The sequence below is a fragment of the Nonomuraea sp. NPDC049480 genome (assembly GCF_044465905.1).
Lineage (GTDB): Bacteria > Actinomycetota > Actinomycetes > Streptosporangiales > Streptosporangiaceae > Nonomuraea.
In genome coordinates this window covers 222,606-277,235 of record NZ_JBITMD010000005.1, presented here as the reverse complement: position 1 = coordinate 277,235, position 54,630 = coordinate 222,606, and the positions used below count along the sequence as shown (strand labels likewise).

At 70.4% G+C, this 54,630-nt stretch carries 59 protein-coding genes and 2 pseudogenes (2 of these 61 running past the window's edge); 35 read left to right on the top strand and 26 right to left on the bottom strand.

Features of this window, described 5'->3' with window-relative positions; genetic code table 11:
• On the bottom strand, positions 1-386 hold the 5' end (the start) of the coding sequence (locus tag ACIBX3_RS17375; protein WP_397117940.1) for a PspA/IM30 family protein. 451 nt of this gene lie to the left of the window's left edge; the window shows 386 of its 837 coding nt (coding positions 1-386); its start codon is at positions 384-386; the stop codon falls past the left edge of the window.
• A 151-nt stretch (positions 387-537) separates the two neighbouring features.
• Between ACIBX3_RS17375 and ACIBX3_RS17370 the strand changes: the two genes are divergently transcribed.
• Positions 538-1,122: a DUF3043 domain-containing protein gene (locus ACIBX3_RS17370; RefSeq protein WP_397118386.1), complete on the top strand. Its 585-nt coding sequence runs from the start codon at positions 538-540 to the stop codon at positions 1,120-1,122.
• A 21-nt stretch (positions 1,123-1,143) separates the two neighbouring features.
• Here the strand turns inward: ACIBX3_RS17370 and ACIBX3_RS17365 are convergent, their stop codons facing one another.
• Positions 1,144-2,121: an SMI1/KNR4 family protein gene (locus ACIBX3_RS17365; RefSeq protein WP_397117938.1), complete on the bottom strand. Its 978-nt coding sequence runs from the start codon at positions 2,119-2,121 to the stop codon at positions 1,144-1,146.
• Positions 2,122-2,179: 58 nt separating this feature from the next.
• Here ACIBX3_RS17365 and ACIBX3_RS17360 point away from each other — a divergent pair, with 58 nt between their 5' ends.
• A complete protein-coding gene (locus ACIBX3_RS17360) occupies positions 2,180-3,181 on the top strand; it encodes an aldo/keto reductase family protein (protein WP_397117936.1) in 1,002 nt (333 codons plus the stop codon).
• A gap of 66 nt (positions 3,182-3,247) precedes the next feature.
• Here the strand turns inward: ACIBX3_RS17360 and ACIBX3_RS17355 are convergent, their stop codons facing one another.
• Positions 3,248-3,454 carry a hypothetical protein gene (locus tag ACIBX3_RS17355; RefSeq protein ID WP_397117932.1) on the bottom strand — a complete coding sequence of 69 codons (207 nt, stop codon included), beginning with the start codon at positions 3,452-3,454 and terminating at the stop codon, positions 3,248-3,250.
• 82 nt (positions 3,455-3,536) lie between these two features.
• Here ACIBX3_RS17355 and ACIBX3_RS17350 point away from each other — a divergent pair, with 82 nt between their 5' ends.
• Together ACIBX3_RS17350 and ACIBX3_RS17345 are read left to right on the top strand one after the other, a co-directional pair.
• Positions 3,537-3,953 carry a hypothetical protein gene (locus ACIBX3_RS17350; RefSeq protein WP_397117930.1) on the top strand — a complete coding sequence of 139 codons (417 nt, stop codon included), beginning with the start codon at positions 3,537-3,539 and terminating at the stop codon, positions 3,951-3,953.
• Positions 3,954-3,991: 38 nt separating this feature from the next.
• Entirely contained in the window at positions 3,992-4,993 is a 1,002-nt protein-coding gene (locus tag ACIBX3_RS17345; protein ID WP_397117928.1) for a bifunctional adenosylcobinamide kinase/adenosylcobinamide-phosphate guanylyltransferase, read from the top strand.
• Positions 4,994-5,001: 8 nt separating this feature from the next.
• Here the strand turns inward: ACIBX3_RS17345 and ACIBX3_RS17340 are convergent, their stop codons facing one another.
• Complete coding sequence (locus ACIBX3_RS17340) at positions 5,002-5,802, bottom strand: ABC transporter ATP-binding protein (RefSeq protein ID WP_397117926.1); 801 nt, start codon at positions 5,800-5,802, stop codon at positions 5,002-5,004.
• Between the two features lie 32 nt (positions 5,803-5,834).
• On the opposite strand from ACIBX3_RS17340, the gene ACIBX3_RS17335 reads away from it, so the two are divergent.
• On the top strand, positions 5,835-6,650 hold the full coding sequence (locus tag ACIBX3_RS17335; protein WP_397117924.1) for an adenosylcobinamide-GDP ribazoletransferase: 816 nt from the start codon (positions 5,835-5,837) through the stop codon (positions 6,648-6,650).
• Positions 6,651-6,665: 15 nt separating this feature from the next.
• Here the strand turns inward: ACIBX3_RS17335 and ACIBX3_RS17330 are convergent, their stop codons facing one another.
• From ACIBX3_RS17330 to ACIBX3_RS17320, 3 genes are read right to left on the bottom strand one after another with little or no spacing between them, the layout of a single operon-like run.
• Positions 6,666-7,565 (bottom strand): CPBP family intramembrane glutamic endopeptidase, encoded by a 900-nt coding sequence (locus ACIBX3_RS17330; protein ID WP_397117922.1) that lies wholly within the window; start codon positions 7,563-7,565, stop codon positions 6,666-6,668.
• Positions 7,562-8,527, bottom strand: a complete 966-nt coding sequence (locus tag ACIBX3_RS17325) for a hypothetical protein (RefSeq protein ID WP_397117920.1) — start codon at positions 8,525-8,527, stop codon at positions 7,562-7,564. Before ACIBX3_RS17325 ends, ACIBX3_RS17330 begins: the two co-directional genes overlap by 4 nt.
• Entirely contained in the window at positions 8,524-8,871 is a 348-nt protein-coding gene (locus ACIBX3_RS17320) for a GntR family transcriptional regulator (RefSeq protein ID WP_397117918.1), read from the bottom strand. Before ACIBX3_RS17320 ends, ACIBX3_RS17325 begins: the two co-directional genes overlap by 4 nt.
• Positions 8,872-8,976: 105 nt before the next feature.
• Here ACIBX3_RS17320 and ACIBX3_RS17315 point away from each other — a divergent pair, with 105 nt between their 5' ends.
• The 14 genes from ACIBX3_RS17315 to ACIBX3_RS17250 all read left to right on the top strand — a co-directional run bounded on the left by ACIBX3_RS17315 (position 8,977) and on the right by ACIBX3_RS17250 (position 24,203).
• Positions 8,977-10,446, top strand: coding sequence for a leucyl aminopeptidase (locus ACIBX3_RS17315; protein ID WP_397117916.1), 1,470 nt, complete (start codon positions 8,977-8,979; stop codon positions 10,444-10,446).
• A 13-nt stretch (positions 10,447-10,459) separates the two neighbouring features.
• Positions 10,460-11,860: a dihydrolipoyl dehydrogenase gene (gene lpdA / locus ACIBX3_RS17310; RefSeq protein ID WP_397117914.1), complete on the top strand. Its 1,401-nt coding sequence runs from the start codon at positions 10,460-10,462 to the stop codon at positions 11,858-11,860.
• 38 nt (positions 11,861-11,898) lie between these two features.
• Entirely contained in the window at positions 11,899-13,356 is a 1,458-nt protein-coding gene (gene sucB / locus ACIBX3_RS17305) for a 2-oxoglutarate dehydrogenase, E2 component, dihydrolipoamide succinyltransferase (protein ID WP_397117912.1), read from the top strand.
• A gap of 119 nt (positions 13,357-13,475) precedes the next feature.
• Complete coding sequence (locus ACIBX3_RS17300; protein WP_397117910.1) at positions 13,476-14,369, top strand: TIGR01777 family oxidoreductase; 894 nt, start codon at positions 13,476-13,478, stop codon at positions 14,367-14,369.
• Positions 14,370-14,406: 37 nt separating this feature from the next.
• Entirely contained in the window at positions 14,407-15,144 is a 738-nt protein-coding gene (locus ACIBX3_RS17295) for a Type 1 glutamine amidotransferase-like domain-containing protein (RefSeq protein ID WP_397117908.1), read from the top strand.
• A gap of 38 nt (positions 15,145-15,182) precedes the next feature.
• Positions 15,183-15,878 (top strand): lipoyl(octanoyl) transferase LipB, encoded by a 696-nt coding sequence (gene lipB, locus ACIBX3_RS17290; protein WP_397117906.1) that lies wholly within the window; start codon positions 15,183-15,185, stop codon positions 15,876-15,878.
• Between the two features lie 71 nt (positions 15,879-15,949).
• Positions 15,950-16,933, top strand: a complete 984-nt coding sequence (locus tag ACIBX3_RS17285; RefSeq protein ID WP_397117904.1) for a M48 family metallopeptidase — start codon at positions 15,950-15,952, stop codon at positions 16,931-16,933.
• A 42-nt stretch (positions 16,934-16,975) separates the two neighbouring features.
• Positions 16,976-17,905: a lipoyl synthase gene (gene lipA, locus ACIBX3_RS17280; RefSeq protein WP_397117902.1), complete on the top strand. Its 930-nt coding sequence runs from the start codon at positions 16,976-16,978 to the stop codon at positions 17,903-17,905.
• 157 nt (positions 17,906-18,062) lie between these two features.
• Positions 18,063-19,019 carry a helix-turn-helix domain-containing protein gene (locus ACIBX3_RS17275; RefSeq protein ID WP_397117900.1) on the top strand — a complete coding sequence of 319 codons (957 nt, stop codon included), beginning with the start codon at positions 18,063-18,065 and terminating at the stop codon, positions 19,017-19,019.
• Between the two features lie 92 nt (positions 19,020-19,111).
• Complete coding sequence (locus ACIBX3_RS17270; protein WP_397117898.1) at positions 19,112-19,498, top strand: VOC family protein; 387 nt, start codon at positions 19,112-19,114, stop codon at positions 19,496-19,498.
• On the top strand, positions 19,474-20,292 hold the full coding sequence (locus ACIBX3_RS17265) for an alpha/beta fold hydrolase (protein ID WP_397117896.1): 819 nt from the start codon (positions 19,474-19,476) through the stop codon (positions 20,290-20,292). The genes ACIBX3_RS17270 and ACIBX3_RS17265 overlap by 25 nt, the downstream gene beginning before the upstream one ends.
• A gap of 38 nt (positions 20,293-20,330) precedes the next feature.
• The gene (locus tag ACIBX3_RS17260) at positions 20,331-22,694 is read left to right on the top strand and encodes a beta-glucosidase H (RefSeq protein ID WP_397117894.1); all 2,364 of its coding nucleotides are present in this window, start codon (positions 20,331-20,333) and stop codon (positions 22,692-22,694) included.
• 64 nt (positions 22,695-22,758) lie between these two features.
• Complete coding sequence (locus ACIBX3_RS17255) at positions 22,759-23,439, top strand: DUF4191 domain-containing protein (RefSeq protein WP_397117892.1); 681 nt, start codon at positions 22,759-22,761, stop codon at positions 23,437-23,439.
• The gene (locus ACIBX3_RS17250) at positions 23,439-24,203 is read left to right on the top strand and encodes a class I SAM-dependent methyltransferase (RefSeq protein ID WP_397117890.1); all 765 of its coding nucleotides are present in this window, start codon (positions 23,439-23,441) and stop codon (positions 24,201-24,203) included. Before ACIBX3_RS17255 ends, ACIBX3_RS17250 begins: the two co-directional genes overlap by 1 nt.
• Here ACIBX3_RS17250 and ACIBX3_RS17245 read toward each other — a convergent pair.
• The 3 genes from ACIBX3_RS17245 to ACIBX3_RS17235 all read right to left on the bottom strand — a co-directional run bounded on the left by ACIBX3_RS17245 (position 24,184) and on the right by ACIBX3_RS17235 (position 26,260).
• Positions 24,184-25,122, bottom strand: coding sequence for a hypothetical protein (locus ACIBX3_RS17245; protein ID WP_397117888.1), 939 nt, complete (start codon positions 25,120-25,122; stop codon positions 24,184-24,186). The genes ACIBX3_RS17250 and ACIBX3_RS17245 overlap by 20 nt on opposite strands.
• Positions 25,119-25,736, bottom strand: a complete 618-nt coding sequence (locus ACIBX3_RS17240; RefSeq protein ID WP_397117886.1) for a TetR/AcrR family transcriptional regulator — start codon at positions 25,734-25,736, stop codon at positions 25,119-25,121. The genes ACIBX3_RS17245 and ACIBX3_RS17240 overlap by 4 nt, the downstream gene beginning before the upstream one ends.
• A gap of 62 nt (positions 25,737-25,798) precedes the next feature.
• Complete coding sequence (locus tag ACIBX3_RS17235; RefSeq protein WP_397117884.1) at positions 25,799-26,260, bottom strand: RDD family protein; 462 nt, start codon at positions 26,258-26,260, stop codon at positions 25,799-25,801.
• Between the two features lie 77 nt (positions 26,261-26,337).
• On the opposite strand from ACIBX3_RS17235, the gene ACIBX3_RS17230 reads away from it, so the two are divergent.
• Together ACIBX3_RS17230 and glnA (ACIBX3_RS17225) are read left to right on the top strand one after the other, a co-directional pair.
• Positions 26,338-27,429: a hypothetical protein gene (locus tag ACIBX3_RS17230; protein WP_397117882.1), complete on the top strand. Its 1,092-nt coding sequence runs from the start codon at positions 26,338-26,340 to the stop codon at positions 27,427-27,429.
• Between the two features lie 126 nt (positions 27,430-27,555).
• A complete protein-coding gene (gene glnA, locus ACIBX3_RS17225; RefSeq protein WP_397117880.1) occupies positions 27,556-28,980 on the top strand; it encodes a type I glutamate--ammonia ligase in 1,425 nt (474 codons plus the stop codon).
• Positions 28,981-29,117: 137 nt separating this feature from the next.
• On the opposite strand, the gene ACIBX3_RS17220 is transcribed toward glnA (ACIBX3_RS17225), so the two are convergent.
• Both ACIBX3_RS17220 and ACIBX3_RS17215 read right to left on the bottom strand, forming a co-directional pair.
• Positions 29,118-29,306 carry a hypothetical protein gene (locus ACIBX3_RS17220; protein WP_397117878.1) on the bottom strand — a complete coding sequence of 63 codons (189 nt, stop codon included), beginning with the start codon at positions 29,304-29,306 and terminating at the stop codon, positions 29,118-29,120.
• A complete protein-coding gene (locus ACIBX3_RS17215) occupies positions 29,303-29,668 on the bottom strand; it encodes a WhiB family transcriptional regulator (protein ID WP_397117876.1) in 366 nt (121 codons plus the stop codon). The genes ACIBX3_RS17220 and ACIBX3_RS17215 overlap by 4 nt, the downstream gene beginning before the upstream one ends.
• 287 nt (positions 29,669-29,955) lie before the next feature.
• Between ACIBX3_RS17215 and ACIBX3_RS17210 the strand changes: the two genes are divergently transcribed.
• The gene (locus ACIBX3_RS17210) at positions 29,956-30,657 is read left to right on the top strand and encodes a GntR family transcriptional regulator (RefSeq protein WP_397117874.1); all 702 of its coding nucleotides are present in this window, start codon (positions 29,956-29,958) and stop codon (positions 30,655-30,657) included.
• Positions 30,658-30,679: 22 nt separating this feature from the next.
• Here the strand turns inward: ACIBX3_RS17210 and ACIBX3_RS17205 are convergent, their stop codons facing one another.
• On the bottom strand, positions 30,680-31,234 hold the full coding sequence (locus ACIBX3_RS17205) for a hypothetical protein (RefSeq protein WP_397117872.1): 555 nt from the start codon (positions 31,232-31,234) through the stop codon (positions 30,680-30,682).
• Between the two features lie 53 nt (positions 31,235-31,287).
• Here ACIBX3_RS17205 and ACIBX3_RS17200 point away from each other — a divergent pair, with 53 nt between their 5' ends.
• Positions 31,288-31,761, top strand: a complete 474-nt coding sequence (locus ACIBX3_RS17200) for a transposase (protein ID WP_397117870.1) — start codon at positions 31,288-31,290, stop codon at positions 31,759-31,761.
• Between the two features lie 716 nt (positions 31,762-32,477).
• Positions 32,478-32,828, top strand: coding sequence for an ArsR/SmtB family transcription factor (locus ACIBX3_RS17195; protein WP_397117868.1), 351 nt, complete (start codon positions 32,478-32,480; stop codon positions 32,826-32,828).
• A gap of 451 nt (positions 32,829-33,279) precedes the next feature.
• Here ACIBX3_RS17195 and ACIBX3_RS17190 read toward each other — a convergent pair whose 3' ends face one another.
• From ACIBX3_RS17190 to ACIBX3_RS17175, 4 genes and pseudogenes are all read right to left on the bottom strand, one after another.
• On the bottom strand, positions 33,280-34,071 hold the full coding sequence (locus ACIBX3_RS17190; RefSeq protein ID WP_397117866.1) for a hypothetical protein: 792 nt from the start codon (positions 34,069-34,071) through the stop codon (positions 33,280-33,282).
• Between the two features lie 305 nt (positions 34,072-34,376).
• Positions 34,377-34,730, bottom strand: coding sequence for a hypothetical protein (locus ACIBX3_RS17185; protein WP_397117864.1), 354 nt, complete (start codon positions 34,728-34,730; stop codon positions 34,377-34,379).
• Between the two features lie 4 nt (positions 34,731-34,734).
• Positions 34,735-35,291: pseudogene (locus ACIBX3_RS17180) on the bottom strand (FAD-dependent oxidoreductase).
• A gap of 80 nt (positions 35,292-35,371) precedes the next feature.
• Positions 35,372-35,869: pseudogene (locus ACIBX3_RS17175) on the bottom strand (NAD(P)/FAD-dependent oxidoreductase); the annotation flags it as partial.
• Positions 35,870-36,373: 504 nt separating this feature from the next.
• Between ACIBX3_RS17175 and ACIBX3_RS17170 the strand changes: the two are divergent.
• Positions 36,374-36,742, top strand: a complete 369-nt coding sequence (locus ACIBX3_RS17170) for a type II toxin-antitoxin system RelE/ParE family toxin (protein ID WP_397117862.1) — start codon at positions 36,374-36,376, stop codon at positions 36,740-36,742.
• Positions 36,739-37,056: a helix-turn-helix domain-containing protein gene (locus tag ACIBX3_RS17165; protein WP_397117860.1), complete on the top strand. Its 318-nt coding sequence runs from the start codon at positions 36,739-36,741 to the stop codon at positions 37,054-37,056. The genes ACIBX3_RS17170 and ACIBX3_RS17165 overlap by 4 nt, the downstream gene beginning before the upstream one ends.
• 339 nt (positions 37,057-37,395) lie before the next feature.
• On the opposite strand, the gene ACIBX3_RS17160 is transcribed toward ACIBX3_RS17165, so the two are convergent.
• Positions 37,396-37,587 carry a GntR family transcriptional regulator gene (locus tag ACIBX3_RS17160; protein ID WP_397117858.1) on the bottom strand — a complete coding sequence of 64 codons (192 nt, stop codon included), beginning with the start codon at positions 37,585-37,587 and terminating at the stop codon, positions 37,396-37,398.
• Here ACIBX3_RS17160 and ACIBX3_RS17155 point away from each other — a divergent pair.
• Complete coding sequence (locus tag ACIBX3_RS17155; RefSeq protein WP_397117856.1) at positions 37,580-37,867, top strand: hypothetical protein; 288 nt, start codon at positions 37,580-37,582, stop codon at positions 37,865-37,867. The genes ACIBX3_RS17160 and ACIBX3_RS17155 overlap by 8 nt on opposite strands.
• Positions 37,868-37,978: 111 nt before the next feature.
• Here ACIBX3_RS17155 and ACIBX3_RS17150 read toward each other — a convergent pair whose 3' ends face one another.
• Complete coding sequence (locus tag ACIBX3_RS17150) at positions 37,979-39,163, bottom strand: amidohydrolase family protein (RefSeq protein ID WP_397117854.1); 1,185 nt, start codon at positions 39,161-39,163, stop codon at positions 37,979-37,981.
• Positions 39,164-39,209: 46 nt separating this feature from the next.
• Between ACIBX3_RS17150 and ACIBX3_RS17145 the strand changes: the two genes are divergently transcribed.
• A complete protein-coding gene (locus ACIBX3_RS17145) occupies positions 39,210-39,806 on the top strand; it encodes a TetR family transcriptional regulator (RefSeq protein ID WP_397117852.1) in 597 nt (198 codons plus the stop codon).
• On the opposite strand, the gene ACIBX3_RS17140 is transcribed toward ACIBX3_RS17145, so the two are convergent.
• The 4 genes from ACIBX3_RS17140 to ACIBX3_RS17125 form a co-directional block, all read right to left on the bottom strand.
• Entirely contained in the window at positions 39,796-40,494 is a 699-nt protein-coding gene (locus ACIBX3_RS17140) for a B3/4 domain-containing protein (RefSeq protein WP_397117850.1), read from the bottom strand. The genes ACIBX3_RS17145 and ACIBX3_RS17140 overlap by 11 nt on opposite strands.
• 138 nt (positions 40,495-40,632) lie before the next feature.
• Positions 40,633-41,166 (bottom strand): GNAT family N-acetyltransferase, encoded by a 534-nt coding sequence (locus ACIBX3_RS17135; RefSeq protein WP_397117848.1) that lies wholly within the window; start codon positions 41,164-41,166, stop codon positions 40,633-40,635.
• 19 nt (positions 41,167-41,185) lie between these two features.
• A complete protein-coding gene (locus ACIBX3_RS17130; RefSeq protein ID WP_397117846.1) occupies positions 41,186-42,217 on the bottom strand; it encodes a hypothetical protein in 1,032 nt (343 codons plus the stop codon).
• A gap of 39 nt (positions 42,218-42,256) precedes the next feature.
• Positions 42,257-42,793: an HXXEE domain-containing protein gene (locus ACIBX3_RS17125; protein WP_397117844.1), complete on the bottom strand. Its 537-nt coding sequence runs from the start codon at positions 42,791-42,793 to the stop codon at positions 42,257-42,259.
• A gap of 78 nt (positions 42,794-42,871) precedes the next feature.
• On the opposite strand from ACIBX3_RS17125, the gene ACIBX3_RS17120 reads away from it, so the two are divergent.
• The gene (locus ACIBX3_RS17120) at positions 42,872-45,793 is read left to right on the top strand and encodes a bifunctional [glutamine synthetase] adenylyltransferase/[glutamine synthetase]-adenylyl-L-tyrosine phosphorylase (protein ID WP_397117842.1); all 2,922 of its coding nucleotides are present in this window, start codon (positions 42,872-42,874) and stop codon (positions 45,791-45,793) included.
• 30 nt (positions 45,794-45,823) lie between these two features.
• Here the strand turns inward: ACIBX3_RS17120 and ACIBX3_RS17115 are convergent, their stop codons facing one another.
• Both ACIBX3_RS17115 and ACIBX3_RS17110 read right to left on the bottom strand, forming a co-directional pair.
• On the bottom strand, positions 45,824-46,510 hold the full coding sequence (locus ACIBX3_RS17115) for a type 1 glutamine amidotransferase (protein WP_397117840.1): 687 nt from the start codon (positions 46,508-46,510) through the stop codon (positions 45,824-45,826).
• 107 nt (positions 46,511-46,617) lie between these two features.
• Positions 46,618-47,331, bottom strand: coding sequence for a PaaI family thioesterase (locus tag ACIBX3_RS17110; protein ID WP_397117838.1), 714 nt, complete (start codon positions 47,329-47,331; stop codon positions 46,618-46,620).
• Positions 47,332-47,698: 367 nt separating this feature from the next.
• Here ACIBX3_RS17110 and ACIBX3_RS17105 point away from each other — a divergent pair, with 367 nt between their 5' ends.
• The 4 genes from ACIBX3_RS17105 to ACIBX3_RS17090 all read left to right on the top strand — a co-directional run bounded on the left by ACIBX3_RS17105 (position 47,699) and on the right by ACIBX3_RS17090 (position 51,767).
• Positions 47,699-48,478: an ion channel gene (locus tag ACIBX3_RS17105; RefSeq protein WP_397117836.1), complete on the top strand. Its 780-nt coding sequence runs from the start codon at positions 47,699-47,701 to the stop codon at positions 48,476-48,478.
• Positions 48,479-48,566: 88 nt separating this feature from the next.
• Entirely contained in the window at positions 48,567-49,202 is a 636-nt protein-coding gene (locus ACIBX3_RS17100; protein ID WP_397117834.1) for an AAA family ATPase, read from the top strand.
• A gap of 189 nt (positions 49,203-49,391) precedes the next feature.
• Positions 49,392-51,314 carry a S8 family peptidase gene (locus ACIBX3_RS17095; protein ID WP_397117833.1) on the top strand — a complete coding sequence of 641 codons (1,923 nt, stop codon included), beginning with the start codon at positions 49,392-49,394 and terminating at the stop codon, positions 51,312-51,314.
• 108 nt (positions 51,315-51,422) lie between these two features.
• On the top strand, positions 51,423-51,767 hold the full coding sequence (locus ACIBX3_RS17090; protein WP_397117831.1) for a YciI family protein: 345 nt from the start codon (positions 51,423-51,425) through the stop codon (positions 51,765-51,767).
• Between the two features lie 104 nt (positions 51,768-51,871).
• Here ACIBX3_RS17090 and glnA (ACIBX3_RS17085) read toward each other — a convergent pair whose 3' ends face one another.
• Entirely contained in the window at positions 51,872-53,233 is a 1,362-nt protein-coding gene (gene glnA / locus ACIBX3_RS17085) for a type I glutamate--ammonia ligase (RefSeq protein ID WP_397117829.1), read from the bottom strand.
• A 151-nt stretch (positions 53,234-53,384) separates the two neighbouring features.
• Between glnA (ACIBX3_RS17085) and ACIBX3_RS17080 the strand changes: the two genes are divergently transcribed.
• Both ACIBX3_RS17080 and ACIBX3_RS17075 read left to right on the top strand, forming a co-directional pair.
• Positions 53,385-53,930 (top strand): EF-hand domain-containing protein, encoded by a 546-nt coding sequence (locus ACIBX3_RS17080; RefSeq protein ID WP_397117827.1) that lies wholly within the window; start codon positions 53,385-53,387, stop codon positions 53,928-53,930.
• Positions 53,931-53,938: 8 nt separating this feature from the next.
• Positions 53,939-54,630, top strand: the 5' portion of a protein-coding gene (locus tag ACIBX3_RS17075; RefSeq protein WP_397117825.1) for a terpene synthase family protein. Its footprint extends 319 nt past the window's final position; the window shows 692 of its 1,011 coding nt (coding positions 1-692); the start codon lies at positions 53,939-53,941; the stop codon falls past the right edge of the window.

Genomic DNA, 54,630 nt, shown 5'->3' with positions numbered 1-54,630 from the left:
ACCTTGGCCTGCAGCCGCTGGGAAGCCGTGGTCAGCTTCTCCTCCTCGGCCTGCAGATTGTCGTGCTGGACCTTGAGATCGGCCATCTGCGTCTGCAGACTGGACCGCCGCTGCAGCGCCTCGCGGGCCAGGTCCTCACGCCCGACGGACAGCGCCTTGCGGCCCTGCTCCTCGAGGCGCCTGGAGGACTGCTCGAGGCCGTTGATCTGCAGCTCCACCCGCTTGCGCGACGTGGCCACGTCGGCCACCCCCCGGCGCACCTTCTGCAGCAGCTCCAGCTGCCGCTGGTAGGAGTAGTCGAGGGTCTCGCGCGGATCCTCCATCTTGTCCAAGGCTTTGTTGGCCTTGGACTTGAAGATCATCGAAAGTCTCTTCATCACGCTCATGCGCGTCGGCCGTCCCCTTCTAGGTCGTGCTGGTGGTCACCCAATGCAGCGCAGCCGCCTTGGGATTACCCTACGCATAACGCACGGGGGCGTCACTAAGTTGCAGTCCAGGTAGGGTTGACGCGTGTTGCGACGCCGTTCCCAAACCTCCGTGGACGACACCCCCGTCCCCGCTGACGATCCTAAGCCCCAAGGTAAAGGACGTCCCACACCCAAGCGCCGAGATGCCGAAGGCAGACGACGCCAGCCGGTCAGCGCTCCGAAGGACCGCAAAGAGGCCTATCGGCAGATGCGGGCCAAACAGGCCGCCGAGCGCGAGCGGGCCCGCAAGGGCATGCTCGCAGGTGACGAGCGGTATCTCCCCGCCCGCGACAAGGGCCCCGCGCGCAAGCTCGCGCGTGACTGGGTCGACGCGCGGCGGCTGCCCAGCCAGTACTTCCTGCCGTTCTCGCTGGTGATCCTGCTGGCCACGTGGGTCCCGTGGCCCCCCGAGATCCGGGCGATGGTGCTCAACCTCGTGATCGCCGTCGGGTGGCCGATCATGATGCTCGGCGTGCTCCTCACCTCTGTCTACGTGGCGTGGAAGGTGAAGCGGGTGGTGGCGGAGAAGCTGCCGGACGAGCCGCTCAGGGGCGTGGGCTTCTACGCGGCGATGCGCGCCCTGCAGATCCGCAGGCTGCGTTTCCCGCCGCCCACGGTGCTGCCCGGCGGCAAGCCGGCCCCGCCGAAGAAGTAGCCGCCGCGGCGGGACCGGCGGCTACGGGTTGCCGTCGTCCCAGCGCAGCACGCCTCGCTTGACCGCGGGCCGCCAGCCGTCGATCTCCTTGCCCCGCTCCAGGGCGTCGGCGACGGCCCGCAGCAGCGCGTACGTCGACGGCAGGCGAGGACTCATGCCCGAAATCGTGTCGTCCCATCCGACGGCGCCGCCCGCGGAGTCGACCACGGCGTACTCCGAATAGCTCGAATCGCGCATCTCGAAATAGAGGAACGGGATCATCCGGCCGTTCCAGTATTCGGTGGCGGGATCGGTCCCGAGGTCGGTGCGCTGCCACGAGCAGAGCGAGCGCCAGGCGTCCCTGATCTCGCGGATGCTGAGGGCGTGGAGGCCGTAGTACCAGAAGCCGAACACCGACCGCCCCTTCGAGCCGTTGTGGCGCAGGAGCGAGGCCCGCAGGTCGTCGGGGAAGTCCACGCCCATCTGGGATTCGGCGACGGCGATCGTGCGCGCCCTCCCGGGGTCGCCCAGGGTCCGGTACGTCCGGGGCGCGTTCACCTTCAGCCATCGCTCGATCCGCCGCCACTGCCTGCCCACGGCTCGTCCGACCTTGCGGTCGATCGGGCGCACGGTGACCGGGCGCAGGGCCGGCGAGCAGTTGGGGTCCGGGATCTCGGCGGGAGTCCGCGCCGGGGTGAAGGCCGGGACGGACCCGCTCGCGGTGGGCCGGGGCGTGGCAGGATCGCCCGGCGTGGCCGTCATGGCCGCCTGCTCGTCCTGATACGCGCGCCATCCCGCGGCGGACGCCTCCTGCGCCTCCGTGGGGATCAGCGCGGCCGCCAGCGCCACCACCACGATCGCCGCGATGGCGGCCCACACCAGTCCCATGCGCGGTCCGCGCGCCGGCCTCACCGCCGCGGGCTCGGGCCGTCTGCCGGGCATTCCGGCGCGACGGCGCAGCCGTACCGCTATCGCGGTCAGGATGGCCGCCGTCAGCGCCAGCCGTACGAGCTTCAGCACAGTCGCGCACCCTATCCCGAAACAGATCACCCCATGGACCGGGATTAAGGTCGGATCCATGGAATTCCGACACCTCGGTCGCAGCGGTCTCAAGGTCAGCGAAATCAGCTACGGTAACTGGCTCACCCACGGTTCTCAGGTCGAGGAGGACGCCGCCAAACAGTGTGTGCAGGCGGCGCTCGACGAGGGCATCACCACGTTCGACACTGCCGACGTCTACGCGGGGACGAAGGCCGAGGAGGTGCTCGGCCGGGCGTTGAAGGGCGTCCGCAGGGAGTCGCTGGAGATCTTCACCAAGGTCTACTGGCCGACGGGGCCCGGCCAGAACGACCGCGGCCTGTCGCGCAAGCACATCACCGAGTCGATCAACGGCTCGCTGCGCCGCCTGCAGACGGACTACGTCGACCTGTACCAGGCGCACCGTTTCGACCACGAGACGCCGCTGGAGGAGACGCTCAAGACGTTCGACGATCTCGTACGCCAGGGCAAGGTCCTCTATGTCGGCGTCAGCGAGTGGACCGCCGACCAGATCGCCCAGGCGTTGAAGATCGCGGACGAGATGGGGTTCGACCGGATCGTGTCGAACCAGCCGCAGTACTCCATGCTGTGGCGGATCATCGAGGCCGAGATCGTGCCGCTGAGCGAGAAGGAGGGCGTCGGCCAGATCGTCTGGTCGCCGATCGCCCAGGGGGTGCTCACCGGCAAGTACGTGCCCGGGCAGCAGCTTCCGGAGGGCTCGCGGGCGACCGACGAGAGCGGCGGCAGCGCGATGATCTCGCGGTTCATGAACGACGACGTGCTGACCAGGGTGCAGGACCTCAAGCCGATCGCCGCCGACCTGGGGCTGAGCATGGCCCAGCTGGCGATCGCCTGGGTGCTGCAGAACCCCAACGTCTCCAGCGCCATCGTCGGCGCCAGCCGCCCCGAGCAGGTGCGCGACAACGTGAAGGCGTCCGGCGTCAAGCTGGAGGCGGACGTGCTGCGGCGGATCGACGACGTGCTCGGCCCGATCGTCGAGCGCGACCCGTCCAAGACGGTGAGCCCGCGCACCCGCCCGTAACGGGCGGCACACCAAAAACCCCTTGAGCCACAACAGCGCTCAAGGGGTTTTTCATTTATCCCGGATTCACTCCGGGCGCAATGACAATCCCGCGTATTCAACGCGGTCCTCGTCGAGCAGCGCCACCTGATCGACGCCCAATTCGAGCAGGTCACGCCAGTTCTCGCCGAGCCAGGACTCCGCGTCCGCCTGGCTCGGAAAAACTTCTCGCGGCAAAGGGCGATCCGTCACCTCACCACCATTTGCATTTTCATAACGCCACCGCCATGTCATGCCATACGCTCCTTTTCCGCGGGTTCGCCGGCGCACCTTCCGACGGCAATGGAACCTTACTCCCGAGCTTGGAGGTCAATCGATGCTGCGCGCCCGCCGTGTTGGCGCCGGGGTCGTCCTCGGGGCAGCCGCCCTGCTCTTTCTGCCCTTTTCCGCCCTCGCCCCGGCCTCCGCCGGGGCTGACAACCCTTTGCCCGGCGGGGCCGATTCCCATGCCACGCGGCTGTGGAGCGTCTGGCAGAGCGACGGCACGGCCTGGCTGGCGGCCGCGGCCGGCGACTCGCCGCCGGACGGGTCGGTCATCGGCCGGCGATTCTCCGCGGCCCCCGACGAAGCGGCGAGCGAGTCCCCGGGCGGGGACCTGCCGTCGTTCGAGGGTGTGTGCGGCGGGGACGTCGCGGGATCCGGGCACAAGCGGGTGGCGGTGGCGGTCGACCACGGCGACGGCGAGACCGACGCCCGCCGCCGCTCCAGGACCTCGGTCCCGGCGGGCCGGTAAGCGGCCTCCGCTCGTCCGGCCTTTGTAGGCTCGGCGCGGTGAAGGTTCTTCTCTCTGGCACCGCGGGCGAGGCGGGCTGGCCCGCGTCCGGCTGCCGGTGCGCCTCCTGCGCCGGGCTGGCGCCCGGCCATCGCCGCCCGTTCGAGCTGATCGTGGACGGCGCCGTCTCCTTCCCTTTCGCCGACGTGCCCCCGGGGTACGCGGCCTGCGCCGGCGGCCGAGGGCTGACCGGCCCGGACGGCACGGCCCTGCTGTGCCTGCCGGCCGGGCACGGCGTCCCGCCGGACGGACCCTCCCGGTACGACGTGGTGCTGATCGACCTGCTCGACCGGCCCGAGCGGCTCGGCGAGCTGCGGCGGGCGGGGCTGGCGGACGAGGCGACCCGGGTGGTGGCCGTCGGGCTCGATCACCGGATCCGGTCGGAGGGGGAGCTGGCCAGGCGGCTGCGGCTGTGGGGCGCGGTCGCCGTACCGGACGGGACGGTGCTGGAGACCGGCGCCGCACAGGCGGCCTCCAGGAGCCTGGTGCGGCGGGCGTTGTTGCTGGGCGGGTCGCGGTCGGGGAAGTCGGCGGAGGCCGAGCTGCGGCTGGCCGCGGAGCCGTGCGTGACCTATGTGGCGACCGGGCCGGACGGCGCGGGCGACGGCGAGTGGGCCGCGCGGGTGCGGGCGCATCGGACGCGGCGGCCCGCGCACTGGGACACCGTCGAGACCACCGACCTGGCCGGCACGATCCGGAGCGCCACCGCGCCTCTGTTGATCGACGGCCTCGGGACCTGGCTTGCGGCCGTGTTCGACGAGCACGGGGCCTGGGAGGGCGACCGCGCCCCCGTAGCGGGGCGGTGCGACGAGCTGGTGGCGGCGTGGCGGCAGGCGCAGCGGCCGATCGTGGCGGTGTCCGACGAGGTGGGGATGGGCGTGGTGCCCGCCACGGCCAGCGGACGGGCGTTCAGGGACGCGCTGGGCCGGCTCAACGAGCGCCTCGCCGCCGAGTCGGAGTACGTGGCCCTGGTGGTCGCGGGACGCCCGCTCGAGCTGTGAGTCCCGGGTTACGGGCGGACGGCCCGCGCGTACCAGCGGCCGTCGAGCCGGTCCACGTGCAGGGGGCGGCCGAAGCAGTCGGAGAGGTTCGCCGGGGTCAGCACGTCCGTCACGGGCCCCGCGGCCAGGACCCGGGCGTCGCGCATGAGCATGGCGTGCGTGGTCGTGGCCGGCACCTCCTCCAGGTGGTGCGTCACCGTCACGGTGGTGAGCACGGGCCTGGTCATGGCCAGGTCCTCGACGGTGGCGATGAGGTCCTCCCGCGCCGGCAGGTCGAGTCCCGCGAACGGCTCGTCGAGCAGCAGCACGGCCGGGTCGGCCATGAGCGCCCTGGCCACCCTGATCCTGGCCCGCTCGCCCTGCGAGCACACGCGGAACGGCCGCTCCGCCAGGTCCTTGCAGCCCACGTCGGCCAGCAGGCGGTGCGCCCGGTCCCGCTCGGCCTCGCCGTACCTGTCCCACAGGGGAGCGCTCGTCCCGGTGTGCCCGGTCAGCACCACGGTGTGCGCGGTCGCGCCCTCCTCCTCCATCAGCTCCTCGTCGATCAGGCGCTGGCTGGAGGCGACCAGGCCGATGTGGCGGCGCAGATTCCGCACGTCGACCCGCCCGAGCCGGTGGCCGAGCACCTTGACCGCGCCCTCGCTGGGATGCCGTACGGCGCCGGCCAGCGAGAGCAGCGTCGTCTTGCCCGCGCCGTTCGGGCCGAGGATCGCCCAGTGGTCGCCGTAGTCCACCTGCCAATCGACCGCGTCCAGCAGCGCCTTTCCGACAACTCGGACACCTACGCCTTCGAGTTCAACCACGTGCATCCCGCCACACTAGTGGCCTACGATCAGCCGACATGCGTCTTGTGGACGGGATGCGGTTCGCGGTCGGCACGCTCAGCGTCTTTCCCGTTCGGGGCGAGCGGGTGGATCGGGTGGTCGCCGGGCAGGCGATGATCCTGGCGCCGGCCGTCGGAGTGGTGCTCGGCACGGTCGCCGGGCTGCCCCTGTTCCTGCCCGTGCCCGCGCTGCTGGGGGCGGCGCTGGCGCTCGGGCTGCTGGCGGTGCTGACGCGCGGCCTGCACTTGGACGGGCTCGCCGATCTGGCGGACGGGCTGGGCAGCGGCAAGCCCGCCGACGAGGCGCTCGCCATCATGAAGAAGTCGGACATCGGGCCGTTCGGCGTGATGGCGCTGGTGTTCACGCTGCTCGTGCAGGTGGTGGCGCTGGCGGAGGCCGGGTTCGCGGCCCTGGTGACGGCGTGCCTGGCGGGGCGGATCATGCTCACGTGGGCCTGCCGGACGCGCGTCCCCGCCGCCCGGCCGGACGGGCTGGGGGCGATGGTCGCGGGCACGGTACGCCCCTCCGCGCCCTGGCTCGTCACCCTGGCCGCCCTGCTCGCGTCCGCGGCCGTCGGCCTGACCGTCGACCTGCGCACCTGGGACAGGCCGGCGGAGCCGGCCGGCGAGCTGACATCGTGGGTCACGGACGCCGGGCTGGGGTTGCCCGCCTTCCTCACGCTGCCGGCCGGCCTGCTCGCCGGTCTGGGAGCCGCCATGCTGCTGCTCCGGCGGGCCGGGCGGCGCCTCGGCGGCATCACCGGCGACGTCCTGGGCGCTCTGGTGGAGACCGCCACGGCCGGCGTGCTGGTGATGTGCGCGGTGCTCGGCTGACCGGAGCGCGAGCGGTCAGGCGGCGGGCTCGGGGGCCGGCTGCGGCGGGCGTACCGGAGAGAAACGGAGCAGGGCCGCGCCTGTCAGCGCCAGCAGCACCCACCCCACCAGCCCGGTCACCCCGACCAGCACTTCGTTCGGGGGCGCGGCGGCGTCGCCGAGGAGCAGTCCGGCCGGGGCGACCGCGTTGAGCGAGCCGTGCGCCACGACCGCGGGCCAGACGCTGCCCGTCCGCAGCCGCAGCCAGCCGAGCAGCACCCCGGCCAGCACGCAGAACCCGATGAAGAACAGCGCCGCCCACGACCCGAGCCGGGGGTAGTTGTAGCCGAGCAGCGTGAGCGGCGCGTGCCAGACGCCCCAGACGGCGCCGGAGAGCAGCAACCCGGTGAAGACCCCGTTCGTGGACACCAGCCGGGGCAGCAGCCAGCCGCGCCAGCCCCACTCCTCTCCGAGCACCGGGATGGCGTTCAGCACGGGGCCGGCCAGGACCGCCACCACGATCTGCAGCACGGCCACCGTGCCGAGATCGGCGGGCACCTGTGCGCCCCGGGCCTCGAGCGACGCCCTGAGCAGGCTGAGCCGGTCCAGGTCCAGGGACGCCGGCCCGACGGCGGCGCTGAGCCCCATCGCGAGGAACACCAGCAGCGGGACGCCGAGCCAGGCGCCGAGCACGAGCGCTCCCGTACGTCCCTTGCGCTCGCCGAGCGTCAGCCCGGTCTCCCTGGCCCACTCCTTGAACGGCTTGCGCGAGACGGCCCACACGCCGAGCACTCCCACGGCGGGCGTGAACATCATCAGCGTGGCCAGCCCCCGCGCCGGCGGGGAGCTCAGTCCCCCGCCGAACCAGACGGGCAGCATCACCGCCCACGACAGCCCGAAGGCCAGGACGATGAAGACGAGGAGAGGTCGTTTCATGGCTGCACTCGCTCCGCTATGAGGGCGTTGATGAGGGACGCACCGCGCGCGGCGTGGTCGACGCTGATCGCCAGCCGTCCGCCGGACCGGTAGCCGATCACGAGGCACTCGCCGCCGCGCAGCATGATGGTGGCACTTCCGGGCAGCCCGCGGATGCCCCATCCGCCGACTTGGCCCGGATGACGGGTCTCCGCCCAGGCCGATTCGATCTTGGAGAGCGGGATCCTGCGCGACGGCCAGCCGAGCGGGCCGAACCGGATGGCGACCCGATCGTCTCCGGCCTGCACGGACAGGGACGAGGTCAGGACGCCCGCCACCAGGATGACGACGAGCCCGGGAAGGATCGGGACCAGCAGGTCGCCCGGCACGATGCCCATCGCGTGGAGGGCGCCCGCCACGACGAGAGCGGCCACCCCTGCGATGGTGATCAGGCCCAGCCAGGGGTTGGCGACGTGGCCCACCCAGACGGTCCGCTGCCCTGCCCTGAGCCGCAGACGGGGCGGCAGTCGCCCGGGGTCGGCCGGCGGGTCGGGCTCTCCCCGTCCCAGGCGGCCGGCGAGCACGGCGGCGACCACCATCGCGCCGATGACCGCCGGGACGGCCCAGGCAGGCAGCCGCGCCGCGGACCACGTCGGCGCACCGAGGTTGGCCAGCACGGTGGCGGCGTTCATGCCGAAGGCGAACACGCTCATCCCGGCCAGCAGGCCCCACCAGAACATCCGGCCCTGTCTGCGGGCCGGCACCCTGCCGTGCACCGCGATGCCCAGCGCGGCCAGCCACGGCAAGGCCCAGACCAGCACCACCATCGTCAGATACGCGGGGAACGCCATGTGGCCGTCGGCCCGGCCGCCCGGACCCCAGTGCGTGGCCAGCGGGTCCGGCAGCCGGTCCCGCATGGTCAGGGGCAGCAGGACCTGCGCTGCGAGGACGAGCAGGCCCCACGCGGCGGCTCGGGAATTCATGGCAGTTCCTCCAGGATCATGATGAGGTCGTCGCGGCCGTAGCCGTACTTCTGGGCCTCCTCCAGCAGCTCGCGTGCCCGCTGCGCGAGCAGCGCGCGTCCGTCGGCGCGGCCCGCGACGCTGACGCCGCGCCCGCGCCGGAACTCCAGCAGTCCCTCGTCCCGCAGGTCGCGCAGCGCGCGCAGCACGGTGTTGGGGTTGATGCCGAGCGCCTGGGCCAGGTCGCGGGCGGGCGGGAGACGGTCTCCCGGCGCGTAGGAGCCCTCTCCGATCGCGCGCCGGATCGCGCCGGCCACCTGCTCGTGCAGGGGCCGCGCATCGTTGAGGTCGAGCGTCAGCAGCATGGTGCTAATGACACTAGCACCATTAATCAGAAAGCGCTGACCAAGGATTTGTAGGATGAACCCCTGTTTGTGAGTACGCAGAAGACCTGGATAGCATCGGTTTACGTGACCACTGTGCGGCTGAACTCAGCAGATCCAGGCTCCCTCGACACCGACGCTTTGGTCGTCGGCTTCCGGTCCGGCCAGGACGGCCCCAGCCCCGCCACGGGCGCCGAGTCCCTCGACGCGGCCTTCGGCGGCAAGCTGGCCGCCTCGCTCGCGGCCGTCGCCTTCACCGGCAAGGCCGGCGAGCTGGCCAAGCTGCCCACGTTCGGCGCCATCGCCGCCCCGCTGCTGGTCGCGGTCGGGCTCGGCGACTCCTGCGACGCCGAGGGCCTGCGCCGCGCGGCCGGCGCCGCCGTCCGATCCCTCGCCGGCACCGCCCGCGCCGCGCTCGCCCTGCCCGCCGGCTCCCCCGAGGAGGCCGAGGCGGTCGCGCTCGGCGGGCTGCTCGGCGCGTACGCCTTCTCCCGCTACCGCACGAACGGCGAGCAGAAGCCGCCGGTGGCCGAGCTGACCGTGATCTCCGGGCAGCCCGAGGCCGTCGCCGCGCGCGCCGGCGTGCTGGCCGAGTCCGTCGCGCTGGTCCGCGACCTGGTCAACATGCCTCCTTCCGACCTGTGGCCGGCCCGGTTCGCCGAGATCGCCGAGCAGGAGGGCGGCAAGGTCGGGCTGAGCGTCCAGGTGCTCGACGACAGGCAGCTCAAGGACGGCGGCTACGGCGGCCTCGTCGGCGTCGGCCAGGGCTCGGCCAACCCGCCGCGCCTGGTCCGCCTCTCCTACACCCACCCGGAGGCCGGCAAGACCCTCGCCTTCGTGGGCAAGGGCATCACGTTCGACTCGGGCGGCCTGTCGCTCAAGCCGTCGGCCTCCATGGACTGGATGAAATCCGACATGGGCGGCGCGGGCGCCGTGCTCGGCGCACTGATCGGCATCGCCAGGCTCGGCCTCCCCGTGAACGCCGTCGGCTACCTCTGCCTGGCCGAGAACCTGCCGAGCGGCACCGCGCAGCGCCCCTCCGACATCATCCACAGCTACAGCGGCAAGACCGTCGAGGTGCTCGACACCGACGCCGAAGGCCGCCTGGTGCTCATGGACGGCATCGCCAGGGCCGCCGAGGACGGCCCCGACGTGATCGTCGACGTGGCGACCCTCACCGGCGCGCAGATCGTCGCGCTCGGCTGGCGCACCGCCGGCGTCATGGCCAACGACGACGCCGTCAGGGAGCTGGTCGTCGAGGCCGCCGGCGCGGCCGGCGAGGGCGCGTGGGGCATGCCACTGCCCGAGGAGCTGCGCAAGGGTCTCGACTCGCCGATCGCCGACATCGCCAACCTCCAGCCGGAGCGCTGGGGCAGCATGCTGGCGGCGGGCATCTTCCTGAAGGAGTTCGTGCCCGACGGGGTGCGCTGGGCCCACATCGACATGGCCGGGCCCGCCTTCAACAAGGGCGAGCCGTACGGCTACACGCCGAAGGGCGGCACGGGGGCCATCACCCGCACGCTCATCGGACTCGCCGAGCGGCACGCGAGCATCTGAAACAAATGAAAAGATGACGGCACACGAACACCCCGACAAGGAGCCTTCCGTGGCCTATGACATCGTCGTCCTAGGGGGCGGCAGCGGCGGGTACGCCTGCGCCCTGCGGGCGGCTGAGCTGGGCAAGTCGGTCGCCCTGATCGAAAAGGACAAGATCGGCGGCACCTGCCTGCACCGGGGGTGCATCCCCACGAAGGCTCTGCTGCACTCGGCCGAGGTCGCCGACGAGACCCGCGAGAGCGAGTCCTTCGGCGTCAAGGCCAGCTTCGACGGCATCGACGTCCAGGGCGTCCACACCTTCAAGGACAAGATCGTCACGCGGGCCTGGAAGGGCGTGCAGGGCCTGCTGAAGGGCGCGGGCGTGACGATCGTCGAGGGCGAGGGCCGTCTGATCGGCGCCAACAGGATCCAGGTGGGCCCGGAGGTCTACGAGGGCCGCAACCTCGTCCTGGCCACCGGCTCGGCGCCCAAGACGCTGCCGGGGCTGGAGATCGACGGCGAACGCGTCATCACCAGCGAGCACACGCTGAAGATGGACCGCGTGCCGGCCTCGGTCATCGTGCTGGGCGGCGGCGTGATCGGTGTGGAGCTGGCCAGCGTCTACCGCTCGTTCGGAGCCGAGGTCACGATCGTCGAGGCGCTGCCGCACCTGCTGCCGACCGAGGAGGAGTCCAGTTCCAAGCTGCTGGAGCGGGCCTTCCGCCGCCGCGGCATCAAATACGAGCTGGGCGTCTTCTTCGACAGCGCCAAGACCACCGAGACGGGCGTGGTCGTCACGCTGGCCAACGGCAAGACCCTCGACGCCGAGCTGCTGCTCGTCGCGGTCGGCCGCGGCGCGGTCTCCTCGGGCATGGGTTTCGAGGAGCAGGGCATCGCGATCGAGCGCGGCGCGGTCGTGGTCGACGAGCACTGCCGGACGTCCGTGCCCGGCGTCTACGCCATCGGCGACCTGATCCCGACGCTGCAGCTGGCGCACGCCGGCTTCGCCGAGGGGATCATGGTGGCCGAGCACATCGCCGGGCTCAACCCGCCGCCCATCGACTACGCGGGCGTGCCGCGCATCACCTACTCCGACCCCGAGGTCGCCTCGGTCGGGATCACGTCGGCGCAGGCGGCCGAGCGCGGGATCGAGGTCGTCGAGCAGGTCTACGACCTGGCGGGAAACCCCAAGAGCCAGATCCTCGGCACCTCGGGCGCGGTCAAGGTCATCGCCCAGAAGGACGGCCCGGTCGTCGGTGTCCACATGGTGGGCCGGCGCATCGGCGAGCTCGTCACGGAAGGCCAGCTGATCTACAACTGGGAGGCGCTGCCCGCAGAGGTCGCCCAGCTCATCCACGCACACCCGACCCAGTCCGAGGCCATGGGTGAGGCAATGCTGGCCCTGGCCGGCAAGCCGTTGCACGTCCACAACTAGTCCAGCCCTCGAGATCAGAACGCGAGAGAAGAATAACGATGCCGGTCTCCGTACAGATGCCCCAGCTCGGCGAGAGCGTGACCGAGGGCACCGTCACCCGTTGGCTGAAAAAGGAGGGCGAGCGCGTCGAGGCCGACGAGCCGCTCCTCGAGGTGTCGACCGACAAGGTCGACACCGAGATCCCCTCACCGTCCGCCGGTGTGCTCACCAAGATCGTCGTGGCTGAGGACGAGACCGTCGAGGTCGGCGCCGAACTCGCCGTCATCGACGAGAACGCCCAGCCGGGCGCCGCCGCCCCGGCTCCGGAGGCCGCGGCCCCCGCCGCGGCTCCCGCGCCGCAGCCCGAGCCCGAGCCGGAGCCCGCCCCCGCGCCGGTCTCCTCGATCCCGCAGCCGGCCCCGGCCCAGCCTGCGCCGCCGCCCGCCCCGGCTCCGGCGCCCGCCCCTGCGCCGCAGGCCGCTCCCCAGGCGCCGGTCTCCGAGCCCACCCCGCTGCCGTCGGGCGAGAGCCCGTACGTCACGCCGCTGGTACGCAAGCTCGCCAACGAGCACGGTGTCGACCTCGACTCGATCACCGGCACCGGCGTCGGCGGCCGCATCCGCAAGCAGGACGTGCTGGAGGCCGCCAAGGCGCAGCGCGACAAGGCCGCCGCGGCCCAGGCCGCCCCGGCTCCCGCCGCTCAGCCGGCCGCCGCCCAGCCCGCCCCGGCTCCGGCCGCGCAGGCGCCGGCCGCCGTCGCCACGGCGCCCGAGCCCGTCGAGGTCGACACCACCCTGCGCGGCCGCACGGAGAAGATGTCGCGGCTGCGCCAGACGATGTCGAAGCGGCTGGTCGAGTCGCTGCAGACGGCGGCCCAGCTCACCTCGGTGGTCGAGGTCGACGTCACCAAGATCGCGCGGCTGCGCGAGCGTGCGAAGGCCGACTTCCAGCGCCGCGAGGGCGTCAAGCTGTCGTTCATGCCGTTCTTCGAGATGGCCGCCATCGAGGCGCTCAAGCAGCACCCGAAGCTCAACGCGACGATCAACAACGAGACCATGGAGGTCACGTACTTCGACGTCGAGCACCTGGGCATCGCGGTCGACACCGAGCGTGGCCTGATCGCCGCGGTCATCAAGAACGCGGGCGACCTCAACCTCGCCGGGCTGGCACGCAAGACGGCCGACCTGGCCGAGCGGACGCGCGCCAACAAGGTGACGCCCGACGAGATCACCGGTGGCACGTTCACGCTGACCAACACCGGCAGCCGCGGCGCACTGTTCGACACGCCGATCCTCAACCAGCCGCAGGTCGGCATGCTCGGCACCGGCGCCGTCGTGAAGCGGCCCGTGGTGCTCGACACGGCCGACGGCGAGGTCATCTCGGTGCGTTCGATGGTCTACCTGGCGCTGACGTACGACCACCGCCTGGTGGACGGCGCGGACGCGGCGCGCTTCCTGACGACGATCAAGCGTCGCCTGGAGGAGGGCCGCTTCGAGGCCCAGCTCGGCCTGGCGTAAGGCTCCTCCGATCGGCCGGACGTCCCTCGGGGGACGTCCGGCCTTTCGTTTGGCCGGGGGGCGGCGCGGCGGGGGCGGCGTGGACGGCGGTCGGAGGGTGGCGGGCGTACTGTGGGCGTATGGCGATCATCGTGACGGGGGCGTCCGGGCTGCTGGGGTCGGCACTCGGTCAGGCGCTGCGGGACGAGGGGCGGGAGGTCGTCCGGCTGGTCCGGAGGAAGCCGCAAGGCCCCGATGAGGCGTTCTGGCAGCCGTCGGAGCAGGTCATCGACCTGTCCGTGCTCGACGGGGCCGAGGGCGTGGTGCATCTGGCCGGGGCCTCGATCGGGGACAGGCGGTGGAGCGAGGCGTACAAGCGGGAGCTGGTCGCCAGCCGCGTGGAGGGCACCAGGGTGCTCGTGGACGGGCTGCGCGAGGTGGCCACGCCGCCCCCGGTGCTGCTGTCCGCCTCTGGAGTGGACTTCTACGGGGACACCGGCGATCGGGAGATCGACGAGGACCAGGGCAAGGGGACGGGGTTCCTGCCGGACCTGTGCGAGCGCTGGGAGGCCGAGGCCGTGCGGGCCGGGGAGGCCGGGATCAGGACCGTGCGGCTGCGGACCGGGCTGGTGCTGAGCCGGAAGGGCGGGGCGCTCGGGCGGATGTTGCCGATCTTCAAGATGGGGCTGGGGGCGCCGCTGGGGTCGGGGAAGCAATACTGGTCGTGGATCAGCGTGGACGACTGGGTGGGCGCCGCGTTGCACGTGCTGAGGAATCCGGATGTGACCGGGCCGGTGAACTTCACCTCCCCCTCCCCCGTCACCAACACGGAGTTCACCCGTACGCTCGCCAGGGCCGTGCGCAGGAGCGCGATGCCGATCCCCGTGCCGGCGTTCGCGCTCTCCCTCGGCCTGGGCGAGTTCGCCCGCGAGGGGCTGCTGCCCGGCCACCGCGTCCTGCCGCGCAAGCTGGCCGACAGCGGCTACCGCTTCGCCCATAGCAGCCTCGACGAGGCGCTGCGCGCCGTACTCTAGTGGCGTTCGTCCTCTCGTCAGGTGGGAGATCTTTGACATGACCCGGTCAGGACAGTCGCACATCCTCGCGATCGGCGGCGGCTCGTTCCGCCCGAGCCCGCGCTACGGCTTCGTCGAGGCGAGCGGGCTGCTGCGCTACGGACTGGACCTGACCGGCCAGGATCGGCCGAAGCTCGGCCTGCTCGCCACCGCGACGGGCGATTCCGCGGACTGGCTGCTGAAGATGTACGGCGCCTTCGCCGGCTGGGACGTCGAGGTGAGCCACCTGACCGTGTTCCCGATGCCCAACGTCCCCGACCCCAAGACGTGGATCATGGAGCAGGACATGATCTACGTGAGCGGCGGCAGCGTCGCCAATCTGATGGCGTTGTGGCGGCTGCACGGGTTGGACGAGGCGTTCGAGGAGGCGTGGCGGTCCGGGGTGGTGCTGACCGGGCAGAGCGCCGGTGCCCTGTGCTGGCACGTGGGCGGCAACACCGACTCCTTCGGCCCCGAGCTGCGTCCCTGGTCCGACGGGCTCGCGCTGCTGCCCTACTCCTGCGGCGTGCACTACGACTCCGAACCGCAGCGGCGAGCGCTGCTGCAGGCGTTGGTGGCGAGCGGCGAGCTGCCCGGCGGCTACGCCGCCGACGAAGGCGTCGCCCTGCACTATGTGGGCACGGAGTTCATCCAGGCGGTCACCGTCGAGCCGGGCGGCTATGCCTACCGGCTGGAGCACGACGGAGCGGGCGGGGTCAAGGAGTTCAGGATCGAGCCCCGTTCCCTGACCCCCTGAATTACCCTTCAAGGGTGATGGAACGGCACAATAGGCTCATGCGCCCCATCCCCGGGGACGATCCCCACGCACTCGCCCTCGTCCGGCTCGGCGTCGACGTCCCCTACGAGCAGGCCTGGTCGCTGCAGCGCTGGGTGCACGGCAAACGCGTCGCGGGCGAGGTGCCCGACACCGTTCTCATCCTCGAGCACGCACCCGTCTACACGGCGGGCAAGCGCACGGCCCCGCACGAGCGCCCGTCCGACGGCACCCCGATCATCGACGTCGACCGGGGCGGCCGCCTCACCTGGCACGGTCCCGGCCAGCTCGTGGCCTATCCGATCATCAGGGTGACCGACGTGACCGCGTACGCCGACCGCCTGGCGGAGACCATGATCCAGGTGTGCGCGGACTTCGGGGTCTCGGCCCAGCGGGTGTCCGGGCGGGGCGGCGTCTGGGCGATGGGCGACGCCGGTCTCGGGGTGCCGGACCGCCAGCTCGGCGCGGTCGGCATCCGGGTCTCGCGCGGCGTCACCATGCACGGCTTCGCGCTCAACTGCGCCAACGACCCCCGCTGGTTCAACCGGATCGCACCGTGCGGGCTGCCCGACGTGGGCGTCTCCTCGCTGTCGGCGGAGACGGGCCGCCGCATCGTGGTCGAGGAGGTCATGCCGATGGCGGAGAAGCGGCTGGCCGAGGCGCTGGGCAGGGAGTCGTACGAACTGCACGAGGAAGACCTCCTCCGTCTCCGGTGAGCCGGCAGGGTAACCGGATCGGCATCTAATAGCCGCAGAAATCGGGATAACTCCGACTTACCATCGCCCGTGTGAAGCGTCTCCTCGCTCTCATCCTCGCGCTGCTGGTGCACCTGATGACGCTGGGCTTCGTCGCGCTCGGCACCTGGACGATCCTGACCCACGCGGACTCCCTGGTCGCATGGCTGCTCGGCGGCCTGAGCCTGGCGATCGGGTGGGTGCTGCGGCCGCGCCTGGGCACGCTGCCCGCCGACGCCGAGGTGCTCGGCCGCGCCTCCGCCCCGGAGCTGTACGCCGTCGCCGACCGCGTGGCCGACCGCGTCGGCGTCAAGCGGCCGAGCCGGGTCGCGATCAGGGACCTGGCCACCGAGACCTGGTACGACCGGGTGGGCCTGGCGCGCACGCCGACGCTGGTCGTCGGGCTGCCGCTGTGGCTGGCCCTGCCGCCCGGGCAGCGGGTGACGCTGCTGGCGGCCGCGTACGCCCGCGTCCCGACCGGTGACGAGCTGATCGTCACCGGCGCGCTCGAGACGCTGGAGGCCTGGCGCGACGCGCTGATCGAGGCCGGGCCGCTGCGGGTCAGGGAGGAGGCGCAGACCAAGATCACGGCTGCGTCGCTGGGCGTCGCCGACCAGCCGGGGACCACGTACGAGGTGGCGGGCTTCCTCGGCCGCCTGCTCGGCCGGGTGCTGGGCGGGCCCGTGCTGCTGGTGCGGTACGCGCTGAGCCGGCTGGCCCGCGCCGGCGAGACCCGTACCAGGCGGCGGCAGCGGGCGCTGGCGCTGCGGGTGGCGTCAGAAGAGGAGCTGGCCGAGCTGGAGGAGCTGGCGGCCGGCGCCGGCTACCTGGCGCCGATGCAGGCGGCGGCGCTGCGCGGCGAGAGCGTGGCGTCGATCAGGCAGAGGGCGCTGGCCCGGTCGCAGCTCAGGGAGGACGGCGTGCTCACCTCGGCCCCGCACTCGGAGCTGCTCGGCACGCGCGAGTCGGAGCGGATCGACGCCGAGCTGCTGACCCACTACGCCCGCGCGATCCGCGGCTTCGGCCTCATCACCTGACCCTTGAACAGGCGGCTTCATCGCGAGACGTAAGCTGGGGACGTGACCGTTGCTCCTGAAGGCCGAAAGCTCCTCCGCCTGGAGGTGCGTAACGCCGAAACCCCTATCGAGCGCAAGCCCCCGTGGATCAAGACCAGGCTCAAGACGGGCCCCGAATACACCGAGCTGAAATCGCTCGTGCGCCGGGAGGGCCTGCACACGGTCTGCGAAGAGGCGGGCTGTCCCAATATCTACGAGTGCTGGGAAGACCGCGAGGCGACCTTCCTCATCGGCGGCGACCAGTGCACGCGCCGCTGTGACTTCTGCCAGATCGACACCGGCAAGCCCAAGGAGTACGACCGCGACGAGCCGCGCCGGGTCGCCGAGTCCGTCCAGCAGATGGGCCTGAAGTACGCGACCGTGACCGGCGTCGCCCGCGACGACCTGCCCGACGGCGGCGCCTGGCTCTACGCGGAGACCGCGCGTCAGATCCACGCCCTGCTGCCGGGCTGCGGCGTCGAGCTGCTGGTGCCCGACTTCAACGGCAACCGCGACCAGCTGGAGGAGGTCTTCTCCAGCAAGCCGGAAGTGTTCGCGCACAATGTGGAGACGGTGCCGCGGATCTTCAAGCGGATCCGTCCCGCGTTCCGCTACGACCGCTCGCTCGCGGTGATCACGATGGCCCGTGAGGCCGGGCTGGTCACCAAGTCCAACCTGATCCTGGGCATGGGCGAGACCCGCGAGGAGATCGTCGAGGCCATGCGCGACCTGCACGCGGCCGGCACCGACCTGCTGACGATCACGCAATACCTTCGGCCGACGCCCCGCCACCACCCGGTGGAGCGGTGGGTCAAGCCGGAGGAGTTCGTGGAGCTGCAGGCCGAGGCCGAGGCGATCGGGTTCGCCGGGGTCCTGTCCGGGCCGCTGGTCCGCTCGTCGTACCGGGCGGGCAAGCTGTACAAGCAGGCCATCGAGGCCCGTCAGACCGCTTGAGGTCTTCCGAGGACGGCCCCGGGCGCACGATCGCCCGGGGCTCCTTCGTGTCCGGGCACGGCAGTCCGATGGGAGGCGGGATTGGGCTGAGGCGGGTGGGTTTGCGGCGAGATGGGGCGTCGCTACCATGGCAGGGCAGCCGACGGAGGGCGATGGGATGGCCGTTCTGATCCGCACCGGTGACCTGCCGGCCAAGGACCGCCATGACGCCTGGAAGACCATCGTCTGCGACACGCTGGGCCCGCTCGACCTGCGGATCGACCCCGACGCGCCGCTGCGCGGCGCGATCGAGTTCGGCCGGCTCGGTCCCGTGGGCGTCGGCCGGGTCCGCACCTCGACGCCGCACAGCGTGCACCGGACCGCCGGTCTGATCCACCGTGACAACCCCGAGCACTACCGCGTCGTGCTGGCGATCTCGGGCAGCCCGCACCTGGCCCAGGACGGCCGCGCCACCCAGCTCAGCCGCGGTGAGTTCGCGATCTACGACTTCACCAGGCCCTACGAGCTGGCCTACGACAGCGCGGTGCAGTTGGCCGTGTTCAGCATCCCGCGCGATCTGCTCGCCCTGCCGATGGACTCCGTCGCCGAGCTCAGCGCGCTGCCCATCGGCTCGGAGTCCGGCGCGGGCGCGCTGGCCGTGCCGCTGCTGCGCCGGGTGGCCACGGATCATGAGACGTACGCGCCGGGCAGCGCCGCCCGCCTCTCGACCGTGGTGATGGACCTGGTCGGCGCCGCGATCGCGGAGCGCCTTGAGCTGACGCGGTCGCTGCCGGCCGACTCGCGGCAGCGGACGCTCCTGCTGCAGGTCCACGCCTTCATCGAGCGGCACCTGGGCGACCCCGGCCTCGACCCCGGCCAGGTCGCGGCGGCCAACCACGTCTCCGTGCGCTACCTGCACCGCCTGTTCGAGGCGGAGAACACCACGGTGGCCGCCTGGATCAGGCAGCGGCGCCTGGAGCGCTGCCGCGCGGAGCTGGCCGCGGGCGGCGACGAGCCGGTGAGCACGATCGCGGCCCGGTGGGGGCTGCCGGACTCGGCGCACTTCAGCAGGCTGTTCCGGCGCGCGTACGGCATGCCGCCGGCCGAATACCGCCGCGCCGGCGCCGTGCGCTGAACGTCAATCCACCTGGCGCCCAGATCCAAGACGGGCGAGTCCTTGATCAGCAGACTGGAGCTGTTCGCCCGATCGATGGAAGGGATCAGGAAATGCAGCTCTTCGTCAACCTGCCGGTCAAGGACCTGGACCGGTCGCACAAGTTCTTCACCGGCCTCGGCTTCACGCTGTTCGGCATGGCCGAGGGCATGGCGTCGGTGATCATCAGCGAACAGACGCAGGTCATGTTGCTGACCGAGCCGGTGTTCGCCTCGTACATCACCAAGGACGTCGCCGACGCCGGCCAGGCCACCGAGGTGGTCCTGGTGCTCGGGATGGAGAATCCCCAGCAGGTGGACGAGCTGGTCGACAAGGCCCTGGCGGCGGGCGCCACGCCGGCGGGCGTGAAGCAGGAGGACGGCGTCAGGTACCAGCGCGGCTTCGCCGACCTGGACGGCCACCACTGGGAGGCGTTGTGCCTGGTGCAGCCCGCGTCCTGAGCGGCACGGCGATCTCCGCGGACGGCACCGCGATCGCCTGTGACACCTACGGCTCGGGCCCGGCGGTGGTCCTGGTGGCCGGGGCGATGATGGGCCGGGCGCATCCCACGCTCGCCGGCGTGGCCGGCGCCCTGGCGCCGTGGTTCACGGTCTGCTCCTATGACCGCAGGGGCCGCGGCGACAGTGGGGACACCCCGCCGTACACCGTCGAGCGGGAGGTGGAGGATCTGGCGGCCGTCATGGCGGCGGCCGGCGGGCCCGCGATGGTGTTCGGGGGCTCGTCCGGGGCCGCGCTGGCGCTGGAGGCCGCCGTACGGCTCCCGGGCATCACCAGGCTGGTCCTGTGGGAGCCGCCGTACCACGTGGACGACAGCGCGCCCGCGCTGCCGCGCGACTTCGCGGCCCGGCTGGCCGCGCTGGTGGAGGCGGGCAGGCGGGCGGAGGCCGTCGAGCGGTTCCTGGTGGATGCGGCCGAGGTGCCGGCCGCGGCCGTGGCCGGCATGCGCGCTCAGCCGTTCTGGGCGCAGGCCGAGGCGGTCGCGCACACGCTCGCCTACGAGGCCGCCGTGCTCGGACCCGGCAACGCGCTGCCCGCCCGGCGGCTCGCCGCGATCAGGCGGCCGACGCTCGTGCTCAACGGCGAGGACAGCCCCGCGTGGATGCGGAACGCGGGCGCGGCGGTCGCGGCGGCGGTGCCGGGCGCGATACGGCGAGTGCTGGAGGACCAGGCGCACGACGTGGCGGCCGAGGCGCTGGCGCCCGAGTTGCTGGAGTTCTTCACGCTTGAAGAGTAACGCTAAGATAACAAACCTATCGGGTATTCGGTTTTCTGGTGAAGACTACCGAAGTGGACTTCGACGAACTGATCGCCCGCCTGGACCTCAGCACCAAGATCCGACTGCTCACCGGGGCCGACATGTGGTCGCTCCCGCCCATCCCCGAGATCGGGCTGGACCGGCTCGTGATGAGCGACGGCCCCATCGGCGTACGCGGCGAGCAGTGGACCTCCGCCGACCCGTCGATCGCGCTGCCGAGCCCGACCGCGCTCGCCGCGACGTGGGACCGCGAGCTGATCAAGGAGGCCGGGTCCCTGCTCGGCCAGGAGGCCGGCCGCAAGGGCGTGCACGTGCTGCTCGCCCCCACGCTCAACCTGCACCGCTCCCCGCTCGGCGGCCGGCACTTCGAGTGCTTCTCGGAGGACCCGTTCCTGACGGCCGAGCTCGGCTCCGCGTACGTCGACGCCGTGCAGGAGCGCGGCGTGGCCGCCACGCCGAAGCACTTCGTGGCCAACGACTTCGAGACCGACCGCTTCACCGTGGACGTGCGGGTCGGCGAGAAGGTGCTGCGGGAGGCCTACCTGCGGCCGTTCGAGCAGGTGGCGCGGCGCGCGTGGGCGTTCATGACGGCGTACAACAGCGTCAACGGCACCACCATGACCGAGCACTCCGAGCTGGTCGACGGGGTGCTGAAGGACGAGTGGGGGTACGACGGGTGCGTCGTGTCCGACTGGACGGCGGTCCGCTCCACCGAGGCCGCCGCGCTGGGCGGGACCGACGTGGCCATGCCGGGACCGCACGGTCCCTGGGGCGAGAAGCTGGAGGCGGCCGTACGCGAGGGGCGAGTGCCCGAGTCGGTCGTCGACGACCGCGTCCGCCGCATCCTGCGCCTGGCCGAGCGCGTCGGCGCGCTGCGCTCACCCGGCGCGCCGGCCGCCGCGGCCGGGCGCCCGCTCATCGACGGTCCGGCGCTCGCGCACGAGGTGGCGGCGCGGAGCTTCACCCTGCTCACGAACGACGGCGTCCTCCCGCTCCGGGGCGTGCGCACCATCGCCCTGATCGGCGCGGCCGCACGCGAGGCCCGCGTCATGGGCGGCGGCAGCGCCCAGGTCTTCCCCGACCGGATCATTTCGCCCTTGGAGGGCCTGCGCGAGCGCGCCGACGTCCGGTACGCCCTCGGCACCGACCCCCGGATCCGCCTGGCGCCGATCTCCTCACCCGCCAGGGCGCTGTTCCTGGACGAGGACGGCGGCGTGCTGGCCGAGCACCCGCTGGCCGGCGGCGAGGCCCGCTGGATCGGCCAGTTGCCGCCGGATGTGGACGGCGACCGGCTGAAGATGGTGCGGCTGCTGACCACGTACACGCCGGGGGTGTCGGGCGAGCACGAATTGTCCGTCGCCGGCGTGGGCTCCTTCACCCTCACCGTGAACGGCGAGACCGTGTTCGACGAGGCCATCGACCTGTCGGGCGGCGACCCGGCCGCCGCGCTCTTCTCACCGCCCGAGCGGCGGGTGAGCGTGCCGATGACGGCGGGCGAGGCGTACGAGCTGAGCGTGACGCACCCGGCGGGAGCGTTCGTCGGCATGGCGTTCGTGGCCTTCACCCTCGGCCACGCCGACCCCAGCCCCGGCGAGGAGGCGCTCATGGCCGAGGCCGTGCGCGTGGCGGCGGAGTGCGACGTGGCGGTGGTCGTGGCCGGGACCACTCCGGAGGTGGAGAGCGAGGGCTTCGACCGCACGGATCTCAAGCTGCCCGGGCGCCAGGACGAGTTGATCCGCGCGGTGGCCGCCGCCAACCCGCGCACGGTGGTCGTGGTCAACGCGGGCTCGCCGGTGGAGATGCCGTGGGCCGATGAGGTGGCGGCGGTGCTGCTCGTCTGGTTCCCCGGGCAGGAGGCGGGGTCGGCGCTGGCCGACGTGCTGTTCGGTGACGCCGAGCCGGGCGGGCGGCTGCCCACGACGTGGCCGCGCCGGCTGGAGGACTGCCCCGTGGTGAACGTGACGCCCGTGGACGGGGCGGTGGCGTACGAGGAGGGGGCGTTCATCGGGTATCGGGCGTGGCTGCGGTCGGGGAAGGAGCCGGCGTTCTGGTTCGGGCACGGGCTGGGGTACACGACCTGGTCGTACGACTCGATCGCCGGACAGGGCGGCGCCGTCACGGTGGCGGTCACCAACACCGGCGACCGGCCGGGCCGTGAGGTCGTACAGCTCTATCTCGCCGAAGGGGCGGATCGGCGGCTGGTGGGCTTCGACGTGGTCGAGGCGGCGCCGGGAGAAACCGTGATCACCACCGTGTTCCCGCCCGATCGGGCCTTCCAGGTGTGGGAGGACGGCCGCTGGCGCACGGTCGAGGGCGAGCACACGATCGAGGCGGGACCGTGCGTGTCCGATACGCGACTGACCGTCACCGTGAAGATCTAGCCGAGGGCGAAATCGGCGGGCCGCGTTTTCCATAGTCCACCAGTTGGTTTGTATCCTTCAGAGCATGGCAAAGTCCGAGGATCCAGAGAAGCCGGGGCGCATCAAGCAGCTCCGCATGATCGCGCAGATCATCAAGCAGGCCAACCCCAAGGGGATGCCGACCGTTTTTCTCTCCGCGGTGGGCACGCTGGCTGTGGTCGTCGTGATCGGCCTGGTCACGGACTATCTGTGGTATTCGATTTTCATCGGCATCCTGGCCGCGTTCACCGTCGGTCTGGTGGTGTTCGGGCAGCTCGCGCAGCGGGCGCAATACTCGATCCTGCACGGCCAGACCGGCGCCGCGGCCGCGGTGCTGCAGGGCATGCGGGGCAACTGGCAGGTCACTCCGGCCATCGCGGTCAACCGCGACCAGGACCTGGTGCACCTCGTGGTGGGCCACCCGGGCGTGGTGCTGGTGTCGGAGGGCCCGGGCAACCGGGTGGCGAAGATGCTGGCGGCCGAGAAGAAGCGGATCGCGCGGGTGGTGCTGGGCGTCGAGATCTACGACATCCAGTGCGGTGACGGCGAGGGGCAGGTGCCGCTCGGCAAGCTGCAGCGCCACATCATGAAGCTGCCGCGCAACCTGAAGAAGCCGGCCGTCAACGAGGTCAAGGACCGCCTGGGCTCGCTGCCGCGCAACATGCCGCTGCCCAAGGGCCCGATGCCCAAGGGCGCCCGCATGCCGCGCGGCCCCAAGATGCGCTAGTGATCTCTGTTTCTTCGCGGGCCAGCCGCGGCTGGTGGGACGGCAACGCCGACGACTACCAGGTCGAGCACGGCGAGTTCCTGCGTGACACCGGGTTCGTGTGGTGCCCGGAAGGCGTGGACGAGGCCGACGCGCACCTCCTCGGGGAGGTGCGCGGGCGGCGCGTGCTGGAGATCGGCTGCGGCGCGGCCCAGTGCGCGCGATGGTTGGTGACGCAGGGGGCCCAGGTGGCGGCCTTCGACATCTCCCACCGGCAACTGCGTCACTCCCAGCGCATCGACCTCGGCACGGGGCTGCGCGTGCCCGTGGTGCAGGCCGACGCCGAGGCGCTGCCGTTCGCCGGCGACGCCTTCGACCTGGCCTGCTCGGCGTTCGGGGCGCTGCCGTTCGTGGCCGATCCCCTCGCGGTGTTCCGGGAGGTCCGCAGGGTGCTGCGGCCCGGGGGGCGGTTCGTGTTCTCGGTGAGCCATCCGATCCGGTGGGCGTTCCCCGACGACCCGGGGCCGCGCGGGCTGACGTCCGACCGGTCCTACTTCGACCGCACGCCCTACGTCGAGCGCGACGAGCGCGGCACGCCGACGTACGTCGAGCACCACCGGACCCTGGCCGACTGGGTCGGCCTGCTGGTCGCCTCCGGGCTGACGATCACCGGCCTGCTGGAGCCGGAGTGGCCGGAGGGGCACGAGCGGGTGTGGGGCGGCTGGAGCCCGCTGCGCGGCCGCCACCTCCCGGGCACGGCCATCTTCAGCTGCGCGCGTACCTAGCGGCCATGGCGTGGAAGACCTCCTTGGGCTCCCAGCGGGTGTCGTCGAGCATCCGGACCACGCCGTACGAGCCGATGTCGCCGGCGCCTGGCCGGGTGTAGGCGGCGAAGGTGAACCACAGGGCGGTGTCCACGCCCTCCTGCTCGAAGACGTCCATGAGCTCGGTGAAGTAGCGGACCTGCTCGCCCTCGTCGTACACCGCGCCGTCGGGCACCGCCCACGCCGCACCGCCGCGATCACCCGCGCCCTGGTAGGGGCAGGTGCCGAACTCCGTCACGGCCACCGGCTTGCCGTGCTTGAAGTGGGCCCGCAGTTCCTCCGCGAAATTGCCGGCGTTGTAGGCGGCGCGGTAGGCGTCGACGCCGGCCACGTCGAAGGGCGCCCAGTCGACCTGCTCCCACGGCGCGCAGGCGTACGTCACCCGGCCGCCGAACAGCGGCCGCACGGTCTCGGCCACCTCCGCCAGGTAGGCGTTGAAGCGCGGCATGACTTGCGCGAAGGACGTCCACCAGGCGATGTCGGCGTTCATCAGCGTGTCGAGCCGCTTGCCGTAGGTGCGGCCCTTCATGAAACCCTTGCCGAAGGCGGTGATCTCACAGCCGGTGACGAGCACGACCTCGGCGCCGGAGCGGCGTACGGACTCGGCGCGCCGGGCGGCTTCGGCGAAGAGCGCGAGCATCTCGCCCTCGTCCAGGTCCACCGGGAACGGCGCGAACCACACCTCCAGGCCCGCGGCGGCCGCCTGCTCGGCCGCCACGCTCAGCCGCTCGGGATCGCGCCCGGAGATCCTGACGACCTCGCAGTGCAGGTCATCGGCGATCACCCGCATCTCGCGGGCGACGGTTTCGGCGTCGAACGCCTTCCGCGACAGGCCACGCCCCGGCAGGAACCCCGTGTCGTAGTTGATGCCCTTTTTCATGATTTTTCCCCTTTTATCGATGAAAAGCCGTGCGCTAGCAGGTCGAAGGCCACCTCGACGTCGTCCGCCAGCCGCCCGCCCGCCTCCTCCAGCGGCTCCCCCGCGGCGACACGCCGGAAGAACGCCTCCTGGAGCGTCGTGACCGCGGCGGTGATCTGCGCGGCCATGAGCTGCGCCCGCAGCTCACCCTCACCGGCGAGCGCGGCGGCCAGCTCGTACCGCTCTCCCATGCGCACCGCGTACAGCGCCCCCATCAGCGCCGGATGCGACGAGATCACCCGAACCCTGGCCAGCAGCGCCTCGGCGTCCACGTCGCCCGCGCCCTGGGCCGCCATCGAGCGGAAGTGCTCGCGCAGGGCGTCGAGCGGAGCGCGCCCCTGCGCGCGCCCGGCCACGACCACCGCCGCCAGGTCGTCCTCCACCCCGTCGGTGACCAGGCATTCCTTGGCCGGGAAGTAGTTGAACAGCGTCACCTTGGCGACCCCGGCCGCCTCGGCGATCTCGTTGACGGTCACGGCGTCGTAGCCGCGCTCGTCGAACAGCCGCAGCGCCACCTCGGCGATCCGCCGCCGCGTCTGCTCCTTCTTCCGCTCCCTCAGTCCCGCCATCATCATGCGGACAGCATAAACCGTACCGGGTACGTTTTTGAACCCGGTACGGTTTTATCGCTGGCAGGTCACATGCGGACGACCATGGTGTTGGACGCGCGGTCGTGGACGCCCCGGTGGTCGCGGTCCCAGATCAGGGCGGGCACGGCCAGGCAGACCAGGACCGTACGCACCGCCACGGGCAGCAGCCGCGGGTCGCCGCCGTCCATCGCGGCCACCCTGATCCCCATCAGCCGGTGCCCGAACGTCTGCCCCATGAATCCGACCAGGATGAGGTACTGGACGGCGAACACGATCACGGGCGCCCACGGCGACTCGCCCGGGTTCATCCGGAGCAGCAGCTGCACGACGACCCACGTGCAGATCATCCAGTCGATGACCAGCGCGCCGATCCGGCGCCCCCATCCGGCGATCGACCCGCTGCCCTCCTCGGGCAGTCCCAGGCGTTCACCCGGGTAGCCGAGATCGACCCCGGCGGACCTGACCCCGCCGAGCCACGTCTGCGTCCACCGAGGTTGCTTGCTGCTCATGACATCAACGGTAGCCGTCTGGCAGGGCGGTCGGCATTGTGACCCAACCGCGCTCTGAAGTGGCCACGATGTACGCCATGCCACACGGGGATGACCTTGAAAAGCGGTTCAACGAACTGGTCGCGCAGATCGACGACGAAGAGCGGCGCAAGATGCGGGCCACCGCCAAGAAGGAGGCCAGAGCGGCGCGCCGGAGCCCTTCAGGACCCCCGGCGCGGCAGGCCGGGCGCTCGCCGGACGGCTGGACCGATCACTTAGGCAGGCCGCCGCGCCGGATCGGGCGGGCCTGGCTCGCGATGGCCACGGTCACCGCGCTGATCGGGGCCGCGGGCCTCGTCGTCACCCTCCGCCCCGACCTGCTGGCGCCCTCGGGGGCGATACCGGAGGAGACCATGCCGGTGGAAGCCGCTCTCCAGCCCGAGGAGCCGGAGACGGTGGAGGCGATCGAGACGGTGGAGGCGATCGAGACGGCGGCGGCGGGGCCGTTCGAGGGGTCCAGGGCGGAGGACTGGGCGGAGGGCGAGGACGGTTTCGTCATGCCGAAGGCCAAGGCGCTGGGCGGGCTGTCGAAGAAGCAGGTGGCCGAAGGACTGGAGCGGGCGCGCGAGCTGCTGGCGGCGGCCCACCTCGACCGCGGGACGCTCATGGGCGGCAAGCCGGCACCCTTCATCAAGCTGCTCCATCCCGATCAGCGATCGTGGTTCCGGAAGAACCTTGACCGCGGGAAGAAAGGCACCACGAGATCGTGGGTGCTGAGCTTCGCGCCGAAGACCGCCGAACAGGCCACCGATGTGATCAAGGTGCACGGCAGGACGAAACTCTCGGCCTTCGAGAAGGACGGGATCACCGGCGCCAAGCTGGAGACGAACCATCTGGTCGTGTACGCGATCCAGCGGCCGGGCCGGCCCGACACGATGACGCGGCTCGTCAAGCACCACCGCGGCACCGTGCTCATCTATCGCGACACGCGGGGCGCGGTCACCTGGATCAGCGATTGGGGCGGTAGCGTGACGCCTGTGCGGTGCGACGTACGCGAGGACGGATATATCCACCCCATGTACCGCGACTCAGCCCCTGACGCGGAACGCCCCACCGGCACGCCCGTCGACCCTTATGACCTCGATCGGGAGCGGCACGAGGGCGAGTGCCGCACCGCCAGGAGGACGTGAACGACCTCCGGCGTGATCATGTGCAAGGCTGACCCTGCGTAACACGTGCGAAACAATCGAGACACCATACGGAAACGGCCACACCCTAGCGTCGGAATGATGGCCAGTCCCCAGGGAGGTTCGAGAGTGTTCAACTCCGCCGACGACGTCCTGAAGTTCATCAGTGACGAAGGGGTGCAGTTCGTCGATGTCAGGTTCACCGACCTGCCGGGGACGACGCATCACTTCACCTTCCCGGTAGAGAACTTCAGCGGAAGCGTCTTCACCGACGGGCTCATGTTCGACGGCTCGTCGATCCGCGGCTTCCAAGCGATCCACGAGTCGGACATGCTTCTGCTGCCCGACCCGACCAGCGCCGTGGTGGACCCGTTCCGCCAGCACAAGACGCTCAACATCAACTTCTTCGTGCACGACCCGCTGACCGGTGAGGCCTACAGCCGCGACCCGCGTAATGTGGCACGCAAGGCGGAGGAATTCCTCAAGGGCACCGGCATCGCCGACACGGTCTACTTCGGCCCCGAGGCCGAGTTCTACATCTTCGACGACGTGCGCTTCGAGACGAAGCAGAACGCCGGCTATTACTACATCGACTCCATCGAGGGCGCCTGGAACACCGGCAAGGCGACCGAGGGCGGCAACCTCGGCTACAAGCCGCGTTACAAGGGCGGCTACTTCCCGGTCCCGCCGATGGACCACTTCACCGACCTGCGCTCGGAGATGGTGCGTAACCTCATCGAGTCCGGCATCGAGGTCGAGATGCAGCACCACGAGGTCGGCACCGCCGGTCAGGCGGAGATCGACTTCAAGTTCGGCACGCTGCTCAAGACCGCCGACAACCTGATGCTCTACAAGTACGTCATCAAGAGCACGGCGCTCGAGTACGGCCACACGGTGACGTTCATGCCGAAGCCCATCTTCGGTGACAACGGCTCGGGCATGCACTGCCACCAGTCGCTGTGGAAGGACGGCTCGCCGCTGTTCTACGACGAGGTCGGCTACGCCGGCCTGTCGGACACGGCCCGCTACTACATCGGCGGCCTGCTCAAGCACGCCCCGTCGCTGCTGGCCTTCACCAACCCGACGGTCAACTCCTACCACCGCCTGGTCCCCGGCTACGAGGCGCCGGTCAACCTGGTCTACTCCCAGCGCAACCGGTCGGCCTGCGTCCGCATCCCGATCACGGGTTCCAACCCGAAGGCCAAGCGCATCGAGTTCCGCGTGCCGGACCCGTCCTGCAACCCGTACTTCGCCTTCGCGGCGATGCTGATGGCGGGCATCGACGGCATCCGCAACAAGATCGAGCCGCCGGAGCCGGTGGACAAGGACCTCTACGAGCTGCCGCCGGAGGAGGCCCGCAACATCCCGCAGGTGCCCGGCTCGCTCACCGACGTGCTCAACGCGCTGGAGGAGGACCACGACTACCTGCTCGAGGGCGGCGTGTTCACGCCTGACCTGATCGAGACGTGGATCGCGTACAAGCGGGAGAACGAAGTGGACCCGATCCGGCTGCGCCCGCACCCGCACGAGTTCGAGCTGTATTACGACGTGTGACGGCGCGGTTTTCCGGCCTGGGCGGTCTTCCCGGAAACGGGCGCTGAGCTGGGAAACCTTGTCGTTAGTTGTCGTTGTTTGTAGTTGCTGAGCAACGTCAGCCGGAACAAAACCGGAACAGAACGGCCCGGCACCGATTATGGTGCCGGGCCGTTCTGCGCTGCTGGAGCCGAGGATAACGCTGCCGCAATCGTCAGCTCGCCGCAGGCTCCGCGAATCTCTCGCAGGCGTCGCGCCTTGTCGCGCATGCGCTCCTTGTCGAGGCGGATCTGCTCCGCTTCGAGACGCTCGCGCTCGCGGTCAGCGCTGGGGGCAAGCAGTCTCACGCCGCCACCCCGTAGCTCTGGAGGTCCGCGCCGATGCCGAGCTGGCGGCGCCGCTTGGGGTCGGTGCCGCCGATGACGCCGATCGGGTCGTACGGCTGGAGCCGCGCCCGCTCGACGCACTCGCCGGCCAGCCCAGTGAAGGGGCACCCGCTGCAGCGCTTGGCTGCGGCCGCGTACGCGTCGTCGTACTTCTTCGGGTCCTCGACGACGGGGAACCAGTTGTCGAGGTCCGTGCGCCGCTTGCGGCACAGCGCGGCGGGCGTGAGGAGGAGTTCGTCGAGCTCGCGGAGGCGCTTGGCGGCCTGGCGGTCGGCGTCGGATGTGACAGTGTGGCGGCTTGGTGCCACGATGTGGCTGGACATCGGGTCTCGGTTCCTTTCGCGAGGGTGAGAGACCTGGTGTTCTAGGGCCTCGCCTGGGAGTGGAGTCCTGGGCGGGGCCCGCTGGGGCTTGTGGGCGGTTTTCCGGTGGAGCGGAGAGCCGCCGTTTTTCGCACTCTGCTGCTCTATGTTTACGAGTAAACAGTGTTGCAATAGCCATTGCTGCACCACTGACGATCAACTGTCAAGCCCGCAGGTGAGACGCCCGGACGCAGTCCGTACTACGATCAACGCCAGCCCGAACAACCTTAACGGAGGAGGACCCGCCCGTGCCCGTCGTGAGGTATCCCGAGGTCCTGAACGACCTCCGGACCAAGATCCTCGACGGCACCTACCCGGCGGGCGAACCACTCCCCCACACCGACGTGCTGAAAGAGACCTACGGCATCGGCGCGCACGTCATCACCAGGGCCATGCGGGAACTCAAGGAGGAGGGACTGGTCTGGCGCGTCGCCAACAAGGGCATGATCGTCCTTGGGCCAGCCGTTGTCATTGAGATCCCCATGGCCATCGACTTCCGCGACGAGCCCACCGCGTGGGCAGCCGCGTGCCGGCGAGCCGGGATCACTGGCCACCTGACAACCCTCCTTAGCCGCGCCACGCCCGCGACTGAGGAGGTCGCCCACATCCTCCGCCTCCCGGCCAAGGCAAAAGCGATCATCAGCGAGATACGGGGCGACATCGAAGGGCAACTCGTGTGCCTCGACCAGTTGTACTGGTCGATGGAGCGGCACGACGCCCGCAGCTACGACGTGGAGCGCTCAACGGCCGTTGTAGAACTGCAGACCCGTGTCCGTCCGGCCAGCCCGAAGGAGGCATTGACGTTCCGAATCGGCCGCGGCAGCCCTCTACTCGATCTCACGCGCATCACCTACAACCAGGCTGGCCAGCCTCTTCAACTGCTGCGCCGGCTGGCCAACCCACAGCGGGTGCACCTCGTAGACCAGCGGCTGCCGCTCACTTCGCCCTGAGCTCCCAATGCTGCTGAGGGGATCAGGCCGCTGGCAGCGTAAGGTGCAGGCGACGAAGCGCAGCCGCGCCGACGGCCTCAATTTCGGGGAAGAAACCCCTCGCCGCTCGCATCGCGCGCTGAATTTGATGAGGAAGGCGAGTGCTCTCCGCGGTGGCGATCGACTGAAGAAGGGCTTCGGACGCGGCAGACTCGTCGCCACTCGCGCGGAAGACCTCAGCAACGGTGACGCGCTCGATCGTCTGCCACTGCGGCGCGACACCTGTTGCATCGGGAATGTCCGCTTCCGCCAGTCGCATCGCCGCATGCAGTCGCCCCGTAACAAGCGAACCCCGCAGATGAACTTCCCGCACGACGAAGGAATTGACCAGTGGCGTGCCGTGGTGTGAGTCCACGAAGCGTTTCAAGTCGAAGATCGCGGTGTCGAATTGCTCAGCATCGCCCAGTTCGGCCAGCGTACGAGCAAGAGGAATGAGGACCGCGCCGCGGTCAGAGGCTGGAGCGACGTCGGCGGCCCGTTGAAGTCGAGCAGCGCCCGCGAACTTCTTCCCGATCTTGCGGAGCTCGTTGCCGTGCACTCGAAGGGCACGGACCAGAAGATCGATGTCGTCAAGTCGGTCCGGTCATCCGCGTGCGCTTTTCGATACGTGACCGCACGGACTGTCCCAGTCGGGGCGTCTGCATCCGCGGTGCCAAAGGCCGGCGCATCACCCTGCGCCCGGGGGAGGAGCATGAAGCTCTGCAACGCGCACGACAGCGGCAAAGCACCGACGAATGGCAGCAGCGCTATGCCCACCGGGCAGGAGTGGAGGGCGCCATCGCCCAAGGTGCCAAAGGCTTCGGCCTGCGGCGATCCCGCTACCGAGGCACCGCCACGACCTCATCTCCAGCACCTACTCATCGCCGCGGCGATGAACCTCACCAGGATCGACGCCTGGCTGACCGGAACGCCGCTGGCCCCAACCCGGGCCTCTCATTTCGCCGCTCTGCGTCCAGCAGCATGATGAGAAGATGTTTTCGATCCTGGGTTGCAGATCAATCGAAATATTGGAATGCACCTGTAGTGACCAGTTTGACGCGAGTGATGCGGTCTGTTGCGAAATGACTGGTCAAACGCTGGGCTTGCGGACGGCCACCTTGGATCCTGCCTCTGACGATACCCGTCACTGCAGCTGGACAACGTGTAGACCCAGGAACCTCGCTTGAGCCCCGCGCGTTTCCTGCATGTCACCTCTCGACACAAGGAGAACCATGAACTTAGGCCTCCCGGAACTCATCCAGCTGCTCGTGATCGGCGGCGTGGTGTTCCTCGTCGTGCGGCTGGTAACCCGCCGCCGAAAGTAGAGGCGCTCGATCAAAGAACTTCTGTACTGGCCTGCTTGGCGACGCCGTCACCAGGTACGAGCCCGCCAGTGCCACTACCAGGGCAGATCCCGACCATGATCTCAAAGTGTCACTGGAATACCAGGCGTCATCCCGGACCTGGTCCTCATCCCTATTCTCGCAGGCCTGTTGGTGGTCTCAGCGGTGAAGCCGGCCGGCACACGTCTCCCAACATGTGATATGGACCCGCGATCACCTCGGTGATCACGGGTCCGCTTCTGTCTTATCTAATTCGCCAACAGTGTCCCCTCCGGATGGCGAGGCGCTCGCCGTGTGGCGTCCCCCTCGATCTCCACGCGGTAGCTGAGAGCCTTGACGATCATGATGCCGCGGCCGTGCTCCGACAGGCCGGTGTCCTCGTCGGCGGGCAGAGCCGGCCAGGCTCAGTGCTCCGGGGTCCGTGACGGCCACGCGGAGGCGGGAGTTCGTCCGCAGGAGATGCTGCTGATCAAACTTGAGCCGGGCTGGCCGATCATGATCCAGTACGGCCTGCGGCCTCCCTCGGTGACCGGGGAGGTCTCCCTGGAATCGCTTCGCTCTCGGCTCCTCTCGTTCACCCATCCGGCGAGGATACGCATCTGCCGGCTCATCTCCAGCGAAGGCCTGACCACTCTCGAGCTCGCGGAGCGCAGCGGCATGACCGTCCCGCAGGTCTCCCGGCACCTGCGGGCGCTGCGCGAGGTCCAACTGGTGCGGACCGAACGAAACGGAAAGCTGGTCCATTACCAGCTCGACCTCGAGGTCGTGCGATCGCTCGGCCCGGACCTCGTAAAGGCCATTATCCGCTAGGTTGACGGATGTAGCGTCGGCGGCAGCAGCAGCGGCGCGGCTGCGGCGCCGGTCTCGGAGACGGTGCCGCCGGCCAGCGGGACCGACGTGTACCGGTTAGCGCGCGGTGAGCTGCACGTTCATCGCGCGGCTCCTGTCCGGTTCCGCCTCAGTTCCGTCCGAGCGGCGCATCAATTGCGGCCCGCGTCGATTCATCAGAGTGCGGCCACAGGTGGCCGTAGGTGTCGCTTCCATGGGCCAACCTGTTCCCCGTTGTCGTCGATCAGGAACGTTTCGGCACTGTAGCCGGCCTGGACATGAGCCGACAGACCGCCTCCTCCGCTGCCGCTCCGCGGTGGGCCGACGGAAGACGGGATGGGCTGGCGGAATGTGGCGGGCAGCAGGCCATCGGCGCCGGGCCATTCGCGCCCGGGGAGCCAGGGACGTGCAGCGCGCCTAACCCATGAACTACTTAACGCTCTACTTTCTTATTATCGATTGTCTGGGCGGCGGACGGCGGGTTGATTGCAACCTTCATCCCCCATTCGGAGTAACGGACATCATGAATGTAGCCGAACCATCCTTGACCTCTGCTAACGCCCTTGAGAGCTTCGGGTTCGGGCACGCGCCACTTGGTCCAGGCTCTGCGGACGAGTTGATCTTTACCAATCCACAGACGCCAGTCAATCTTCCGGTCGCCGTCCTCTTCATCGAAGCCGACACGCAGGGCAGGCTCGACCTCCCAGAGCTGGCGCAACGTAATGGCACCTTCGTAGTAGGTAGTCGCAATGCCCTCGTAAGCGTTGCCGGGCTTCTTGCTCGCGGTAGTGGCCAGAACAGCCTCGAACACGGCCGGCGCATCGAAACGGACGTAGCCTGACTGCAAACGCAGCTCACACTCCCACGGGTAAGTGACCCAAGTCTTGCCCTTCGGCAGCTTCTTCGGCTCGTACTGCCAAGCGCGCTTGCCTATGCAGATGTTGCGCAGGCCGCTCTTCGCGAAGTTGTAGTCCCGCAAGTCGGTCGCGACCACCTTGCCATTGCCGAATCCGACGATGCCCTTCACAGGCTTGAACCGTTCCCAGCCACCGTAGCCTCCGCCGTTGAACGTGCGGCGATCGTCGATTCTCACGCCCTTGCCCTTGACCAGCTGCCGCTGGATCGCCGTCACTGGATCCAGGGCCTCGGCCGTGCTGGAGGCCGGCAGGCTAGTCAGAGACAACGCACCCAAGGTGAGGACCATTATCTTCGTCCATCGCTTCATCGGTTGCCTCTCCTTGTAACGGCCCCTCGGCTTCATCCGGGACGGGCAAAGCCATGATCTTTACATGTCGGCATCTCACTGTGATCACAACCCGCTCGCCTGTCTCCCATCGACATGGCAGATCCTGCCGACGTGCCCAAGACCTCTGCTGCTGTGGCCGCAAACGACCGCAGGGAGGGCTGTCACGAGTTCGCCTGCAAACACGGCCGCAGGTCGGGAGCCAGACGCGATGAACGAGTGTGGACGGGCATGGACTCCATTGACCGACCTAGGTCGTGTACGACTGTGACGAAAGCCGCAGCGGTTCACGCATCGTCTACGACCCCACCCGGGATGGAGACTCCAAAATCCGGAATATGCGCTCGGCGCGGCGCGTCGCCACTGTTCGGCGGTTGCCGCCGGCATCGCGAGGCGTACCTGGTCGAGTACGATGGCCGCGTCGCCGACCAGCGGCACGCTGCCGGGGGGAAGTTCCGCCCCACGCGGGAGGCGTCGGCGTCGATCTGCGCGATCTTGATGCCGGCGTCCCGCGGCGGTGCGGTGCACCCGTTGGTGTCGGTCGAGTTGGCGCGACTGCCGACGATGAGCACCGCGTCGGCTGCCTCGACCAGGAGTTCGGCCCCGCGGGACAGCTTGCGGTGGTCAACGAAAACCTCCAACGATCTAGAAGACGGCCGTCTCCAGCTCAGGCGTCAGCCGGTCGGTGAACCGCGACGGGCGCAGCGGCGTGAGGTCCAGCGGGGGCGTGCCGTCCAGCCACCACTGCGCCAGGGCGGCGCCGGCGGCCGGTGACTGCATGAAGCCGTGCCCGGAGAAGCCGGCCGCGATCCACAGGCCGGGAACCTCGTGGACGGGGCCGACGATCGCGTGGTCGCCGGCGGTCATCTCGCACAGACCGGCCCGCCGCGCACGATTTCCAGCCCTTCGAGGGCCGGGAAGCGGTGTGACAGGGCGGCGGCGAGCGAGTCGACGCGTGACCAGTCCACGGTGGCCGTGTCGCTGCTGGACGCATCGCGGTCGTTTCCGCCGACGACGGCCGTGCCGGCAGCCTCCGGGTGCACGTAGGCGCCGGTGGCGAGGTCGACCGCCAGGGGAAGTCCTTCGTGCAGGCCGTCGAGGGGTGCGGTGGCGAACGCCTGCCGGGGATGGAGAGAGACGGGGATATCCGCCCCGCGCAGCCGACCCACCGCCCGCGCCTGCGGACCCGGCGCGAGCACCACAGCTCGGCCTCCATGTCGCCCGCGCTGGTGCAGGCCCCGCGCACCGCGCCGCCGGCATCGGCGAGCAGTCCCAGGAACTCGGTGCGCTGCCGCAGCTCCGCCACATGCCGCCGGGCCCCGCGCAGATAGCCGGCCACGGCGTCGCTCCGGGCAGCCGAGCCGTCGCGCGCCGTATAGGTCGCGCCGACCAGGTCATCGGTCCGGATGCCGGGGAACAGCTCGGCGGCCTGGTGCGGGTCGAGCACCCCCACGTCGACGCCGAGCGACCGTTGCGGCCGAGCGTTGGCTTCGAAGACGGCGAGCACGGCGGGGTCGGAGATCAGGAACAGGTAGCCGTGCCGCCGGAAGTCCAGCGGAGACCCGGTGCGCCCGGCGAAGTCGAGCCAGAAGGGCAGCGACCGCCGTACGAGCTCGATGTTCACCCGCGAGGAGAACTGGTGCCTGATGCCCCCGGTGGCGTGGGCGGTTGCGCCCTCACCGGCGAGGCCGCGCTCGATCACCGTGACGTCGCGATATCCACGCTCGCTCAGATGAAAAGCGATCGAGGTGCCGATCGCGCCGCCCTCGACAATGACCACACGGCCGCCACGCAGAGTTTTCCAGGACAAGTCGAAAACCTTCCGATGGGAAATGTGAATCCCGGCCGAAGGTGCCGACTAGTCAGTTCTATCCCCGGTCACAGGCGTGAACAAGAGCCCGAGCAGCAGATTTGCTTCACGAGGTGTAAATCTGTGGTTCACCTCTAATCCGAGCGAATGTTGCGCATTTGTTTCGTCTGCTCTTCAGCAAATCGGAATCGTACGAGAGCCTGAGTTTTGCTCTTACTCGCGGCCTTCAAGGCACTGAGGCGGGTGCGGTCCGACCATTCTCACGGATGTGGCGAAGGAGCCGGCCGCCGCGCTCGCCGGTAGAACATGTGCGGACACCCAGCCGACGACTGCGGTTACGGTCTCACTGGCACTCCCTACACGGAGGACGACGTATGTCAGGGTCGAGCTGAGGGTGATGTCCAGCGGTCGGATCTGGCGCGCCATCACGGTTCCGGTTACTGTTAGACGTATAGCAAAAGCTATACTTCAAGGGTGGCATGGGAGATCAACAAGACCGACGAGCTCTGGGAGTGGTTCCAGGGTCTCGACCGGGCCAGTCAACTCCGGATCGTCGAGGCCATCGACCTACTCGCCGAGACCGGCCCAGCTCTGGGGCGACCTCTGGTAGATACCCTGAAGGGCACTCAGGTAGCCAACCTGAAGGAGTTGCGGCCAGGATCGTCGGGGCGCAGCGAGATCCGCATTCTGTTCGCGTTCGACCCGTGGCGTGAAGCGATCTTGCTGATCGGCGGCGACAAGTCCGGCAACTGGTCGGGCTGGTACCGCGAATGGATCCCTTGGGCGGAAGCGCGCTACGAACAGTACTTGAAGGAACGGGAAGCGGAAGAGGGGCAGCGATGAGCGGACACAGCAAGTGGGAGCGGGAAGCGGTCGCGGCCCAGTTCACGCCCGAAGAGCGGGCGCAGGCGCGACGCGAGATCGATGCCTACGTGGTCGGCCATCGGCTTGCCGAGCAGCGCAAGCGGGAAGGACTGACGCAAGCACAGGTGGCCGAACGCATGGGCGTCACCAAGGGACGGGTCTCGCAGATCGAGCGGGGCGACGTGGCCACCATGGAATTGGTCGGCCGCTACGCGGCAGCCATCGGCTGGCACGTGCGGACAGTGCTGGCCAAGGACAGCGGCGAGATCATCCCCCTGTACGACGCCGTGTAGCCGGGCAGGACAGGGGAACTCTGCGAATACGGGCCAGCGGTACGCAAAGTTTGTCGGCAGCGACTGCCGCATGAGCTCAATGTTCACGGCCGTGCTCACCAGTGGGAACTCGGCCACCACCGGCCAACGCGATCGACATCGGCATCGGCGTCGTGCTTCAAACCGGACCCGTCGCCGCACAGCCGGCGGCGTGATCGGGAACAACCGTTTGCGGCACGGCTCCGGGCTGCTTGGGGCATCACCTGCTGCCCCGGAGTCAGCCTCCGCCGGTCGTGTTCGATGCAGCCCGACTCGTATCCACCGCCCGAGACCCAGTCGTTGTCCCGGACCGTTGCGTGTCTACTCGCCTTTCGGCGGCGAGACGAACGAACCCGTCTGCGGCACGGTGTAGATCAGGCCTTCCTCCCGAAGCGCGGCCACAACCTTCCGGGCGTCCCGCGCGATGCCGAACTCTCCAACTAGTTGCGTCTCGCTCGGGATGGGCTGGCGCGCCCGATAGGTGCCATTGCGGATGCGCGACTCTGTGGACATCTACCCCGACTTCCATGGCCCGCACGCCGACGGACCCCACCCGCACGCCGAGGCGATCGCCTGGCAGACACCGGCGCCGCGCTTCCCGCGCGTGCGGATCATCAAGCACACCTGCCAGTGCCAGGAACGGTTTTACGAGCTGTGCGCGGCAAGCGGGCTCGCGTGGATACGAGTGACCATACGGACCGAGTGGGGGCCGGCCATCCTGGAAAGCCGCCCCAGTACGTATGGTGCCGCCAACGATCTATGGACAAAGATCCTTACCGGCCAGGCCACATAGCCAGCCTTATCATCGCCAACGTGCCGACTCGGAACGTGGGCACGCTGGACGACTTAGCCATGGCGTCTGTCTCACATCACCCTCTGGCCGTGCGACGAACGCCGGCCCTTCTCACCGGCCTGGAAGGCGACGGCCGCCCAGCCATACGCCGGCTATGTCGAGTGTGGCGTCGATGTTCGCCAGGGGATCGCCGTCGACCAGGAGGAGGTCGGCGCGCAGGCCCGGGGCGATGCGGCCGCGGTCGTGCAACGCGAAGCGGTCGGCGGGGGCGGAGGTGGCGGCGGTGAGGGCTTCGCGCGGGGTGAGGCCGGCCGCCACAAGGAGGGAGAGCTCCCGGTGGAGGGTCGCGCCGTGGGCGGTGCCGACGTTGGAGGCGTCAGAGCCGGCCAGGAGGGTGACGCCCGCGTCCCGGAACTCCGCGACCGTGCGGGTCGCCGCGGTGAGGTCGTGGCGGGCGCCCTCGCCCAGCGGGTACGGGCCCATGGTGAGCATCCGGCGCGACCCCTCGGTCAGGTACGGCGACACCCGCGGATCCGCCGCCAGGGCCTTGCCTCCCGTTCCCGGGCCGAACAGCTCGCCCAGCACGGCCAGGGTCGGCACCACCGCCGTCTCGCCCAGCTCATGGGCCGCCGAAGGGTCCGGGCGGTCCACGAACACGTGGCCGAGCACGTCGGCTCCCGCCCGTACCGCCTGGCGGGCGGTCTCGGCGGTGAGGGCGTGGGCGATGGCGATCTTGCCCCGGTCGTGGGCGGCCGACACCAGCGCGCCGGCCGTCTCCGCCGCCATGGAGGGCGTGGGCATGCCTGTCGTGGAGCCGTCGTCCAGGAGGATCTTGAGGTAGTCGGAGCCCTCGGCGAACCGGCTCGCCACGAACGCGTCCGCCTCGTCCGGGCTCACGACGGTCGGGAAGGGTGGCAGGAGGCCCATGTCCACCAGGTACCAGCCGTAGCCGCCGGGGACGGTGGCGGCGGTGCCCGCGGTGCGGAGGTCCGCCCCAGCGCTTCCGCGCAGGGCGTTGGCCTGGACGGGGTCGGACATCATGTCGAGGACGGTCGTCACGCCGAACAGCGCGGCCTGTTCGAGGTCGCCGGGGAAGACGTGGGCGTGGGCGTCGATCAGGCCGGGGAGCAGCGTCCGCCCGCGTCCCTCGATCACCTCATCGCCGGGAGCGGGCGGCAGGTCCTCGCCCAGAGAGAGGATGACGCCGCCGGAGACGGCCACGTTCGCCGACCGCAGCGTCGTGTCCCCGGTGAACACCCGCACATTCCTGAAGACCAGCCGTTTAGATACATGCATGCATGTATGAAAACATACATGCGCGCTTGTATGAAAGAGTTCGGTCATGCGACGAACGGCCGAGGAAGCGGCGGAGACCAGGAAGGCGCTCTTGAGGGCCGCGCTGGCCGTCTTCTCGGAGCGGGGTTACGCCGCCGCCACGCTCGCCGGCATCGCCGAGCGCGCCGGGGTGACGCGCGGGGCCGCGTACCACCACTTCAGCGACAAGGCCACGCTCTACCTGGCGACGATCAGCGAGTTGTGGGCGGAGGCGGCCGCGCCCGTCTGGGGGACGCTCGACGGCGACGGGCCGGTGATGGAGCGGCTCCGGCGGTTCCTGGTGGCGTTCTTCACCGCGCTGGAGCGGGATGCGACGATGCGGGAGGCGTTCGCGCTGTCGATGCGCAGCGCCGAGGGGTTCCCGGAGCTGGAGTCGGGGCTGCGGGACAAGCAGGTCATGATGGAGGACTGGAAACGCGGGCTGATGGAGCTGCTCGACGGAGCCGGGCTGCGCGACGGGGTGTCGGCGGAGGCCGCCGCTCTGGCGATCATCACGTCCGTGAACGGGACCGCCGCCACGTGGCTGGCCTGCCCCGGCCTGTTCTCGCCCGCCGATCAGGCCGGCGCGCTGGCCGACACCGTCTTGTACGGGATCACGCCGTGAACGCGGGCGCCGACGGGCTGAGGATCGCCGACCTGGGCGTCACCTGCCAGAGGGCGGTCAGCTCGTCGGAGAGCGTGGCCGTGAGGGACTCGATGTCCTCCTGAGCGGTGCCGTGCAGCGCCTCGGCGACGATCAGGACATCAGTGGTCGTGTCACGGACGGCCGAGTAGCCGCTCTGCCGATTGGTCCAGCGACGGGCGTGCGCCTTCCCTTCCGCGTCGGCGAAGACGACCTCCCCAGCGGGCGGGTGCTCCGTCTCACCGGAGAAGGTCAGGTATGTCTCCTCGCCAGTCGCGTACATGACCTCGACGTACTGGGAGATCTCGGCGAGGTCGAACACCGCCACGGGGATCGCGTACGCGATGGAGACCGCGTTGCACAGGTCGATCAGGGGATGCAGGCGGGGCAGGGCGCCTTCCTTACGGAAGCGGCGCAGCAGGGACTCCGACGCGCACCGGTATTGGGTCGGCTTGAGCCCCATCTTCGAGAACGCCCGCCGCCACGCCTGGATCTCCGGCAGCTCGCCCTCCGAGGCGGTCGCGAGCCGCTTGGCGGCGATCTCGCCGAACGTCGTGAGCCGATCCTCCACGGCGGCGTCCCCGGTGATGCCCCCGGCGACGATCACGCCGGGAACGAGCTCGGGGAAGTCCCGCCAGAGGTCCTCGGAATGCCGGAAACGCACGGTCACCTCGCCATCGTGGCCACGCCAGGCGGCCGTCCGCCGCGCCGATCACGATACCCGCATCCGCTCCGGCCAGGGACGGGTGGGTGCGCGGGCGGGCGCGCCGGACTCGGCGGAGGAAGCCGGCACGCTCTGGGATCGTCCTCAGCGGCCCTCGCGCTTGAGCCGGTAGAGGACGTGCCGGAGGAGCGGGCTGTCCTGCGGGACGAAGGGATGGTCGAAGTCCTCGGCGGGGTCCCTGGTCATGCCGAGGCGCTCCATCACGGCACGCGAGCGCAGGTTGCGCTCGGCCGTCATGGAGATGATCGCGTCGAGTCCGGCCTCGGTGAAGGCGTGCTCGACGGCCCGCCTGGCCGCCTCGGTGGCGTACCCGTGGCCCCAGGCCGATCGGGCCAGCCGCCAGCCGACCTCCACGGCGGGCAGGAAGGGCGCGTCGAACGTCTGCCAGGCCAGCCCGGCGAAGCCGATGAACCGCCCGCTCCCGCGTACCTCCAGGGCCCACAGCGAGTAGCCGCGCTCCTCGAACTGCCGCTCGATCTTGTCGACCATGGCGTCGCTCTGCTCGCGGGTGAGCGTCGCCGGGAAGTGCTCCATCACCTCGGGGTCGGCGTTCATGGCGGCGAAGGGCTCCCTGTCGTCTTCGCGCCATCTGCGCATGATCAGCCGCTCTGTCTCCATCCGCTCCACGATACGGGGCTCAGCGCCTGCTCTTGATCCCTGTGATGCGGCGGAACACGTCCCACCAGAACGGCGCCCCGAACAGCAGCGCCACGTACGTCAGCAGGAAGCCGGGCCAGTGGCTCGGCGTGCTGATCCGGTCCCACCACAGGCCGCCGTTCCAGTGCACGCCCGGGTCGCCCTGCTCCGGGATCGACACGCTGACCAGCGCCTGGTCGAGCATCTTGACGAGGGCGGGCTGGCTCAGCGTCTCGGTGACGCACCGCATCGGGTCCTCGCCCGTGCAGCGGGCCTTGAGCTCGTTGTACGCGTCCGGCCCTGCCTCCGCCACGGCCGTCACCGAGGCGCGGAAGGCGTTGTCGCGCAGCAGCGTCTTGGCGTACTCGAACCCGTCCATCGTGAACAGCAGCGTCACCGCCAGGCCGAGGACAGCGACGACCCACTTGACGTAGCGCCTGTACAGCATCGTCAGCCGCTGCATCTCCCCGTCGAACCAGGCCTCGACGCCCTGCCTGAACCGGTCGAGGTCGCGCTGCGCGGTCTCCCAGATGCCCTTGAGGTGGCCGTACAGCGGGCTGTCGATCGCCTTCAGCTTGGCCAGGAACCGGTCGACGTCGCCGTCCTCCCCCGCCGCCAGCTCCATCATCGCGACCGCGAACCGGCCGGGCGGGATGTTGGCGATGCTGGTCCTGCCCCGTGTGGCGTGGTCGATCTCCCTGACCCGCTCGTACAGCAGGTTGATCACGGAGTCGTCGGCCCTGGCCTCGGGCTCGGGCAGGCCGCCGGGCTGGGACGGCGCGGGCAGCTGGCTGTAGCGGGGGCGCGGGTCGCGGAGGAACGGCAGCCGCGTGAAGACGTCCCGGACCTTGGCCGGCAGCCACGCCCCGGCCTTGCCGGCGCCGTCCAGGGTGTCCCTGAGGTAGGCCCACAGGAACTTGCTGCGAATGGCCAGCACCCGGACGAACGCCTCGTTGATCCCGCTCACCAGGAGCGACAGCAGTAAGAACGACACCACCAGGCCGAGGGCCAGGTCCACGTAAACGGAGAGCACCGCGCCTTGATACACCGTCCTGGCGATGTTGGCCAGCCCTCACGAGCGCCGGGGCGCGGCGCTCCGGCGGCGAGGTTTCGTGAGGGCGTGGGCCAGCGCGTGCACGCCGCCCAGCACCAGCGGGAACGCCGCCAGCGCCGCCACACCCGCACGCCCGGGCCGCGCCTGGACCCCGGCGGCCCGCAGCCGCCGCCACGCCCACACCGAGAACGGGATCACCACCACGGGCGCGGTCACCGCCCCGGGCGTGTAGCCGCGCGTCACGGCCGCCTGCGCCAGGTGCGTCACCCCGTGCGCCCCGAACCCGGCCAGCGCGGCCTGGAAGACCGCGCTCCGCCCGCCCGTACGCGCCCCCAGCGCCGCCGCGCCCGCCATGACCCCGCCCATGAGCCCGATGGCCACGTTCACGTGCCGCTGTGACACCTCCAGCCGGTCCCACGGCACCCACGGAAGCCGCTGCTCCAGCCGCGGCCGCGCCGCGCGCGCCCACCGCGCCATGGTCGCCAGCTCCTCCGCGTCGTGCACGGCCCATGCCGCCAGCAAGCCCCACGTCACCGTGGCCGGAACCCGCCCCATACATGCCCTCCCCAAAAAGCAACGCAACGTTGCGTTCTATGCTACGGCGAACCGTGCGAGTCCTGTCAAGATGGAGGGGTGCCCAGGATCGAATCCACCGCAGCGCGGCTCGCCAAGCTCGGTTTCGCCGACGGCGCCAGGGCCGCCCAGCTCGTCCGCCAGGCGCCTGCCGGCCTCGACGACGTCCTGGAGTCGCTGGTCGACGTCGCCGACCCCGACTTGGCGCTCGTCTCCCTGACCCGCCTGACCGAACGCGAGCCGGCCGTGCTCGACACCCTCCGCCACGACGAGGACCTCAGGACCAGGCTGCTGGCCGTGCTCGGGGTCAGCGCCGCCCTGGGCGAGCACCTGGTACGCCATCCCGGCCAGATCGCGCTCCTGGCCGAGCCGCGCCTGGGAGAGGCCAGGGCCGAGCTGCTGCGGGCGGTCGGCGCCGAGCCCGATGCGGCCGAGCCGGTCGCCACGGAGGCGGACGCCCTGGTGGCGCTGCGGGTGGCGTACCGGGGCCGGCTGACGCACCTGGCGGCGCGTGACCTGACCGGGCAGGCGACGCTGCAGGAGGTCATGGCGGAGCTGTCCGACCTCGCGGGGGCGGCGCTGGAGGCGGCGCTGGCCATCGCCCGGGCGGAGACGGACGCGAGCCAGGTGCGCCTCGCGGTCATCGGCATGGGCAAGTGCGGCGCCAGGGAGCTCAACTACATCAGCGACGTGGACGTGATCTTCGTGGCCGAGCCGCGCGAGGGCGCCGACGAGGCCAAGGCGTTGCGTACCGCGACCCGGCTGGCCCAGGCCATGATGCGGGCCTGCACGGCGACCACGCCCGAGGGCTCGCTGTGGGAGGTGGACGCCGGCCTGCGCCCGGAGGGCCGCTCCGGGCCGCTGGTGCGCACGCTCGGCAGCCACCTGGCCTACTACCGGCGCTGGGCCAAGACGTGGGAGTTCCAGGCGCTGCTCAAGGCCCGGCCGGTGGCGGGCGACCTGGAGCTGGGCGCGGCCTACGTCGAGGCGGTCAACGACATGGTGTGGTCGGCGGCCACCCGCGAGCGCTTCGTCGAGGACGTGCAGGCCATGCGCCGCCGGGTCGAGGCCCATGTGCGCGCCGAGGGCGAACGGCAGCTCAAGCTGGGCCCCGGCGGCCTGCGCGACATCGAGTTCGCGGTGCAGCTGCTGCAGCTCGTGCACGGGCGGCTCGATCCGCTGCTGCGCCGGCGGGCCACGCTGCCGGCGCTGGCCGCCCTCTCCAGGGGCGGATACGTCGGCCGCGACGACTCGCGCGGGCTGGCGGAGGCGTACTCGTACCTGCGCCAGGTCGAGCACCTGCTGCAGTTGCACCGGCTGCGGCGCACGCACATCGTGCCCACGGGCGAGGCCGACCTGCGCAGGCTGGGCCGGGCGCTCGGCATGCAGACCGATCCGGTGGGCGAGTTCACGGCCAGGTGGCGGCGGCACGCGATGGAGGCGCGGCGGCTGCACGAGAAGCTGTTCTACCGGCCGCTGCTGCAAGCCGTGTCACGGCTGCAGGAGTCGGAGGCGCGGCTGTCGGCCACGGCGGCGGCCGCCCGGCTGGAGGCGCTCGGCTACGTCGACCCGAACGGGGCGCTGCGCCACCTCGCCGCCCTCACCTCGGGCGTGTCCAGGCGGGCCGCGATCCAGCGCACGCTGCTGCCGGTCATGCTGGGCTGGTTCGCCGACACGCCGGACCCGGACGCGGCGCTGCTGGGGTTCAGGCAGGTCAGCGACAAGCTGGGCAGCACGCCGTGGTACCTGCGGCTGCTGCGCGACGAGACGGCCGTGGCCGCGAGGATGGCACGGGTACTGGGCACCAGCCGCTACGCGACCGGCCTGCTCATGCACGCGCCCGACGCGATCACCATGCTGGGCTCGGACCAGGAGCTGGCCGTGCGGCCCGTGGAGTCGCTGCTCGGCGAGGCGTCCGCAGCGGTGTCCAGGCACGCGGGCAACCCCGAGACCGCCGTGGCGGCCGTGCGGGCGCTGCGCAGGAAGGAGCTGTTCCGCACGGCCGTGGCCGACATCTCCGGGCTCGTCGGCATCGAGACGGTCGGCGCCGCGCTGTCGGCGCTGACCGACGTGACGCTCCAGGCGGCCCTCGACGCGGCGCTCGGCAAAGCGGCGAACGTCACCTCGTTCGCGATCATCGCCATGGGCCGGCTGGGCGGCATGGAGTGTTCCTACGCCAGCGACGCCGACATCATGTTCGTCCACTCGCCCCTGCCGGGGGTCGAGGAGCGCGAGGCCACGGACGCCGCGTTCGCCGTCGCCAACGAGCTGCGCCGGCTGCTGTCGCTGCCCGCGCCCGACCCTCCCCTGATCATCGATCCCGACCTGCGGCCGGAAGGGCGGCAGGGCCCGCTGGTGCGTACGCTGGCCTCCTACCGCGCCTACTACTCGCGCTGGTCGTCGCCGTGGGAGTCGCAGGCGCTGCTGCGGGCCAGGTTCTCGGCCGGGGACGCCGAGCTGGGGGCCGCGTTCGTGGCGATGATCGACGAGCTGCGCTACCCGCAGGGCGGGCTGCACGACGACGCGGTCAGGGAGATCAGGCGGCTCAAGGCCCGCATGGAGGCCGAGCGGCTGCCGCGCGGGGCCGATCCGGGCCTGCACACCAAGCTCGGCCCCGGCGGGCTGTCCGACGTGGAGTGGGTGGCCCAGCTGCTGCAGCTGTGCCACGCGGGCACGCTGCCGTCACTGCGCACCACACGTACGCTCGGCGCCCTGCGCGCGGCCGTGGCCGAGGGCCTGCTCGGTCCCGCCGACGAGGCCGTGCTGGCCGAGGCGTGGCGCTTCGCCTCCCGCATCAGAGACGCGATCATGCTGGTCAGGGGCCGTCCCGGCGACAGCGTTCCGCGTGACGCGGGCCAGCGCAAGCTGCTCGCCCAGACGCTCGGCTATCCGCCGGACGGCTCGGAGGACTTCCTGGACGACTACCGGCGGGTGACGCGCCGGGCCCGCCTCGTGGTGGACCGGGTCTTCTACGGGGGTTGACCGGCGTGGCCTTGGATGGACGCGTCCGGGTCAGGGGTGGCGGGCGTTGGTTCTGACGACGTCGGCGAAGGCCTGCGCCACCGGGCGCCAGGTCGCGATGAGGGCGTTCTCGGCGGCCTTGACCTCGGCGTTCAGGTCCTCCGCCGCGTCCAGGTCCGATTCCGCGGTCCACGAGGCGAAGATCTCCGGCGTGGCCTCGGGATGGAACTGGACCGCCCACGCGGCCTCCCCGAGCCGGTAGGCCTGGTTCGGGTACTGCGAGCCGGTCATCAACGGCACCGCCCCGTCGGGCAACCGGGCCATGGCGTCCTGGTGGTACTGGACGGCCACGGCCGTGCCGACGCCCGACAGCAGCCGGTCGGAGGCGGCGGCAGGCAGGGCGGCGACCTCGCGGGCGCCTACTTCCAGCCCGTTCGCCCCCCGCTCCACCGTCCCGCCGCAGGCCATGGTCAGCAGTTGCGCGCCCAGGCAGACGGCGAGCGTGGGCGTGGCCTCGTCGACGGCCCGCAGCAGCAGGTCGCGGGTGGCGGGATGCCAGGGACTGCGTTCGTCCTCCCAGGCGGCCGCCGCCCCGCCGAGCACGATCAGGCCGTCCGCGGCCCGCCCGGGAACCTCCTCCCCCAGGTACGGCCGCACGACCGCACAGTCCAGCCCCAGCCAGCCGGCGAGATATCCGAGCCCGGCCTCGGCCTCGTGCTCGATCACGGTGATACGCATATGGGTCATTATCCGGAACAATCACCCATCCGACACCATCGCCCCCGACCGGCCGCAAAGGAAACGGCCCCCGAGCGCGCGCTGCTCAGGGGCCGTCCGGGACCGGGTCAGCGTGGAGCGATCCAGGTGGCGCGCCCGGCTGCGACCAGCGTGCCGTCGGCCTCGTAGATGGCGCTCTGGCCGTACATCTTGCGCCCGTCGCGGCCGGTCGGGCGGGCCACCACGGAGTACTGGCCACCGGCGCGCACCGGCCGGTGCATCTGCACGGCCAGCCGCCCGAGCAGCGCGGTCTCGCCGGGGCCGAAGTGCGCCCAGCCGGTGATGCAGTCGAGCACCGCACCGATGATCGAGGCCGGCACCCCGTCCTCGCCCGCCACCGTGAAAGGCACCCGCCAGCCGGCGGCCACCAGGTCCGTGCCCTCGACCGGCCCGGGGAAGATCCGCAGGCCGTCGCCCGGCTCGCGCAGCCCGCACGCGAAGCACTCCGCGAACGGGTGCACCTGCAGGCCGACGAACCCGGCCTCGGCACGGGCGGCGTCGTTGAACGGCACGAACCCGGGCCCCTCCAGGTCCTCGGCCACCGGGATGGCCTCGACGAGCAGCTTGTCGCCGTGCGAGAGGGACACGGAGTTGGCCACGTGCTCCAGCCGCAGCACGGTCTTCAGGGGGGTGGGGGCATGGAGCGTGACCTCGACGGCTGATCCACCGCCGTTCAGAGCCTCGGCCATGGTGCCCGCTATCCAGCCGCCGTTGGCGAGGCCTTCGGGCCCGCGGAAACGCTCGGGAACGGTCAACACGGTCTGCAAGGCAGCCGTCGTCATGCCACACCCTCCAATATCGCCACATGAGGCGCAAAGTCCGGAAATATCATTAAGAGCACGCCGATTTTACCTGGAGTCCCGGTTTACCCGGAGGCCGGGGTTCCCTACGTCGCGCTCCGTACCACCACATAACGCCTCGAAGGAGTCCGAAACTTCCCCACCCTGGGTCGAAACCTAGGCGCCACAGGTGGCGCGGATGTGACTCGGGAGTCAGAAGCAACGAAAATCGGCCTCACCCCGGGACCGCTCCCGGAGTGAGGCCGATCAAGGCGTCGCCAGTACCTTAGCCGGGATTTCAGGTGCCCCGCGACCAAATCTCCCGAAAGGAGGGAGGTCAGAGGGGGCGTTCGTGCCGCACACTGTCGGCATGGATCGGTTGACCTCCTGGGAGCACCGCACCAGCACGGCACTCCTCGTGATCGGCACGGGGTTCCTGCTCAGCTGGGCGATCCCTGTGCTCGTGCCCGGGTTGCCCCCGGCCGCGCACACCGCCTTCTCGTACCTCCAGGTCACCGCCTGGTGCCTGTTCACCGCCGACTACCTGATCCGCCTCGCGATCGCGCCGCGCCGCCTGCGCTTCTTCATCCGGAACATCCCCTCCCTCCTCGTCGTCGTCCTCCCCCTGCTGCGACCGCTGTGGCTGCTGCGGGCACTGCTCCTCCTGCAGGTCGTCGCCGAGCGGGTCCAGCTCCCGCTGCGCCTGCGCGCCGTCGTGTACGTGAGCGGCACCGCCCTGTTCCTCGCCGCTGTCGGCAGCGTCGCCGTCCTCGAAGTGGAACGCGACAACCTCGACGGCAACATCAAGACCGTCGGCGACGCCCTGTGGTGGTCGATCACCACGATGACCACCGTCGGCTACGGCGACCGCTTCCCGGTGACATCGGAAGGGCGGCTGGTGGCGACGGCCCTGATGATCGCCGGCATCGCCCTGCTCGGCGTCGTCACCGCGGCCATCGCCTCCTGGTTCGTCGAGCGGTTCGAGCGCGCGGCGGCCATGGAACGCCGTACGGAGGCCGAGCTTTCCCAGCTCGTCGCCGAGCTCGCCGAGGCCCGCAAGGCGCTGGCCGACCTGGCTGGCACGCAGGAGGCCCTGCGTACCGAACTGGCCGGGCTCACCGCCCGCCTCTCCGCCCAGTCCGAGTCATAGAGCCGAATTCATATCCTCTCCGGCGCGCGCCCGGCCGCGCCCTCGGTGATGCTGGGAGGCACGTACGACGGGAGAGGAACGGTGGACCTTGCAGGATGAGCCGGTGCAGGGCGCGATGGTGCGGTATCCGCCCAGGTCTCTGGTCATCCTGACCGGGCTCCCGGGCGCGGGCAAGACCACCCTGCTGCGACGCCTGTACGGGCTGCACGGCGCGGAGAGCGTGCCCGTCGCCAGGGACGCGGTGGTGGTCATCGACTCGTACCAGTCCAGGCGGCACTGGGACGGCCGGCTCGCCTGGGCCCCCTATCCGGTACGCCGCGCCGTGGTCTTCGTCACCCACCTGACCCGCATCCGGCAGGCCCTGGCCGGTGGCCGCTCGGTCATCGCGCACAACCGGGGCTGCGCGCCGTACGTGCTGCGCGGCTTCGCCTGGCTGGCCCGCCGCCACGGCGCCACCTTCCACCTGCTCCTGCTGGACGCGCCGCCGGAGGCGGCCCTGGCCGGCCAGCGGGCCAGGGGCCGGGTGGTGGCGCCCCGCACGTTCGCCCGCCATCAGCGCAGGTGGGATGGTCTGGTGGCGCGGGTCAAGAGCGGCGACCCCGCCCCGGCCGCCGACGCCCTCATCGTGGACCGCGCCGCGGCCGCCCTCCTGGAGTCCATCGTCTTCGACGACGGTGCACCCTCCCCTGATCCGGTAAGCCGGAAATTCCGGATAACGGAATAACCTCTTTCCCACCGTTCACAACGATCACTCCATACGCTTGCCGCTCAGACAAAACGGGGAAACGTTCCAACGTCGGCTACGGGGAGGCGCGGGCGTCGCTGAGCTCTGCTCGCGTGCCCGCCCATGTCCGCTGACGGCTGGATCCCCTCCAATCCCCCCGGAGGTCCAGTGAGACTACGGTCTCTTCTGGTGAGCACGTCTGTGCTCGCCATGACTGCGACGGCGGCGCTCGCCGTCGCAGCACCCGCTCAGGCGGCCACAGGCGATCCTGAGATCGCCCGGAGCGTGACGGCCGACGTGAAGAGCGGCGAGAAGGTACGCGCGATCATCGAGCTGAAGAAGGGCGAGAACGTCTCAGCCGTGGCCGGCAGGGCCGAGGCGGCGTCCGCGGGCAAGCAGGTGATCGACCAGAGGAGCTCCAACGAGTTCCTGGTCGCCACCCTGGACAAGAAGACGCTCGAGGCGGTCAAGAGCGACAACGGGGTCGCGGCGATCTACGAGGACCGGCTGCTGAAGCCCTCGCTCGACGTCAGCACCAAGTTGATCGGCTCGGACAAGGCCAACGAAGCCGGCTGGACCGGCAAGGGCTCGACCGTCGCGATCGTCGACACCGGCATCGACCGTGACCACCCGTTCTTCGCCGGACGGATCGTGGACGAGGCCTGCTTCTCCAGCAGCTACCCCGATCCCGCGTACCAGGCCGAGTCGCTGTGCCCGAACGGCGGGGAGCAGCAGACGGGAGCGGGCGCGGCCGACGCCGAGACCGCAAAGTGCGTCGTCTCCGGCGAGAACGAGTGCTACCACGGCACGCACGTGGCCGGCATCGCGGCGGGCAAGAAGGCCGGCAGCGCCCCCTCCAACGGCGTCGCCCCCGAGGCGGGCATCCTGCCCATCCAGGTCTTCTCCCGGTTCAACGGCCCCATCTGCCAGGAGATCGGCACCTCGGCCCCCTGCTTCCTCAGCTTCACCTCTGACCAGAAGCTGGCGCTGGACTACGTCGAGAGCGTCGCCGGCGCGAAGAAGGTCGTCGCGGCCAACATGAGCCTCGGCGGCGGTCCGAAGCAGACCACGAACTGCGACAACGACCCCGAGTACGGCGCGCTCGCGCCCGAGGTGGCCGCGCTGCTGCAGTCCGGTGTGGCCACGGTGATCGCCGCGGGCAACGAGGGCCACCAGAACGGCGTCTCCAGCCCTGCCTGCCTCTCCCAGGCGGTCACGGTCGGCGCCACCGACGACAACGACGCTCCGGCCGCGTTCGGCAACCGGGGCAAGCTGCTCGACCTGTTCGCGCCCGGTGTGGGCATCAACTCCTCCATCCCGGACGACACCTACGGCCCGCTCAGCGGCACCTCGATGGCCGCTCCGCACGTGGCCGGAGCGCTGGCGGTGATGCGGCAGGCCTACCCGAGCCAGACCGTCGGCTCGCTCGTCCAGAAGCTGCAGAGCACCGGGAAGGCGATCCGGTACGCCAGCAACGGCACCCAGGTGACCACCAAGCGCATCGACCTCGTGCCCGCGCTGCCCCCCAAGGCGACCCAGAGCCCGACCCCCACCCCCACGGTGACCCCGACGGCGACGCCCACGGCCACCCCGACCGCGACGCCCACCTCCACCAAGACGCCGACGCCGAGCCCCACCCCGACGCCGACGCGCACCAACGACCCTGAGGACCCGGTCGTGAACATCGACCTGATCCCGGTCCCCGACGACTGCGCCCGGGGCACCGCCAGGACCCCGCTGAGCGCCAAGACCTGGGCCAAGGAGATGTTGCGGAACAAGGGCATGCTGAGCGACCAGACGCTGCTCTGCTACCTGACGCTGGCCCAGAACGGCAGCAAGGTCTTCCCCGAGCTGAGGGACGCGACCACGCTCGCCAAGGCGTACAAGGTGCTCGGCACCAAGAGCAAGGCCGCCAAGGCGCTGCTCGACCGCGAACTGCTGGGCGCCTGGCTGAACTACGCGCACGGCGTGTACAACGGCTCGGCCAAGGTCCACGGCAAGACGACCCTGAACAAGGCCATCGCGAGCGCGGAGAAGTACCGTACGGGTAAGAGCACGGCCGCCCAGATGAAGAAGGCAGCGGTCTTCCTGTACAAGCACGTCAACAAGTAGAAATTTCCAAAAAGCGGGTCACGCCGGGGGCGTGGCCCGCTTTTTCATGTCGATCCGGACAGAAGCCGTTCGTGTAGAGGGTGAGACCCGACGGAAAGGAGTACACCCATGAAGCACTACGTTCTCACCATGTACCAGGGCGACGGCGAGCCGCCCGGACCCGAGATCCTGGACCCGATCATGCGGGACCTGGACGCCCTCGGCCAGGAGATGCGGGACGCCGGGGTCTGGGTCTTCTCCGGCGGGCTGCAGCCGGCGGACCAGGCGCGGGTGATCCGGATGCGAGGCGACGAGCCGTTCACCACGGACGGCCCGTACACCGAGGGCAAGGAGCACATCGGCGGCTTCACGATCATCCAGGCGCCCGACATGGAGACGGCGCTCGCATGGGGCCGCAAGATGGCCGAGGCCGTGGCGCTACTCCCGATCGAGGTGCGCGAGTTCCAGGGGTGACTTCCTGCCCACGGCTGAAGGCGGGGGGCTCCACGCTCAAGGAGAACCGATGACCGGCCGGCCCCGGCGCGAGAAGCGCTCGCGCCGGGTCGCGGCAAGCCAGGTCAGAGCACGGGCAGGTAGCGGCCGAGCTCGAACTCGGTGACGTGGCGGCGGTATTCGCGCCACTCCGTCCGCTTGTTGCGCAGGAAGAAGTCGAAGACGTGCTCACCCAGCGTCTCGGCCACCAGCTCGCTGCGCTCCATGACCTCGATCGCGTCGTTGAGCGACCCCGGCAACGGCTGGATGCCGAGGGCGCGCCGCTCGGCGCTGGTCAGCGTCCACACGTTGTCCTCGGCCGCGGGCGGCAGCTCGTAGCTCTCCTCGATGCCCTTCAGCCCCGCCGCGAGGATCAGCGCGAACGCCAGGTACGGGTTGCAGGCCGAGTCGAGCGAGCGGAACTCGATGCGCGTGGAGCCGCCCTTGTGCGGCTTGTACATCGGCACCCGGACCAGGGCCGAGCGGTTGTTGTGGCCCCAGCACACGTACGACGGCGCCTCGCCGCCCAGACCGGCGATGGCCTCCGCGCCGCCCCACAGCCGCTTGTAGGAGTTGACCCACTGGTTGGTGACGGCGGTGATCTCGGCGGCGTGCTTGAGCAGCCCCGCGATGAACGACCTGCCGATCTTGGACAGGCGGTAGTCGGAGCCGGCCTCGTAGAAGGCGTTCCTGTCGCCCTCGAACAGCGACATGTGCGTGTGCATGCCGGAGCCCGGGTGCTCGGTGAACGGCTTGGGCATGAACGAGGCCCAGATCCCCTGCTCCAGCGCGACCTCCTTCATGACCAGGCGGAAGGTCATGATGTTGTCGGCCGTGGTGAGCGCGTCGGCGTAGCGCAGGTCGATCTCCTGCTGACCGGGCGCGCCCTCGTGGTGGCTGAACTCGACGGAGATGCCCATCGACTCCAGCATCATGATCGCCTGGCGGCGGAAGTCGTGGCCGGAGCTGTGGGGCGTGTGGTCGAAGTAGCCGCCGGAGTCGATCGGCTGGGGCCGCTCGCCCGCCTCGGGGCGGTTCTTCAGCAGGAAGAACTCGATCTCCGGGTGGGTGTAGAACGTGAAGCCCATGTCGGCGCACTTGGCGAGCGTGCGCTTGAGGACCCAGCGCGGGTCGGCATGGGACGGCGAGCCGTCCGGCATGAGGATGTCGCAGAAGATGCGCGCCGCGCCGGGCGTCTCGCTGCGCCAGGGCAAAATCTGGAACGTCGACGGATCCGGCTTGGCGAGCATGTCGGACTCGTAGACGCGGGCGAAGCCCTCGATGGCCGAGCCGTCGAACCCGATGCCCTCGGCGAAGGCCCCTTCGAGTTCGGCCGGCGCGATGGCGACGGACTTGAGGAAGCCGAGAACGTCGGTGAACCAGAGCCGGATGAACCGGATGTCGCGTTCCTCGAGCGTGCGGAGCACGAACTCCTGCTGGCGGTCCAAGGCATCCCCTCAAAAAGACAGTACAGGTCTCCTACCAGGATGCCGTGTCCGTGTTTCGCACACGTTACGGGGGGCACGGGTGCGAGCCTCGCTGACAAAGCCCCCGCCCCGTCCTACTGTGATCACGCAGTCAGTCTCGGGGGAGGCATTGGTGGCTATCGACCTGCTCAATCACAAGCTCGATCGGGCGTTCGACCACATCGACGCGAACGGCAACGGCGTCGTCGAGCGTGAGGACTTGCTGGGGCTGGGCGCCCGCATCCTGGTGGGCTTCGGGGAGTCCCCCACCTCGGTCACCGGGGCCAGCCTCGTCGACAGCTTCGACGGCATCTGGTCCGCCCTGGCGCGGGCGCTCGAACGCGACGGGGACTCCGGCATCGCGCGCCCGGACTTCCGCGCCGCGATGACGGCGGCGTTCGTCACCGGCGACCAGTACGAGCCGGTGTTCCGGCCGGCCACGGTCGCGGTGGCGGAGCTGTGCGACGGCGACCGTGACGGCGAGATCGGCCCCGCCGAGTTCCGCACGATGTTGTGCGCGTTCGGCGTCGCCTACGACGACGTGGACGAGGCGTTCGACCGGCTGGACCGGGCGGGCATGGGCATCCTGACCGTGGACGATCTGGTCGCGGCCGCCTCCGACTACTACCGGAGCGACGACCCGAACGCCGCGGGCAACTGGCTCTTCGGTCCCCTATGAGCATCACCATGAGCACCACCGTGTTCGCCACGGTGCGTACCGCGCTGCGTTCGGTCCTGGCCTCGATGATGCCGCTGCCGCGCAGGGGCGGCGCGGCGGCCCTGGCGTTGCTGCCGCTCACCGAGCGGGTGCCGGCGATGGCCCAGCCGTGCCGGATGCACCCGGCCGTGTACGCGATCGAGGCCGCGGTCATCGACTGGGCCAGGAGGACGGGCCTGCGGGCCGATCCCGGCGTCGGCTTCCACCGGATGGCGGGCCGGGCGTTCGCCGAGTTCGACGCGGCCGCGGCGGCGCTGTTCGCGCAGTGGCTGACGTGGCTGTTCCACCTGGACGACGAGCTGGACGAGGGCGAGTGCCGGCTGGAGGTCTTCCACGGCATGCTCCAGGGCGCGGCACGCCATCCGCTGGAGGCGGCGTTCGCGGACCTGTGGCGGGTGACGAGCGTGCGGATGAGCGACCGGTGGCGGGCCAGGTTCGCGGTGGGGCTGCAGCGCCAGCACGACGCGTGCCGTACCGAGGCCGACAACCGGGCGGCGGGCCGGATGCCGACGCTGGAGGAGTATCCGGCGCTGCGCAGGGGCACGGTCGGGCCGTACCTGTACGACCTGGTCGAGCCGTGCCTGCGGGTGGAGGTGCCGGCCTGGGTGCACGACTCGGAGCCCTGGCAGCAGCTGGTGAGCGCCTGCAGCGACGTCACCGC

What these genes read in the sequence shown, in the direction of transcription:
- ACIBX3_RS17360 (WP_397117936.1), top strand. Translation starts at nt 2,180, where the DNA reads ATGGAATTCCGACACCTCGGTCGCAGCGGTCTCAAGGTCAGCGAAATC.
- ACIBX3_RS17355 (WP_397117932.1), bottom strand. Translation starts at nt 3,454, where the DNA reads ATGACATGGCGGTGGCGTTATGAAAATGCAAATGGTGGTGAGGTGACG.
- ACIBX3_RS17350 (WP_397117930.1), top strand. Translation starts at nt 3,537, where the DNA reads ATGCTGCGCGCCCGCCGTGTTGGCGCCGGGGTCGTCCTCGGGGCAGCC.
- ACIBX3_RS17340 (WP_397117926.1), bottom strand. Translation starts at nt 5,802, where the DNA reads ATGCACGTGGTTGAACTCGAAGGCGTAGGTGTCCGAGTTGTCGGAAAG.
- ACIBX3_RS17335 (WP_397117924.1), top strand. Translation starts at nt 5,835, where the DNA reads ATGCGTCTTGTGGACGGGATGCGGTTCGCGGTCGGCACGCTCAGCGTC.
- ACIBX3_RS17330 (WP_397117922.1), bottom strand. Translation starts at nt 7,565, where the DNA reads ATGAAACGACCTCTCCTCGTCTTCATCGTCCTGGCCTTCGGGCTGTCG.
- ACIBX3_RS17325 (WP_397117920.1), bottom strand. Translation starts at nt 8,527, where the DNA reads ATGAATTCCCGAGCCGCCGCGTGGGGCCTGCTCGTCCTCGCAGCGCAG.
- ACIBX3_RS17320 (WP_397117918.1), bottom strand. Translation starts at nt 8,871, where the DNA reads ATGCTGCTGACGCTCGACCTCAACGATGCGCGGCCCCTGCACGAGCAG.
- lpdA (WP_397117914.1), top strand. Translation starts at nt 10,460, where the DNA reads ATGACGGCACACGAACACCCCGACAAGGAGCCTTCCGTGGCCTATGAC.
- sucB (WP_397117912.1), top strand. Translation starts at nt 11,899, where the DNA reads ATGCCGGTCTCCGTACAGATGCCCCAGCTCGGCGAGAGCGTGACCGAG.
- ACIBX3_RS17300 (WP_397117910.1), top strand. Translation starts at nt 13,476, where the DNA reads ATGGCGATCATCGTGACGGGGGCGTCCGGGCTGCTGGGGTCGGCACTC.
- ACIBX3_RS17295 (WP_397117908.1), top strand. Translation starts at nt 14,407, where the DNA reads ATGACCCGGTCAGGACAGTCGCACATCCTCGCGATCGGCGGCGGCTCG.
- lipB (WP_397117906.1), top strand. Translation starts at nt 15,183, where the DNA reads ATGCGCCCCATCCCCGGGGACGATCCCCACGCACTCGCCCTCGTCCGG.
- ACIBX3_RS17275 (WP_397117900.1), top strand. Translation starts at nt 18,063, where the DNA reads ATGGCCGTTCTGATCCGCACCGGTGACCTGCCGGCCAAGGACCGCCAT.
- ACIBX3_RS17270 (WP_397117898.1), top strand. Translation starts at nt 19,112, where the DNA reads ATGCAGCTCTTCGTCAACCTGCCGGTCAAGGACCTGGACCGGTCGCAC.
- ACIBX3_RS17255 (WP_397117892.1), top strand. Translation starts at nt 22,759, where the DNA reads ATGGCAAAGTCCGAGGATCCAGAGAAGCCGGGGCGCATCAAGCAGCTC.
- ACIBX3_RS17245 (WP_397117888.1), bottom strand. Translation starts at nt 25,122, where the DNA reads ATGAAAAAGGGCATCAACTACGACACGGGGTTCCTGCCGGGGCGTGGC.
- ACIBX3_RS17240 (WP_397117886.1), bottom strand. Translation starts at nt 25,736, where the DNA reads ATGATGATGGCGGGACTGAGGGAGCGGAAGAAGGAGCAGACGCGGCGG.
- ACIBX3_RS17235 (WP_397117884.1), bottom strand. Translation starts at nt 26,260, where the DNA reads ATGAGCAGCAAGCAACCTCGGTGGACGCAGACGTGGCTCGGCGGGGTC.
- ACIBX3_RS17230 (WP_397117882.1), top strand. Translation starts at nt 26,338, where the DNA reads ATGCCACACGGGGATGACCTTGAAAAGCGGTTCAACGAACTGGTCGCG.
- ACIBX3_RS17215 (WP_397117876.1), bottom strand. Translation starts at nt 29,668, where the DNA reads ATGTCCAGCCACATCGTGGCACCAAGCCGCCACACTGTCACATCCGAC.
- ACIBX3_RS17195 (WP_397117868.1), top strand. Translation starts at nt 32,478, where the DNA reads ATGCTGCTGATCAAACTTGAGCCGGGCTGGCCGATCATGATCCAGTAC.
- ACIBX3_RS17190 (WP_397117866.1), bottom strand. Translation starts at nt 34,071, where the DNA reads ATGAAGCGATGGACGAAGATAATGGTCCTCACCTTGGGTGCGTTGTCT.
- ACIBX3_RS17165 (WP_397117860.1), top strand. Translation starts at nt 36,739, where the DNA reads ATGAGCGGACACAGCAAGTGGGAGCGGGAAGCGGTCGCGGCCCAGTTC.
- ACIBX3_RS17160 (WP_397117858.1), bottom strand. Translation starts at nt 37,587, where the DNA reads ATGTCCACAGAGTCGCGCATCCGCAATGGCACCTATCGGGCGCGCCAG.
- ACIBX3_RS17150 (WP_397117854.1), bottom strand. Translation starts at nt 39,163, where the DNA reads ATGCATGTATCTAAACGGCTGGTCTTCAGGAATGTGCGGGTGTTCACC.
- ACIBX3_RS17145 (WP_397117852.1), top strand. Translation starts at nt 39,210, where the DNA reads ATGCGACGAACGGCCGAGGAAGCGGCGGAGACCAGGAAGGCGCTCTTG.
- ACIBX3_RS17135 (WP_397117848.1), bottom strand. Translation starts at nt 41,166, where the DNA reads ATGGAGACAGAGCGGCTGATCATGCGCAGATGGCGCGAAGACGACAGG.
- ACIBX3_RS17125 (WP_397117844.1), bottom strand. Translation starts at nt 42,793, where the DNA reads ATGGGGCGGGTTCCGGCCACGGTGACGTGGGGCTTGCTGGCGGCATGG.
- ACIBX3_RS17115 (WP_397117840.1), bottom strand. Translation starts at nt 46,510, where the DNA reads ATGCGTATCACCGTGATCGAGCACGAGGCCGAGGCCGGGCTCGGATAT.
- ACIBX3_RS17110 (WP_397117838.1), bottom strand. Translation starts at nt 47,331, where the DNA reads ATGACGACGGCTGCCTTGCAGACCGTGTTGACCGTTCCCGAGCGTTTC.
- ACIBX3_RS17105 (WP_397117836.1), top strand. Translation starts at nt 47,699, where the DNA reads ATGGATCGGTTGACCTCCTGGGAGCACCGCACCAGCACGGCACTCCTC.
- ACIBX3_RS17090 (WP_397117831.1), top strand. Translation starts at nt 51,423, where the DNA reads ATGAAGCACTACGTTCTCACCATGTACCAGGGCGACGGCGAGCCGCCC.